The 44,404-nt window shown below is 68.7% G+C and carries 34 protein-coding genes and 1 pseudogene; 23 read left to right on the forward strand and 12 right to left on the reverse strand.

All coding sequences use genetic code 11. The features are described 5' to 3' along the window. The 15 genes and pseudogenes from ABZ717_RS21710 to ABZ717_RS21780 all read left to right on the forward strand — a co-directional run. Nucleotides 1-239 (forward strand): annotated as a pseudogene (locus tag ABZ717_RS21710) (hypothetical protein); the annotation flags it as partial. A 37-nt stretch (nt 240-276) separates the two neighbouring features. After that, entirely contained in the window at nt 277-2,460 is a 2,184-nt protein-coding gene (locus tag ABZ717_RS21715) for an iron-containing redox enzyme family protein (protein WP_358513369.1), read from the forward strand. 11 nt (nt 2,461-2,471) lie between these two features. Further along, nucleotides 2,472-3,608 carry an acyl-CoA dehydrogenase family protein gene (locus ABZ717_RS21720; RefSeq protein WP_358513371.1) on the forward strand — a complete coding sequence of 379 codons (1,137 nt, stop codon included), beginning with the start codon at nt 2,472-2,474 and terminating at the stop codon, nt 3,606-3,608. Between the two features lie 26 nt (nt 3,609-3,634). Further along, nucleotides 3,635-4,750: a cytochrome P450 gene (locus ABZ717_RS21725; protein WP_358513373.1), complete on the forward strand. Its 1,116-nt coding sequence runs from the start codon at nt 3,635-3,637 to the stop codon at nt 4,748-4,750. Between the two features lie 132 nt (nt 4,751-4,882). Further along, entirely contained in the window at nt 4,883-6,193 is a 1,311-nt protein-coding gene (locus tag ABZ717_RS21730) for an ATP-grasp domain-containing protein (RefSeq protein WP_358513375.1), read from the forward strand. A 9-nt stretch (nt 6,194-6,202) separates the two neighbouring features. Then, a complete protein-coding gene (locus tag ABZ717_RS21735) occupies nt 6,203-7,441 on the forward strand; it encodes an MFS transporter (RefSeq protein WP_358513377.1) in 1,239 nt (412 codons plus the stop codon). Between the two features lie 48 nt (nt 7,442-7,489). Next, on the forward strand, nt 7,490-8,815 hold the full coding sequence (locus ABZ717_RS21740) for a SidA/IucD/PvdA family monooxygenase (protein ID WP_358513379.1): 1,326 nt from the start codon (nt 7,490-7,492) through the stop codon (nt 8,813-8,815). Then, on the forward strand, nt 8,803-9,822 hold the full coding sequence (locus tag ABZ717_RS21745; RefSeq protein ID WP_358513381.1) for an FAD-dependent oxidoreductase: 1,020 nt from the start codon (nt 8,803-8,805) through the stop codon (nt 9,820-9,822). Before ABZ717_RS21740 ends, ABZ717_RS21745 begins: the two co-directional genes overlap by 13 nt. A gap of 22 nt (nt 9,823-9,844) precedes the next feature. After that, a complete protein-coding gene (locus ABZ717_RS21750; protein WP_358513383.1) occupies nt 9,845-12,085 on the forward strand; it encodes a class I tRNA ligase family protein in 2,241 nt (746 codons plus the stop codon). Continuing rightward, nucleotides 12,082-15,345 carry an amino acid adenylation domain-containing protein gene (locus ABZ717_RS21755; protein WP_358513385.1) on the forward strand — a complete coding sequence of 1,088 codons (3,264 nt, stop codon included), beginning with the start codon at nt 12,082-12,084 and terminating at the stop codon, nt 15,343-15,345. Before ABZ717_RS21750 ends, ABZ717_RS21755 begins: the two co-directional genes overlap by 4 nt. Further along, nucleotides 15,342-16,862, forward strand: coding sequence for an AMP-binding protein (locus tag ABZ717_RS21760; RefSeq protein ID WP_358513387.1), 1,521 nt, complete (start codon nt 15,342-15,344; stop codon nt 16,860-16,862). Before ABZ717_RS21755 ends, ABZ717_RS21760 begins: the two co-directional genes overlap by 4 nt. Further along, entirely contained in the window at nt 16,852-17,115 is a 264-nt protein-coding gene (locus ABZ717_RS21765; protein ID WP_358513389.1) for an acyl carrier protein, read from the forward strand. The genes ABZ717_RS21760 and ABZ717_RS21765 overlap by 11 nt, the downstream gene beginning before the upstream one ends. A gap of 5 nt (nt 17,116-17,120) precedes the next feature. Continuing rightward, the gene (locus ABZ717_RS21770; protein ID WP_358513391.1) at nt 17,121-17,738 is read left to right on the forward strand and encodes a GNAT family protein; all 618 of its coding nucleotides are present in this window, start codon (nt 17,121-17,123) and stop codon (nt 17,736-17,738) included. Beyond that, nucleotides 17,735-18,757, forward strand: coding sequence for a C45 family peptidase (locus ABZ717_RS21775; protein ID WP_358513393.1), 1,023 nt, complete (start codon nt 17,735-17,737; stop codon nt 18,755-18,757). The genes ABZ717_RS21770 and ABZ717_RS21775 overlap by 4 nt, the downstream gene beginning before the upstream one ends. A 151-nt stretch (nt 18,758-18,908) precedes the next feature. Continuing rightward, entirely contained in the window at nt 18,909-19,694 is a 786-nt protein-coding gene (locus tag ABZ717_RS21780) for an alpha/beta fold hydrolase (RefSeq protein ID WP_358513395.1), read from the forward strand. A gap of 137 nt (nt 19,695-19,831) precedes the next feature. Here the strand turns inward: ABZ717_RS21780 and ABZ717_RS21785 are convergent, their stop codons facing one another. Further along, nucleotides 19,832-20,575, reverse strand: a complete 744-nt coding sequence (locus ABZ717_RS21785) for an SDR family oxidoreductase (protein ID WP_358513397.1) — start codon at nt 20,573-20,575, stop codon at nt 19,832-19,834. A gap of 190 nt (nt 20,576-20,765) precedes the next feature. On the opposite strand from ABZ717_RS21785, the gene ABZ717_RS21790 reads away from it, so the two are divergent. The 3 genes from ABZ717_RS21790 (at nt 20,766) to ABZ717_RS21800 (ending at nt 26,110) form a co-directional block, all read left to right on the forward strand. Next, entirely contained in the window at nt 20,766-21,815 is a 1,050-nt protein-coding gene (locus ABZ717_RS21790; RefSeq protein WP_358513399.1) for a tellurite resistance/C4-dicarboxylate transporter family protein, read from the forward strand. Nucleotides 21,816-21,974: 159 nt separating this feature from the next. Next, nucleotides 21,975-22,385, forward strand: coding sequence for a hypothetical protein (locus tag ABZ717_RS21795; protein WP_358513401.1), 411 nt, complete (start codon nt 21,975-21,977; stop codon nt 22,383-22,385). Next, the gene (locus ABZ717_RS21800; RefSeq protein WP_358513403.1) at nt 22,385-26,110 is read left to right on the forward strand and encodes an AAA domain-containing protein; all 3,726 of its coding nucleotides are present in this window, start codon (nt 22,385-22,387) and stop codon (nt 26,108-26,110) included. The genes ABZ717_RS21795 and ABZ717_RS21800 overlap by 1 nt, the downstream gene beginning before the upstream one ends. A gap of 29 nt (nt 26,111-26,139) precedes the next feature. Here ABZ717_RS21800 and ABZ717_RS21805 read toward each other — a convergent pair whose 3' ends face one another. Further along, the gene (locus ABZ717_RS21805; protein WP_358513405.1) at nt 26,140-27,030 is read right to left on the reverse strand and encodes a MerR family transcriptional regulator; all 891 of its coding nucleotides are present in this window, start codon (nt 27,028-27,030) and stop codon (nt 26,140-26,142) included. 241 nt (nt 27,031-27,271) lie between these two features. On the opposite strand from ABZ717_RS21805, the gene ABZ717_RS21810 reads away from it, so the two are divergent. Together ABZ717_RS21810 and ABZ717_RS21815 are read left to right on the forward strand one after the other, a co-directional pair. Then, nucleotides 27,272-27,841, forward strand: a complete 570-nt coding sequence (locus tag ABZ717_RS21810; protein ID WP_358513407.1) for a TetR family transcriptional regulator — start codon at nt 27,272-27,274, stop codon at nt 27,839-27,841. Further along, on the forward strand, nt 27,838-29,118 hold the full coding sequence (locus tag ABZ717_RS21815) for an FAD-dependent monooxygenase (protein WP_358513409.1): 1,281 nt from the start codon (nt 27,838-27,840) through the stop codon (nt 29,116-29,118). The genes ABZ717_RS21810 and ABZ717_RS21815 overlap by 4 nt, the downstream gene beginning before the upstream one ends. 10 nt (nt 29,119-29,128) lie before the next feature. Here the strand turns inward: ABZ717_RS21815 and ABZ717_RS21820 are convergent, their stop codons facing one another. From ABZ717_RS21820 to ABZ717_RS21855, 8 genes are all read right to left on the reverse strand, one after another. After that, nucleotides 29,129-29,464, reverse strand: a complete 336-nt coding sequence (locus tag ABZ717_RS21820) for a hypothetical protein (protein ID WP_358513411.1) — start codon at nt 29,462-29,464, stop codon at nt 29,129-29,131. A gap of 115 nt (nt 29,465-29,579) precedes the next feature. After that, nucleotides 29,580-30,164 (reverse strand): TetR family transcriptional regulator, encoded by a 585-nt coding sequence (locus ABZ717_RS21825; RefSeq protein ID WP_358513413.1) that lies wholly within the window; start codon nt 30,162-30,164, stop codon nt 29,580-29,582. Further along, a complete protein-coding gene (locus tag ABZ717_RS21830) occupies nt 30,161-31,627 on the reverse strand; it encodes an MFS transporter (protein WP_358513415.1) in 1,467 nt (488 codons plus the stop codon). The genes ABZ717_RS21825 and ABZ717_RS21830 overlap by 4 nt, the downstream gene beginning before the upstream one ends. Nucleotides 31,628-31,803: 176 nt before the next feature. Beyond that, nucleotides 31,804-32,694, reverse strand: a complete 891-nt coding sequence (locus tag ABZ717_RS21835) for an NAD(P)H-binding protein (protein ID WP_358513417.1) — start codon at nt 32,692-32,694, stop codon at nt 31,804-31,806. 106 nt (nt 32,695-32,800) lie between these two features. Further along, entirely contained in the window at nt 32,801-34,255 is a 1,455-nt protein-coding gene (locus tag ABZ717_RS21840) for a hypothetical protein (protein ID WP_358513419.1), read from the reverse strand. 279 nt (nt 34,256-34,534) lie between these two features. Then, nucleotides 34,535-35,791 (reverse strand): formamidase, encoded by a 1,257-nt coding sequence (gene fmdA / locus ABZ717_RS21845; protein WP_358513421.1) that lies wholly within the window; start codon nt 35,789-35,791, stop codon nt 34,535-34,537. A gap of 27 nt (nt 35,792-35,818) precedes the next feature. Then, a complete protein-coding gene (locus ABZ717_RS21850) occupies nt 35,819-36,106 on the reverse strand; it encodes a hypothetical protein (protein ID WP_358513423.1) in 288 nt (95 codons plus the stop codon). 201 nt (nt 36,107-36,307) lie between these two features. Next, a complete protein-coding gene (locus ABZ717_RS21855) occupies nt 36,308-37,420 on the reverse strand; it encodes a DUF4185 domain-containing protein (RefSeq protein ID WP_358513425.1) in 1,113 nt (370 codons plus the stop codon). A gap of 309 nt (nt 37,421-37,729) precedes the next feature. On the opposite strand from ABZ717_RS21855, the gene ABZ717_RS21860 reads away from it, so the two are divergent. Further along, nucleotides 37,730-38,743: an alpha/beta hydrolase-fold protein gene (locus tag ABZ717_RS21860; RefSeq protein WP_358513427.1), complete on the forward strand. Its 1,014-nt coding sequence runs from the start codon at nt 37,730-37,732 to the stop codon at nt 38,741-38,743. Nucleotides 38,744-38,807: 64 nt separating this feature from the next. On the opposite strand, the gene ABZ717_RS21865 is transcribed toward ABZ717_RS21860, so the two are convergent. Next, nucleotides 38,808-39,974, reverse strand: a complete 1,167-nt coding sequence (locus ABZ717_RS21865; protein WP_358513433.1) for an AI-2E family transporter — start codon at nt 39,972-39,974, stop codon at nt 38,808-38,810. Nucleotides 39,975-40,325: 351 nt separating this feature from the next. Further along, nucleotides 40,326-42,179, reverse strand: coding sequence for a sigma factor-like helix-turn-helix DNA-binding protein (locus tag ABZ717_RS21870; protein WP_358513429.1), 1,854 nt, complete (start codon nt 42,177-42,179; stop codon nt 40,326-40,328). A gap of 420 nt (nt 42,180-42,599) precedes the next feature. Here ABZ717_RS21870 and ABZ717_RS21875 point away from each other — a divergent pair, with 420 nt between their 5' ends. Both ABZ717_RS21875 and ABZ717_RS21880 read left to right on the forward strand, forming a co-directional pair. Continuing rightward, nucleotides 42,600-43,280: a DUF1028 domain-containing protein gene (locus tag ABZ717_RS21875; RefSeq protein ID WP_358513435.1), complete on the forward strand. Its 681-nt coding sequence runs from the start codon at nt 42,600-42,602 to the stop codon at nt 43,278-43,280. A gap of 214 nt (nt 43,281-43,494) precedes the next feature. After that, on the forward strand, nt 43,495-44,397 hold the full coding sequence (locus ABZ717_RS21880) for an SEC-C metal-binding domain-containing protein (RefSeq protein ID WP_358513431.1): 903 nt from the start codon (nt 43,495-43,497) through the stop codon (nt 44,395-44,397). The last annotated feature ends 7 nt before the right edge of the window (nt 44,398-44,404 follow it).

Here is a 44,404-nt window from a genome sequence, read left to right on the forward strand (position 1 = left end):
TCCTCCACAACAACCTCTACCTCCCGATCGTGTCCCTGAAGGAGTTGCAGGCGGGCTTCGCCCCGGAACAGCTGTACCTCGACAACGTCACCCGATTCGGACACTGCTTCGCCGCTGATCCGCTCATCAACCTGACCGACCTCGACGAGGCCGGCGAACTCCGCGACGGTGGGGCCTACCTCCTCGCGTCCAGCGTGCCTGGAATACGGACGGCTCTCCTCCTGCATCGCCACGTCTGAGACCGCACACCGAGGTAGACACTCACCGGAGCGAACCATGCGCAACACCGGACACCAGAACGAGCCGCGTCTCGACACGACCACCTCCCTGCCGATCCGCCCCCACCACTTCTCCCCGCAGACCTGCGACGCCGTCGACGCGGTGCTCGCCCAACAGCCCCGCGTCTGGCTTCGGCGATTGCTCGGCGACGCCGAGTCCCAGCAGACGAGGCTCCTCGCCCTGCGTGTCGCCGACACCGTGCTCGACGCCGCCTCGGACGAAGCCGAAGCCGACCCGGTCGAGCTGATCCTCCGCCGTCGCGAGGCGATCCGGGAGCGTATGGAGGCGTATAGGGGCGGACCGGCGTGGGATCGGCTCGTGCGCCAACGAGCCCCGCTCGCGCTGAGCGCCGGCTGCTGGCTCGACATGATCTCGCAACCCGCCACGGAACCCGCCGTCATCGTCAACCGTCTCGGTGCTCACCAATTCGCCCTCAAAGGCGAAGGCGTCGTCACCGACTCGCTCGAAGCGGTGCGCCGCCGTGCCCTGGAGGCCGCCGGGATCCACTTGCCGCCCCTACGCGCCACCGATTTCGCCGGCCACTGTGAGACCCGACCGCTCACCGCGGTCCACGCCGCCTTCTACGCGGCCCTGTCCCTGGTCTCGGCCAGCCGGCTCCCCGAGGTCATCGGGGTCCACTGCGCGTACTTCCTCCTCGGTATGGACGAGCGCCTACTCGGCGGGACGGCCATCGCCGAATCGGATCTGCTCGCCGTCCTGGAGCAGTACCGGGGCCTGTGCGAGGGTTCGCCCACCGGGGCGCAGGACTGGAACCGCCTCCGCCGTGCCGTCACCACCGTCCTCGCCCTCGAAGACGAGTACCTCCGCATGGCCGACGAGTTCGCTTCCTGGATCGAGGGGTTGTCCATCGACGACAAGGTCGCCGCGATCATCTCCCGTCACATGCCCTTCGCCGGTAAGCAGCACAAACAGGTCAAGGTCGGCGGCAGGCTTCTGACCGACTGGTTCGCCGATCCCGATCGAGCCGACCTCGCCGCGTTCCTCGACGCGCTCGGCTCCTCTCGCCAGGTGCGGACCCGCGCCGACGGCACCGTCCGGTTCATGGAAGCCATCAAGTTCGGCGGACCGATGTTCGGGATCTTCGACGCCGAGGAGGCCGCGACGTTCTCCGAATGGATCGACGCCGTCAACGCCGGCGAGCGCGGCGAGACCACCCTGTCGCCGAACGAGGCCGGCGACGCCGCCGCCCGGCGCTGGCGTGACCGCGTCGCCGCCGGGCCCACACCTGCTCGCGTCGTGTTCGAGCCCTCGGGTGCGATCGACGACCGGGAGCTGTTCCACCGTCTCGTCAACACCGAGTACTTCCCGAATGTGCTTCCCCACGCTCGCGAGCGGGTGGAGCAGGGCCTGTCCGAGGCCGAGACCTTGTTCGAGCATGGAGCGGACGGCCGCTTCACCGACGCTTCATGGTTCGAGTACAGCCCCGAGGCGCTCCTGGAACGCGCCGAGGCCATCTACTGGCGCAAACTCGTCGAGCCATACCGCAGGCTCGAAGAGGTCCCTGGCCGTGACGAGGTCGTCTTCGGACAAAAACTCACCGCTTTCGGCAGCATGGTCGACGGCGCCTGGGTCCATCGGATCGGCGGCCTCGGCCGCTATGACCGTCGCGCGGACGGCATGCTGATGGGCATCTACGCGGACGAGATGGGCCGTGGTGACGTCGCCAAGAATCACATCACCCTCATTCGCCGTGTCCTGGAGAGCATGGACATCCACCTCCCACATATCCGCAGTGAGGAGTTCAAGGATCAGGTCGAGCTTCCCGACATCTACGCCTTCCCGATCCACCAGTTGAGCCTGGCGCTGTTCCCCGACTCCCTCTACGACGAGATCGTCGGCTACAACCTCGGGATCGAGATGCTGGGGCTCGGCGAGATGCGTCTCCACGAGATCCAGAAGCTGCGCCGTTGGGGTTTCGACACCGTTTACGAGGAAGCGCACCTGACCATCGACAACTTCTCCTCAGGGCATGCCCGGCAGTCGGTCGACCTGATCAACATTCATCTCGACGACGTCGCTCGCAACAGCGGTGAGGAAGAGGTGCGGCGGAGGTGGCGGCGGGTGTGGCGCGGCTACGCCTCGTTCGCCTACTACCTCGAAGTCGACCTGGTGAACCGCCTCAAGAGCGCACCCGCGCCGTCCACCGAACTCGTCATCTGAGGAGAAGCGCCGTGACCGCCGTCTTCGACCACGACCTTCTGCGCACGCCGTTGTTCGAGGCCCGTCATCGCGACCTCGCCGACCACCTCGACCACTGGTGCGCCGCGCGCGACGACCAGGGCGAGACCTCCGTGCCCGCCGACCGGTGCCGCGCACTGCTCCGCGAAATCGGTGGTGCCGGCTGGCTGCGTCACCTTGACGCCGATGCTCCTACGTCCGACCTCCGATCCGTCTGCGTCAGAAGGCAGGTCCTGGCCTTCCACGAAGACCTCCTCGACTTCGTGTATTCGATTCAAGAGCTCAGCGCCGCCGCGATCATCCGCTATGGGACCGACGAACAGCGCCGACACCACCTGCCGGGCCTCGCGGCCGGAACGAGTGTCGGAGCGCTGGCCCTCTCCGAACCCGGCGCCGGATCCGACCTCGCCGCCGTCGCGCTCGAAGCGAGACCGGACGGCGACGGCTTCGTCCTCGACGGCGTCAAGACCTGGATCGCGCAGGGCGACATCGCCGACGTGCACGTCGTCCTCGCGCGCACGGGCGAGGGGCCCGGACCCCTCGGCCTCACCGCTCTGCTGGTTCCCGGCGACACCCCCGGGCTCAAGGCGTCTGCGATCGGAGCGATCGCGCCCCGCTCCTGGGCCGAACTCTCCTTCACCGGATGCCGTGTCGGTCCTGACGCCGTGCTCGGCGAACGCGGGCACGGCTATGTGGTCGCCCTCGACGTCCTTGAACGGGCCCGTATGACCGTCGCCGCCGCCGCGGTCGGCTTCGCCGGGCGGGCCTTGCGCCTGGCGGTCGAACATGCCCGCTCCCGAAAGGCCTACCGTGGCCGCCTCGCCGATCTCCAGCTCGTCAAGTCTTCGCTCGCGGAGATGCGCATCAAGCTTTTGGCGGCCTCGTCGCTCACCACCCGAGCCGCCTGGGCCGCCGACAACGGCGAGGACTACGCCGAGGCCTCCTCCGTCGCCAAGGTCCACGCCACCGAGGCCGCTGGTGAGATCGTCGACGCCGCCGTTCAGATCTTCGGCGCGTCAGGACTCGTCGCCGACAGTTCGATCGAACGTCTCTACCGCCAGGTCCGATCCCTACGCATCTACGAAGGTCCATCCGAAGTACTCCGGATGGGTATCGCCGAATCACTGTGACCGACCATGACCGACCAGGAGCCCAAGTGACCACACCGCTCAACGCGGTCCGAAGCGACGACCCGTACCCGTACTACGCCGCACTCACCGCCAAGCGTCCATTCGCGTTCGACGATGAGATCGATTCCTGGGTCGCCGCCGACGCCGAAGCGGTCCAGGCCGCTTTCAACGCCTCCGAGCTCGGAGTACGCGCGAGCGGCGATGAGGTACCCGCGGCGATCACCGACACACCCGCGGGTGAGGTCTTCGGCCAACTGGTCCGGATGCGGGACGACGAGGCCGCCGCCGAACTCAAGACCGCCATCACCACCGTGCTGACCGGGGTCACGCCCGAGGCGATCGCCGAGGCCACTCGCCGCCGTGCCCGCGAAGCGCTTGAGGACGGCATCGACTATCGCGCACTCGCCTTCGGTGTCCCGGTCGCCGCGGTCGGTTCCTTGTGCGGCATCCCCGAGAACGACCTTCGCCGGGCGGTCGAGTTGACCGCCGCGTTCGTTCGCTGCGTGCCCGCCTCCGCGGGCACGGAGGACTACGCCGCCGCGAACGAGGCCGCCGCCCGACTCCAGCCGCTCCTCGCCGCCGCGGCCGAACGCGACGGCCTGGCCGCCCGCCTGGTCGAGACCGTCGCCACCGGCCACGTCCCGAGGCGACCCGCGCTCGCGAACGCGGTCGGACTCCTGTCCCAGACCTACGACGCGACCGCCGGCCTCGTCGGCAACACCCTCCTCGGGCTCGGCCGGCACGAACGCGGCGAGGACTTGCGAGCCTTCGTCGACGAGATCGCGCGCCACGACGCCCCGATCCAGAACACTCGTCGCTTCGCCCACCGACCATGGACTCACGGCGGGCAATCCGTGGCGGCGGGACAGAAGGTGCTGCTGCTCCTCGCCGCCGCCAACCGTGACCCGGACGTCAACCCCGAGCCCGATGTCTTCGATCCCGCACGCCGGCACCCGGTCTCGTTCACCTTCGGTTCCGGTCGACACGGCTGTCCCGGACGCGCCGTCGCCATCGAGATCGCCGTCGCCATCGTCGCCGAGGCCGAAGCGGCCGGATGGACCCCGCGCGACCTACCAGGGCGGAACCACTACCTGCCCTCCCCGAACGCCCGAATTCCGGTGCTCGAAGGGGGGACCTCGTGACCGGCCCTCACCCACGGCCCTGTGCCCCGACCCGCCCGAGTGAGCGCCGCTCAGCGCTCGTCCCCGTCGGGTCCGGTGCGCCATCGAGGACCCGCTCTGGACCTGTCACGCCACCGATCAGGGAGAACAGCCATGAAACCCGATAACGACCTGCCCCAGGCGTTCATCCTCACCGGAGCGTTCTGGGTGATCTGCCGCAGCCCGCTCTACCTGACCGAACTCGCCGGCCGCGGCTTGAAGATCCTCGTCATCACGCCCGAAGGCTTCCGTGATCGAGCCGAGGCCGTCCGCCGCCAGGACAACGGACCCGCCGCACTCATCGAAGACGTGGCCTATGTGGCCGGCTCGCTCGACAAGGAGGCTTCCTTCAACCCCGGTGTCATGGCCGCCGTCACCGCCTGGTGCTCGCGCTACAGCATCAAAGGTGTCTACGCGGTCGGCGAGACCCTCGTCGAGCCGACCGGGATCGTCGCCGACGCACTCGGCCTGCCCTTCCCCGGTATGAGGGCCACCCGCGTGTGCCGCAACAAGTACCTCCAGCGCTGCTATCTCCATCGGCACAGCCCGGCCTCGCTCATCGTCCCACCTTCCGAACGCGAGGCGATCGACCCTGGAACACTTGAGTTCCCAGTGGTGCTCAAGCCGGCCACCCGCCACTCTTCCTCCGGTGTCGTCTCCGCCGACGGCCCCGTCGACGTCGCCCGTGAGCTCGTCGAATACCCCGACCACGAGACCGTCCTCATCGAGCAGAAGATCACCGGTCCCGAGTACTCGGTCGAGACCCTCAGTCAGCAGGGACGGCGCGTTTTCGCGTCGGTCACCGCCAAGACCACCACCGATACCCACAGCAACGCCTTCGTGGAGTTGTCCCACACCGTAGGCGGCGATGATCCCGCCGATAGCGCCCTCCTGCGGGTCAACGCCGAGATACTCGACCGGCTCGGCTTCGAGGACGGCATCACGCACTCCGAATGGCGGCTCGACCAGAGCGGAACCCCGCACCTGATGGAGATCGCCGCTCGTACACCGGGTGATGGTCTGCTCGCCCTCTACGAGCTCGCCACCGGTCTCCCGCTCGAAGAGCAGATCATTCGTGTCACCCTCGCAGAGCGCGCCGAATACCCCAGGCCCGTCCGAGTCGCCCGCCAGGTATACCTTCGACATCCACTCGGCGTCCTTGAGGACGTCAGGCTCGACTGGCCCGACGTCGCCGCGTCGTGGGTGGGCGAGACCGACATGTGGCCCCGTATCGAGCCGGGAAAACCCGATGACGCACCGAGCCTGCGTGCCGTCATGGTCTGCAAGGAGAAGGGCACACAGCTCAAGCCCTTGCGATCCTCCGATGACCGCGCCGTCACCTTCTACATCGACGCACCGGACACCGAACAGCTCGACGAAATCGAGGCCCGTGTTCGCTCCGCCATCGACATCGTCGTGTCCTAGGAGCGCTCAGTGACCACTACTCCGCCCACCTTGGCCGCGCCGCGCGTCTGGGAGACCTTCCGCGACAGTCCGATCGCCGCCAAGGTCATCCTTCTCGGTGTCACCGTCAATCGCCTCTCGGGCTTCCTGCAGATCTTCATAGTCCTCTACCTCACCCACGAAGGCTTCACCTCGGAGCAGGCCGTCGTCGCCGTGGGCTGTTACGGTGCCGGCGCCGTCGTCGGTGCCCTCGCCGGAGGCATCGCCACCGAACGTCTCGGCCCGCGGGCCGCCACCGTGATCAGCATGGCGGCCACCGCGGTCCTGACGGCCTCACTGCTCTACGTCCCGAACTATCTGCTGCTGCTCGCCTTCGTCACCACGGCCAGCGCCTGTACCCAGCTGTTTCGACCGGCCTCGTCGACATTGCTGTCGTCCCTGGTCGCACCTGAGCGTCAGACGATGATCTTCGCGATGTACCGTCTCGGCCTCAACCTCGGCGCGACCGGCGCCCCGTTGGTCGGCTACGGACTGTACTACCTCGGTGGCGAGAGTTTCGTCTACCTGTTCTGGGGTGAGGCCGTCATCGCCGCGGCCTACGCGGTGCTGGCCTACAACACACTTCCCGCCAAGAGCGTGCTGCGCCCGACCCCGGTCGAGGGCGACAAGACCACCGTGAAGGCACGCGAGGGTTATGCCGCCGTCCTCGCCGACTGGAGGTTCTCGCTCTATCTGGTCGCGGCCCTGCTGCACTCGATCGTGTTCGTTCAGTACGTGACGACCTTGCCGCTCCAAATAGAGGACCAGGGCATCGCGCTGTTCTGGTACACGCTCGCGGTCTCGGTCAACGGCGCGATCGTCATCGCGTTCGAATTGGCGATCACGAAGATCACCCAGCGACTCGCGGCGCGGACCGTGCTCGCCGTCGGCTTCGCGCTCGTCGGGGCCGGCGTGGCCTTCTACGCGCTGCCGATCGGGCCGGCCGCCCTGATCGTCGCCACCCTCATCTGGTCGCTGGGCGAGATCACCTCCGGACCGGCGTTCTTCGCTCACCCCGCCACCGTGGGCCCGCCCCGGCTCAAGGCCTACTACCTGGGCAGTTTCCACTTCATGTTCAGCCTCGGCATAGCTGTGGGGCCGCTGATCGGCGGCTGGCTGTACCTCCACATCGGATCACTGATGTGGCCGTCGATCGGTGTCTGCTCCCTCGTGGCGGCCGTCATCGCCTGGACATGCGTCCCCCGGCCGGAAACGTCCGTCCACACCTGAAACATCGCGACACGAGCACGAGCCCGCACTTCACAGGAAGGACTCGACGTGGGATACGCACCTCGCCGAAAGACGGTGTCCGATGATCCGATACGGCACCTTCGGATCGCCGGCATCGGTGTCGGACCGGCCAATCTCAGCCTCGCCGCACTACTGCACGACGACCCCGAGCAGCCGAACCTGTTCTTCGACCGCAAGGCCGACTTCAGCTGGCACGACGACCAGCTCCTGCCCGGAGCGACCCTCCAGGTGTCGATCTTCAAGGACCTGGTGAGCCTGTCCGACCCGACCAGTCGCTTTTCGTTCCTGTCCTACCTGCACGACCACGGGCGCACTTACCACTTCTTCAACGCCCAGTTCGCCGAAGTGCCCCGCGCGGAGTTTCGCAACTACCTGGCCTGGGCGGCGCGGGAAAACGAGAACATCGCTTTCTCGGAGTCCGTCGAGCGCGTCGATTTCGACGGGGTCTTCCATATCACCACCGACCGCAGGGAGGTCACCGCCGACAACATCGCGGTCGGCGTCGGTACCGTACCGTGGGTTCCCGACTTCGTCCGCCCGTACCAGGGCGCCACCCAGTTCCACGTCAGCGAACATCTGAGCAGGTCAAAGGGCTTGGGTGGCAAGCGCGTCGCCGTCGTCGGCGGTGGTCAGTCCGGCGCCGAGGCCTTCCTCGACCTGCTGTCACGACCCGAGTCCGAGCGGCCCGCCCACACCGCGTGGATCTCCCGGCGTCGCAACTACTTCCCGATCGACGACTCGGCGTTCACCAATGACTTCTTCATGCCGGACTATTCCGACTACTTTTTCCGGCTGCCCAAGAACAAGCGATCCGAACTCAATTCCGCCCACTTACTCGCTTCCGATGGAATTTCCGAGTCCACGCTTCGCGCGATCTACCAGGAGTTGTACAGGCTCCAGTTCATCGACCACGACGATCACCGCTTCGGACTGCTGCCCAACCGGACCGTCACCGCCATTCACCCCGGTGGAGGAGGTGCCTGGGAGCTGACCCTGAGCCACAACGACGAGCCCGATCAGACCCAGGGCCTGGCCGTCGACGCGGTCGTTTGGGCCACCGGCTTCCGGAGCGCCCCGAAGACCTTCCTGGAGCCGCTGCTCGACCGCATCGAGACCGAGAACGACGAATTCCGCGTGGACGAGGACTTCGTGGCCGGCTGGGACGGCCCGCCCGACCGCAACATCTTCGTGCAGAACGCGGTACGCGGCCAGCGTGGGCTGCCCGACGTCAACCTGAGTCTCAACGCCTGGCGCGCGAAGCGCATCGCCGATCGCTTGCGCGGCCTGCCGGTCGCCGACCGGGCGACGTCGTTCATCGAATGGTCTTCCAAGGACTCGCAATGGATGCTGTAGACATCGTGATCGTCGGTGGTGGCATCATCGGCGCCGTCATCGCCTATGAGACCGCGGCCGCCTTCCCAGACGCCGACATCGTCGTGGTCGAACGCGGGCTGGCCGCCCGAGGTGCCACCGCCCGCTCGGCCGGCGTCCACTTCCCCCGTGGCACGACCGAGCGCGTCCGGACCATGACCGACCACAGTCACCACTACTGGCAGCGCCTCGCGACCAGGCTCGACCTGCCGATTCACCGGATCGACGCGACCATCATCGCTTCGACCGACCGCGCCGACGCCATCCATGAGACCTACCTGTGGCCCGGTCCGCGGACCGGACGCGATACGCCATCGGGTACTCGCGATTGGACCCTGCGCGGGTGCCACCACGCCGACGTCGCGGGAGTCGCCGGCGCGTTGCTGGCCGAACTGCGCCCGCGCGTGACCGTTTGGGAGGGCGTCGAGGTCTCCGCCATCGAGGACGGCGAGATCCAGTGCCTGAGCCTGAGTCACGGTGAACGTCTGTGGGCCCACAGCGTCGTGCTCGCTCCCGGACCCTGGATCGCGCACCCGGCCTGGGCCGAACCGGTCGCGCCCTTGGAGCTACGCGTCAAGAAGATCGTCGCGGCGCACGTCGACGTCGTCCCCGGTCCGAGCGACGCGTTGACCGTCTTCGACGATGAGGACGCCTTCATGTTGCCGCTCCACCACCGCGGGCGATTCCTGTTCAGCTATACCTGCGACGACTGGGACGTCGACCCCGACACCGTCGAGCGTGGGCTCACCCCGGCCGATCTCGCGTCCGCCCGCACCGTCCTGGAGCGCTACGCGCCCGAGATGGCGCCGCTGTGTCGCTCCGGTCGGGTCTTCTGCGACGCCTACGGACCGGCTCGCGAACCCGTCGTCACCGAACTGCGTCCCGGCTTGGTCTTCGCCGGCGGCGCGGGCGGCTCCGGCTACCGGCTCGCCCCCGCCATCGCCGCGGAGACCGTGGACGTACTCGTGTCCACAGCCCTCGTGCCCTGAACCACCGAAGACGGAGACAGCCATGATCTTGAACCGATACAGCGAATCCGAACTCACCGAAGCCTTCGGTATCGACATGTCCTCGGTCGACGGACTCGGTGTCGGCGCCGGATGGGGCCGCGTCGCTCCGGGCGCGAGTTCCACCAGCCATCAGCACGACGAGACCGAGTTCTTCGTCATAGTCATCGGTGAGGGCGAACTCCACATCGATGGTGCCGTTCACCCGGCGCGTCCTGGCACCGTGGTCCTGTTCGAGCCCTTCGAGTCCCACGTCATCACCAACACCGGTGAGGTGGACCTGGTCTTCTTCACCCAGTACTGGCGCGACGCCGCCCGAGCGCAGGCCTCGGCCACCTCACGGTCTCGGCCTCATGCCGTCGGCCGCCCGCAGTTCGTGTTCTCCACTCCACCGACCCCCAACGGGGACCTCCACCTCGGTCATCTCTCCGGTCCCTACCTCGGCGCGGACGCCTATGTGCGCTTCCAACGCCTGTGCGGCAACCGCGCCTGGCACCTCACCGGCAGCGACGACTTCCAGAGCTACGTCGAGGCCGCCGCTCAGCGCGATGGCGTCACCCCGGCCGAGGCCGCCCGCCACTATTCCGCCGAGATCGCGACCACCCTGGCCGCCATGGACATCGAAATCGACCAGTATTACACCACCAGTGTCGACAAGGGCTACGCCGAAGGCCTGCAACGGTTCTTCACACGCCTGGTCGAATCCGACAAGGTCCGCCCGAAGGCCACACCGGCTCTCATCGATGGAGACAACGGAAGGTATCTGTACGAAGTCGACGTCTCCGGTACCTGCCCGGGGTGTTCCCACCCCACCGGCGGCAACATCTGCGAGGAATGCGGCGAACCCAACCTCGTCGCCGACCTGGGAGAGGCCCGCTCGCGCCTGAGCGAGACCGCGACCAAGCGAACCGACGTCGAACGCTGGACCCTGCCGCTCCACGAATTCGCCGACGTCGTAGCGGACCACCACCTGCTCGGTCGAGTTCCGGCCCGCCTGCGCGAGCTCGCCCACCGGGTCTTCTCCCGTGACGGTTTCGAGCTGCCCGTCTCCCACCCCTCCGACTGGGGCGTACGACCGGCCGAGGACGAGTCGGACTCCCAGGTGATCTGGGTGTGGCCCGAGATGAGCTACGGGTTCCTGCACGGCATCGAGCGCCTGGGCGACGAGATGGGGGAGCGGTGGTCGCACGAGACACCATCACGCGACTGGAAGCTCGTCCACTTCTTCGGCTACGACAACAGCTTCTACCACTCGATCCTCTACCCGGTCCTGTACCGGCTCGCCTTCCCCGACTGGAACCCCGACATCGACTACCACGTCAACGAGTTCTATCTCCTGGAAGGAGCCAAGTTCTCCACCAGTCGCCGCCACGCCATCTGGGGCAAGGACATCCTCGCCCCCGAGACCGTGGACGCGGTGCGCTACTACCTGTGCCGCACCCGTCCCGAGGACGAACGCACCGATTTCCGCCGCGTCGAGTACGACCGCGCCCTCACCGGGAACCTGATCGGCCGGTGGGAGGCGTGGCTGACCGACCTCGGTGAGCGCGTCCGTCGCGACTTCGACGGACTCATTCCGGACGCCGGTACCTGGACGACCGAGCACACCGCCTTTCTCGCACGGCTCTCGCAACACCTCGACCAGGCCACCGCCGCCCTCGGGGCCGAAGGCTTCTCGCTGCGCCGGGCCGCGGCCGTCCTCGACGCCATCGTCGATGACACCACCGAGTTCTCGCGTCGACAGTCCCGACTGCACGGCCTTGATCGCTGGGCGTCCGAGGGCCGTACCGCGATCGCCCTGGAACTGGCGGCGGCTCGACTGCTCGCGACCGTCGCCGCGCCGCTGATGCCGCGGTTCTCGGGGCGGCTGGCCTCCTCACTCGGCCTCGCCCCGATCGATACCTGGCCCGACACGGTCGAACTCATCCCGCCGGGCAACCGTTCCAGCCTGGCCGAGACGAACTTCTTCAACGCCGCGTCGCCGCCCGCCACGCTTTCCTGGTTGCGCGACAAGGTCGCCGTCCTGCTGAGCCTCGAAGGGGACTTCGAAGACCTGTCACTTCCCGAACTCGGCGCGAACTCCCTGGCCGCGACCACGCTCCAGTATCACGCCCTCAGCGAGCTCAAGGCCGACGTGCCACTGAAGACCCTCCTCGGCGACGCCCCACTGAGCACCACGGCGTCCACGCTGGACGACCTGGCCGACCCCGACCTGCTCGCCACACTCGATCGGGAGGAACGATGACCGACACGCCCGCCGCCGTACTCGCCGATCTCCACCAAGCCGGCTTGACGCTCTCGGCCGTCGAGGACAACCTCAAGCTCCAAGGCCCACAAGAGGCCATGACCCCCACACTCCTCGGCCGGCTCAAGGCCGCCAAGGGTGAGCTCCTCGAACACCTCGCCGCCCTCGAACACGGCTTCGGGCTGACCCCACTGCAACGCGCCTACCTGCTCGGACGGTCTGATCTGGTCGACATCGGCGACGTCGCGAATCAGGTCTACCACGAGATCGAGGGCTCTTGGGACCTCGACCGCCTGCGTCGCTCACTGGAAGAGGTCGCCCGGGCACACTCCGCGCTCCGCCTGGCGGTCGTCGACGAGGAACGACAGGCCGAGACCGGAACTCTTCCCGGCTTCACCGTCACCGACCTACGCGGGTTCGACCCCGACGAGCGCGAAAGGCGGCGCCTGGCCGTTCGCGAACGCCGTTCCCATCTGAAGCTCGCGGTGACCGGCCCACTGATCGACGTCGAGGTCTGCGTGCTCGCCGACGACCGGATGGCGCTGTGCGTCAATCACGACGGAATGGCCGTCGACGGCATCAGCATGTTCCTCCTGTTCGCCGAATGGCATCGTCGCTATGACTCCGGAGACGAACCCGGTACGCCCCCCATGGATTTCCGCGCCCACGTGGAGGCCCTCGACACCGTGGTCGACACGCCGGTCCATCAACGCTCTCGCGACTATTGGCGATCACGCCTGGACCGGCTTCCCCTCGCGCCCCGGTTGCCACTCACAGCCGATCCCTCCGCCATCGGCCCCACCAAAGTCGTTCAGCGGCGCGTCCGCCTCGACGCCGATGACTGGACGCGACTACGACAACAGGCCAAGGGCCTGGGCCTGACACCGTCGGTGGTGCTCCTCGCCGCCTGGGCCGAGACCCTGTCCCAATGGGGGGCCGGGAACGAATTCACGCTCAACACCACCGTCTCCCAGCGCCGCCCGATCCACCCCGGCGCGTTCACCGCCATAGGTCAGTTCTCCGACCCACTGCTCCTCGCCGTCCACATCGACAGGAGCCTGACCTTCGCCGAACGCGTCCAGGCCCTCCAAGAACGCCTGCGCACCGACCTCGATCACCGCCACTACTCCGGAATCGACGTCATGCGCGACCTGGCGCGACACCACTCGGACACGCGGTCCGCCGCCATGCCCTACACCTTCAACTCCACACTGGACGCGATCGGCGGCGTCGACGGCTCCTCACTGGAGGCCTTGGGCACCGAGGTCTTCACCCTCTCCCAGACCCCGCAGGTCTACCTCGACGTGTTCGTCCTCCAACAGCACGGCGAGCTCGTCATACGCCTCGACGCGGTCGAAGAGCTCTACCCGCCCGGCCTGCTCGACGCCCTCGCCCGGGGACTCGACGTGCTCGTCCACCGACTCTGTGACGAGAACGCCTGGGGCGCCGAGCGATTCGACCTCCTGCCGGACTCGCAGCGCAAGGCCCGCGACCACGCGAACGACACCGAGCGCGAATTCGCACCGGCCATGCTCACCGACGCCTTCCTCCGGCACGCCGCCGAACGACCGACGGCACCGGCGATCATCACCGCGGACGAGCGGATCACCTACGGCGAACTACTCGCCCGCGCCGCCGGCGCCGCCGTCTGGCTCCGCGAACGCGGCACCGCCCCAGGCGACCTCGTCGGACTGGTGATGCGTCGTGGACCGGAGCAGGTCGTCGGCATACTCGGCACACTGCTCGCCGGAGCCACCTACGTCCCCGTCGACGCCGACGTCCCGCCCGCCCGCCGCGACCGACTACTGCGCGATGGCCGCGTCACCCGCGTCCTCACCAACGTGGACGCCAAGACCGGTATGACCTCGCTGGACCTGCGCGGCGCACCGCTCGCGACCGAACCGCCCGAGGTCCTGCGCGCCGACCCCGACGACCTCGCCTACGTCCTCCACACCTCCGGCACCACCGGAAAACCCAAAGGTGTCATGGTCACCCACCGGAACGTGGCCAATGTCGTCGCGGACTGTGCCGAACGGTTCGAGATCGGCCCAAAGGACCGGTTCTTCGCCATCAGCGCCTTCAATTTCGATCTGTCGGTATGGGACGTCTTCGGCGCTCTCAGCGCCGGAGCCGCACTGGTCATGCCCGACGCCGATCGGGCCGCGGACCCCGCGCACTGGAAGGAACTCATCGCGGAGACGGGCGTGAGCGTGTGGAACTCGGTTCCGGCCCTGGTCCGCATGTTGGCCGACCACGACCACGCACTCCCGCCCTCGTTGCGACTGATCATGATGAGCGGTGATCGCATCCCGCCCGACCTGCCCGCCATGCTCTATGGCGCGCGGCCGGATCTTCGCGTCGTCTCCCTCGGCGGCCCGACCGAGACGACGATCTGGAACATCTGGCATCCGATCCCACACGATCATCCTGCGGACACGCCGATCCCGTACGGTCGTCCCAACGCGAACAACCGCGCGCATATCCGCGACGCGGACGGCCATGACTGCCCTGATTGGGTACCCGGCGAGATCCTCGCCGCCGGCGTGGGTGTCACCCCCGGCTACTGGGGATCACCCGAGTTGACCGCTGAACGCTACTTCGATGACCCGGCCACCGGCGACCGGCTCTACCGCACCGGCGACCTCGGGCGCTACCGACCCGACGGGACCATCGAAATCCTCGGCCGCACCGACTTCCAGATCAAGGTCAACGGCCATCGCATCGAGGCCGGGGAGGTCGAGGCTCGACTGACCGCCGTCGCCGCGGTCGCCCAGGCCGCCGTCGTGGCCCATGAGGCCACTTCCGGCGTAGTGCTCGTCGCGCACCTCGTCCCCGCTTCCGAGGCCCGCCCTACGCCGGCCGAACTTCGCGAGGTCCTCCACACCGAGCTTCCCGCCTACATGCTCCCCGCGATTTTCTCGTGGCACGAGGCGCTGCCGCTGAACCGCAACCGCAAGGTGGATCGGGTCGCCCTCGCCGCCGCTCCCATCGACGATCGGTCCACCAAACCGCAAAGTCCCGCGGATCCGGCCATCGAGGCCACCATCACCGAGTTGTGGTCGAGCGCGCTGCGCACCGAACGAGTCGACCCCGAGACGGACTTCGCCTCGCTCGGCGGCGACTCCCTGATCGCGGCACGCATCCTCACCGCGGTGCGAGCCGAATACGGGATCGGTCTGCCGCTCGACGCGATCTTCGCCCTCAACACGGTCCGGGCCATGGCGAGTCACATCGCGGACGCCGGGGAGAGGGAACAGTGACGCCCGAATCGATCATCAATCGCATCATCGCCGAGCGGCCGACCCACGATGGCGCGCTCACCGTCGCCGGGCTCGGGCACCACCGCCGCATGCCGTTGTCCGAACTCCACGACCGCGCCCGCGCCGTCGCCACCGCCTTGCGGCGAAGTGGCGTCCAAGAGGGCGATCGGATCGGTGTCCTGGCCGTCAATCGTCTCGAATGGGTCCTGCTCGATCTCGCCGCGCTGATGATCAAGGCACAGACCGCCGGATTCGAGCCTGGGAAGTTCACTCCGGACATCGAACTGGTCGAACGCTACGACCTCGACCTGCTCTACACCGACGCTTCGGTCGGTGATGGTGCGCCGCCCACCATTCGCCCCATCGCCGAGGTCGCCGAATACGCCGAGCACGACCCACAGGAACTCAAGGCGCTCCAGTGGGAACCGGACGAATGCACCACCGTCAAGTTCACCTCGGGTTCCACCGGTGTCCCCAAGGGGCTGGAAGCCACCGTGGCCAGCGTCGATTCCTCGCTGTGCGACGTCCAGGGTTTCTTCGGGCACCTCCGCGGCGACGACATCCTCGTGTTCCTGCCCCTATCGCTGCTCCAGCAGCGTTACTGGCTCTATTCGGCCATGCACTGGGGTCACGACGTCACCATCACGACCTACCAGTCGGTGTTCGCCGTCATGCCCATGGTGGAACCGACCGTCGTCATGGGTGTGCCCGCGTTCTTCGATACCGCCAAGCGGTACATCGAAGGACGCCTCTCCGACGACCACGACGCCGCCAAAGCCGCCGTCGAGTTGTTCGGCCCGCGTATCCGCTACATGTGGACCGGGTCGGCCCCCGCCGATCAGGCCGTGCTGCGATTCTTCAACGAAGCCGGCCTGCCGATCTTCGAGGGTTATGGCCTCAACGAAACCTGCATCGCCACCAAGAACCATCCCGGTGCGCACCGCGAAGGCAGCGTCGGTAAGGCTCTCCCCGGCAAGGAGATCCTCATCGGTGACGACAACGTGGTCCGCGTGCGCAGCGACCACCCGGTCAACACCACCTACGCCTACGCTCCACCAGGCGAGAGCGAGCGAATATTCAAACCCGGCGGGATCGTCCGCACGGGTGACTTCGGGCACCTCGACGACGACGGTTTCCTGTTCATCCATGGCCGCGCCGACGACGTCATCGTCCTCGACAACGGAAGGAAGGTCATAGTCCGTGTCATCGAGAGCCGCTTCCGCGACACCGGAGCCGTCGCCGAGTGCGTCCTGTACTGCCCCGATCAGATCGGGCTGGTCGCCGTCGTCTCCCCGTACCCCGGCCCGGTCGATACCGAGGCGATCACGGCGGCGCTCGAAGCGGTCAACGCCGCCTCCGAACCCGACGAGCGCGTCACCAGGGTGATCATCGCCGAGGAGCCGTTCACCATCGACAACGACCTGCTCACCTCCCAATTCAAACCGATCCGAAAACGCATCCAGGAACGATACCGAGCCCGCATCGACGACCCGAAGGAAGGCCTCCATGCCCGTTGATCTGGACACCCTGGCCCGCGAGCAACTCGCGCGAACCCTACGAGAGCGGCCAGATCCTGCCTCCCTCGACCTCGGCGAAGACCTCGTCGAGACCTATGGACTCACCTCGCTGAACAAAGTCCTGTTCCTCACCTCGCTTTGCAAGGCCGCCGACGTCGGTCTTGAGAACTTCACCGAAGACGACGTCGCCGGTATGCGCACCCTTGGCGACGTCGTGGACACCTTCCGACTCCACGCCGACAAAAGGGGATGACACCGATGGCCGACAACCTATGGAATCGGACGGCCCCGGCCGTCCTTGACAACGAGCACGTCCGGCTGCGGCCGGTGACCGAGGCCGACCGTGAACCGCTGCGCAAGATCGCCTTCGGCGACGGCATCTGGGACCACTTCGTCAGCCGCGTCGACACGGACGCCGACTTCGACGCCTTCTTCGACGCCATGATCGCCGACGACGCCGCCGGGAGGCGCGTGGTCTTCATCATCGTCGACAAGGCCACTGAGCGTGCCGCCGGTAGCTCCAGCTACGGCAACATGGCCGAGGCCGACCGGCGTCTTGAGATCGGCTGGTCCTGGCTCGGCGTCGATTTCCAGGGCCGAGGAGTCAACCGCTGGGCCAAGTACCTGTTGCTCCAGCACGCCTTCGAGGACATGGGTGCGGTCCGCGTCGAGTTCAAGACCGACGTGCTCAACGCTCGGGCCTGTGCCGGCCTGCGCAAGATCGGCGCTTGTGAGGAGGGCGTGTTGCGCAGCTTCAACTACATGCCGGGAGGCCGCAGGCGTGACGCCGTCTACTACTCGATACTCGCGAGCGAGTGGCCGTCCGTGAAAGAACAGCTCCGCGACCACGGCAAAGCCGTCAACCCGTCACGATGAACGACGTACCCTTCATCGAACTCGCCGGACGGCCCCGCGAGCGGGGTCTGGCCCACGGGGGCGCGATCGCCGGACGGCTCCGCGCGTTCCTCGACGACTCTCTCGCCCGACTCGACCATCTCATCGACCAGCCGCTGGACCGTGGCTCGGTGCGCCGTGCGATCGCGACTCACCGCGATGCCGTCGCCGAGGCCCTCCCGGACCTCGCCGAAGAGGTCGACGGCCTGGCGGCCGGTGCCGACATCGACCATGACGAGGCTTGGCTGCTCCAATTGCGCCGCGAGCTCCTCGGCTACAGCCGCGTCACCGCCGGTGACTGCACTACCTACACCTCTGTGCGGGGTCGGCCGATCCTGGCCCAGACCGTGGACCTGAACGGGAACCTCGACGACCAGATCGCGGTCCTCGCGGTCTCCGGGGCACGTCACCGCTCGCTGGTGCTCAGCTTCGGCGGCCTACTCGGCTACCTCGGAGTCAACGACGCCGGGGTGGCCATCGGCCTCAACCTCGTCATCGGTGGGGCATGGACACCTGGAGTACCGCCGTACCTGGCGATCCGGCACATACTCGACAACGCCGACAGCGTCGACCAGGCGGTGGAGATCCTCGGCGGGCTCAAGCTCGCCAGTTCACGCTCGTTCACGATCTGCGGCGTCGATCGCGCAGTTTGCGTCGAGGCCCTGGGGGAGGAACGGCGGATCCTCGAACGGGCGGACCTGGTCCACACCAACCACTTCCTGCACCCGGATTTCGCCGTCCACGACGAGATCAACGTCTTCGCGAAGAACTCCTCGAAGCGTCGACTCGAAGCCGTCCACGCGGTGGGCATACCCCGGGCGGACGATGTCGAAGGTCACCACCGGCTCCTGTCGGGCCGGCCGATCAACGTGGCCGACAACGGTGACATTCGCCGCGAGCGAACGGTCGCAGCGGTCATGCTCCATCCCGACACCGGCGAACTGCGCCTGTGGCCCGGCGATCCCGCAGTCGAGAAGGAACACCTGTGGGCCTTGCGGTGATGTCGATACAGGGGCCCCGGCCGATGAACATCGGGCGGGACCCCTTCTCGCGGGCGCTTCTCGTCCAAGGACGAGCGAGAACGCTTCATGGACCCGCGGACCTCAAGGGGCACCTCACCGCGTACGCGCCAATGACAAGGAGACGAGTTCGATGTCGACACCGAGACACCAAGGATGGTTCATCGAGGCCGACGACGGGCCCGACCCCCGTCCGAACCTCTATACCTTCGTGCACGCGGGTGGGCGGGCCGATCGATTCTTGAACTGGCGGCCCGGCCTCCAAGACCTGGTCCGTGTCGTCGCGGTCTGCGGACCCGGCACCGGTCACCGTTTCGCCGAACCTCGACACGACGACGTCACCGAACTCGCCGAGGCCGTCAGCGAAGCGATCACCGCGCACTCCACCGGACCGTATTTCTTCTTCGGACACAGTCTGGGGGCACTGGTGGCGTTCGAGACCGCGCGACGCCTGCCCGGCGGCCCGGCCGCCCTGGTCGTGTCGGGCTGTGCGGGGCCCGCCCTCCTGCCATCCGAACGCGTCAAACGAATGACCACGCTCGGAGCCGATGAATTCGCAGAGGAAGCCCGCTTCTTCGGGGGTATTCCGTCCGAGGCCGAAAGTGGTTCCGCGGCGGCACTGCTACTCGAACCGCTCCGCCGTGACCTTGGCATGGTCGCCGCCTATGCGTTCCAGCCTGGACGTTCGCTCGACCTTCCGGTGGTGAGCATCGTCGGCGGTGATGACCCGCACGTGGACGGCGAAGGTGTCGCCCGTTGGCAGGACGTCACCTCGCAACCGTTGGAGCACCATGATGTGTCAGGCGGTCACTTCTACTTCGAGGACGACGATCGCACCGCCATCGAGATTCTCCGTCGAACCGTCGACCGCCATGACCCGAGACCGCGAAACCGCGACACTCACACCCAGATCATCTAGTGTTCCCGAGCGGTGATTCATTGTTCGAATCCCGGCACGCGTGTGTTCCCCGGTGAACCGTGAGAACTCCGGGGTACCGGCCGGCGGGTACCGACGTCGGACATCGCGGTGGGGCGGCGATGCCCGACGTCGGTGGCTCAGTACAGCTTGTTGGCTCCGCCGTCGGCCATCAGGGTCTGGCCGGTCATGTACTTGGAGTCGTCCGACAGCAGGAACGCCACGATCGGGGCGACGTCGGTCTCGGGGTCGCCGAAGCGGCCGAGCGGGACCTTCGCGAGCGAGGCCTGGTACAGCTCCGGGGCGGACTCGCTCCAGGCCTTGACGCCCGCCGTCATCGCCATCGGGCTCACGACGTTCACGCGGATGTTCTGGCTCGCCCACTCGTTGGCGACCACGCGGGAAAGGCCGCGGATGGCCTCCTTCGCGGCGGCGTAGGCGGCCTGGGTGGGCTGGCCGACGAGCGCGGCGCCCGAGCCGAAGTTCACGATCGAACCACCGGACTTCGCCAGGTGCGGGTGGGCCGCGAGCATGAAGTTGCGCGTGGCGATGAAGCCGGTCGAGAACGACAGGTCCCACTGTTCCCGAGTGAGGTCGGTGAAGGGCGCCTGGCGCGAGGCGTGCGCGTTGTTGACCAGACCCGTCAGCCCACCGAAGCGCTCGACGGCGGTGCGGACCGCGAGTTCGGCGGTCTCCGGCAAGCCGACGTCACCTTGGACGAAGGCGACGTCGGCGCCGAGCTCGGTTTCGAGTTCCGCTCCGGCCTCCCCGTTGACGTCGACCGCGACGACCTTGGCGCCGCGACGGGCGAGGACGCGTGAGATCGCGCCACCGATGCCGGCGGCTCCTCCCGTGACGACGACGATCTGGTGTTCCAGCTGCATGAACGTTTCCTTCCTACGCGCGGTGCGCTCGTCGGGATCGGCCCATTCTCCGCCGAACGGGGTTCGGGCGCGGTGTATCCGCGAGGTGTTCGGCGTGGCCGTCGACTCCCGATACCGCGTGTGAATCGGTTGATTAAGGACATCTAGTGCGTTTCGGGTGCCAATGGTGGACCGTACTAGGATCCGAACCATGCCGCGTTCTCGACCGACCCCCGAACACCTGTCCCCGGGGTACTTCGCGTTCGTCATGGGCACCGGGATCCTGTCGGTCGCTGCCGCGCAGCGGTCGTGGCAGGTCACGTCCCTGGTACTGCTCGGGTTGGCGGGGGGCGGCTACGTGCTCCTCATCGCCTTGAACGTGTGGCGGATCATCGCCTACCGCGAGGCCTTCGCCCGTGATCTGCGAGACTCGCGCAAGGCGTTCCTGATCTTCACCTTCGTCGCGGGAACCGGTGTTCTCGCGACGGGCCTGGCGGCGCACGGCGCGCTCACCGTGGCGACCGTCCTGTTGGCGATCGGCGCCGTGAGCTGGATGTTGCTCGGCTACACGGTGCCGTGGGCGGCGGTGCTCAGCCGCGACGAACGGCCGGTGACCGACGCCGCGAACGGGACCTGGTTCATCTGGGTGGTGGCCGCCCAGTCCGTGGCCGTGGTCGCCGCGACGCTGGAGCCGCACTACGAGGGCCTGGGGCGGCACGGGCTCTCGGTGCTGGCGGTCTTCGCCTGGTCGATCGGTGTGGTGCTGTACGCCGCCGTCGCGATGTTCGTCGTCCTGCGGATCCTCCAGGCGCCGCTGGACCCCCGCGACTTCGACCCGCCCTACTGGGTGTCGATGGGCGCCATCGCCATCAGCGTCGTCGCCGGCTCTCGCATCATCGAGATGGAGAGCACGCCGATGGTCGACGCGGTCCGCGGCCTGGTGGAGGGTGGGGCCGTGGTGCTGTGGGCCTTCGCGACCTGGCTGATCCCCGCGCTGATCGCGGTCGGCGTGTGGCGGCACCTCGTCAAGCGGGTACCGCTGAAGTACACGCCGACCCTGTGGAGCATCGTCTTCCCGCTCGGGATGTACTCCGTGGCCTGTATGTACCTGGGGCGGGCCGACCGTCTACCGCTGGTCGAGTGGATCGGCGAGGCGTGGATCTGGGTGGCCCTGACGGCGTGGGCGCTGACGAGCGCGGCCATGGTTCGGTCGTGGTTCCCCACCGTGCCTCGATCGCCTGCGCCTTCTTCTCTTCTCTGAGTAGAGAATCCCGGCCCCGGACGTGTGAAGCATGACCGGATGCGGCCAATGGGGAGAAGAGCCCGATGCGAACGCGCTCCGGTTGATAGAACCTGCGTTGCGGAGTGTCAGTGGGTCGTGACGGTGCGGCCGTCCTCCGGAGAACTGGAGAGTGTTCGGGTGCGGTCGAGCGAGCTGGTGGCCAGGGTCGATTTCGAGGACGACGTCACCGAGGAGGAAGCGGACCGGCACACCCGTGCCCTGGCGCTCCTGTTGGAGGACCTGGACGTCGACGAGGTGCGTGCGGCGGACGGTGAGGCCGTGGAGGGGACCAGGTCAGCGGACCCCGGGCTCCTTGCCGGAGCGGTGCTGGTCAGCGGCGTGCTACTCAAGCCAGTGCTCACGTCCCTGGTTTCCCTTGTGGGTTCCTGGCTGGAACAGAGCGAACAGCGGTCGGTCACGGTCGAGCTGGAGGGCGCCAAGATCACAGTGCAGGGACGGGTCTCACCCGAGGATGTGCAGACCTACGTCCGAGCCCTGCGGAACGACACCGATCGGCCCACGGATGAAACCGTGAAGGACGGCGCCTGATGCGCACGGCGATCCTTATCGGGGTCAACACCTACGAAGAACTCGAAGATCTGCGTTCACCGCTGGCCGACCTACGGGCGCTGGAGCAGGTGCTCCAGGCCAACGGCCACTTCGACCGAGTCCTGGTGTTGGCCGATCCCACCCGCAACGAGGCCAGGGAGGCACTTGAGGGGGTGCTGGGCGAGTGTCGCCCCGAGGATCTCCTGTTCGTCTCGTTCTCCGGTCACGGGGTGAAGGACAATCGTGGCCGGTTGCACCTGGCCTTCCGGGACACACAGCGTAAACGCCTCCTGAACACCGCGATCTCCGCCGAGGTCCTCAAACTCATGCTCCAGGACTCGCGAATGCGCAGCAAGGTGCTCCTACTGGACTGTTGTCACGGCGGTGCCTTCGCCGATGGGTTCGCCACGCGCTCCGGCGAAGACGAGCACATCGACTTCGAACGGGAGCTCAGCGACGGGGCGGGCACCTATGTCATCGCCGCGTCTGGGGCATTGGAGAAGGCCAGGGAGGGCGACAACACCCATGGCGCGCGGCCTTCGCCCTTCACCTCCGCGGTCGTTCGCGGGCTGGCGGGTGCGGCTCCGGACACCAACGGTGACGGCTGGATCGACGCCGTGGAGCTCTACCAATACGTCCACCGTGAGGTGGAGGACGTCGATACCCAGCGCGTCACGGCCTTCGCACTCGGGGTGCGGGGACAACTCGTCCTCGCGCGCCACGCGGGTTCGGCCACGGCCGCGAACCTGCCGGGAGCGACGGACAGGAATGGACGCGCCTCCTCCGAGGGCACAGGTGAGCACGAGGGTGATCCGACCGGGCCGAGCGCCGCGCCGAAACCCCGGGCCACCCACGAGGGGTGGCGTTGGGGCTCCTACCTGGACTACCAGCGCGACTGTTTGTTGCGGCAGAGCGTGCTGCAACAGCTTCCCGACGCCGACGGGCGTGATGTGGTGGTCTGCGACATGGGCTCGGAGGTGTTGCTCAGCGGGTCTGCGGACCGCTGGCGGCTGTCCGAGAGCGCCGAGAACCTCGTTCTGGAAGCGGCCAAGGAGCGTAGGCCGCTGCGCTACGGCTACCCGGCGGTGCTCTTCGACACCGCGCGCCCCGAACATGGTAGCGGGAGGCGTGCCAAACTCGCCCCGCTGTTCGTCCTGGACGTGGAGATGGTCGGGGAACAGAAGGAGCGCTTCCTGGTCCCGGTCGGTGAACCGGAGCTCAACCGGGAGCTGCTGCTCTCGGCCGCCGAGCTCGACGAGGCCGACATCGAGGAGCTCGTCGACTGGTTCCAAGTGGACTGGGCAGGGCGAGGTGTCTCGGGGCTGGCGGACAAGGCGCGTGCGGTCTGTGCCCGATTGAATCTGGATCGTGTTGATGACCTGGTTCCGGGCGAACTGAACAGCGAACTGGACGTGCGGCGTGGCGCGCGAAGGGGTGCGCAGAACGCCGCCGTGTTGTACCGGGGAGATCCGGCGGGGGCGGCCGTCAAACAGCTCATCGGTGACCTGGACCATCGCAAGGCCAACGCGATCAGGATCGAGACCATCGCGGACACGGCACTCGGGGTGCTCGCGGAACCCCGTCGGATCATTCAGGAACGGGGTTCGGTGACGCCGGTGGTCACCGGCCTCAGCAACGCGGCGCAGGAGGAGATCCTGGCATCGGCGATGAGCCGGACCCTGACCGTTGCCACCGGGGCACCGGGCACCGGCAAGACCGAGCTCATCACCTCCGTCGTCACCACCGCGGTGGTAGCCGGCCAGTCCGTGCTCGTGGCCTCCACCAACAACACCGCCGTGGACGAGGTCGTCGGCAAGGTCAATCGTCTCGGTTCCCAGGCCGACCTGGTGGTGCGCACCGGCAACCAGGAAAAACGGGGGAACGAACGCGACATCCTCAACGGGCTGCTCGCGGCGGAGTGGGACAGCGTCGATGTCCATACCGCGCATGAGCGCCTGTCCATGCGGCAGCGGAGGCTTCTCACGGCGCAGGACGACCTGGCCGCCGTGGAGGAGACCGAACGGCGTCTGACGATGTTGGCCGACACTCGCCGTAGGCAGATCGAGGAACTGCCTGGCGGACTGAGCCCGGACACGTTCCCAAGGCATCGGGACGTGGAGCGTTGGGCCGGCACCGTCGCTTCCGCCATGGAGAGCCGGTGGTCCGGATGGTGGCATCGATGGCGCACACGCCGGGGACTTCGGGTGGCGGGCTCCGACCGGGAGTTGGTCGCCATCCTGAGCTTCCTGACCACCGAACGCGAGTGGATCGGGCTGCTGGAGGAGCTAGGTGCCCGACCCCGCCCCGAGGACGTGGCCGACACGGTTCGCGCCCTGCGTGACGAGCGGCGACCGGAGAGCACGGAACTGCTGCTGGGCAGAGTCGCCGAGGCACTGACCTCAGGCAGGCCCGTCATCGAGGAACGTCTGCGCAACCTGGATTCGGGTGCGTCCGGGTGGAAGGGCATGAAGAACCTGGTGCGCACCGTCCGGGCCTGGGCCACCACGTCCCGCTCGGTGCGCGGGGTGTTCCCGCCCATGCCGGGCCTGTTCGATCTGGTGGTGGTCGATGAGGCGAGCCAGTGCACCGTCGCGGACCTGATCCCCTTGTTGTATCGGGCCAGGAGGGCGCTGGTGATCGGGGATCCGCACCAGCTACAACCGGTCAATCGGCTCAGCGACCAGGACGACCGCAGGATCCAGGTCGTCCATGGACTGCGCGCCGACGAACTCGACGATCGCTCGCTCACCTACACCGGCTCTTCCGCCTACCACGCCGCGGCCTCGGCACTGGCGGCCGGCGGCGGCGAGGTGCTCTGGCTCGACGAGCACTATCGGTGTCACCCCGACATCGTCGCCCCCGTCAACCGGCGCTTCTACGGTGAACGACTCGCGGTACGCACCGACACGGTGGGTCTCACCGCTCCTGAGGATCCCGCAGCTCGATGGATCGACGTGCGTGGACGGTGTGAACGTCCGGGCGGTCGGTCCTGCCGCAACTCCGAGGAGGCCGAGGCGGTGGTGGACCTGCTCCGAGAGCTGTGGGCGAGCCTTCCGGAGAAGGCCACCATCGGCGTGGTCTCGCCCTTCACCGCCCAGGTGCGCGAGATCGAGCGCAAACTGGGCCAGAGGGCACTCCAGAGGATCAGGGTGGGGACCGCGCACACCTTCCAGGGGGGTGAGTGCGACGTGGTGGTCGTCTCCCCGGCCGCGGCCACCGGTGTGCATCGCTCCAGTGGCCAATGGGCGCTGCGGCAGCAGAACCTGTGGAACGTGGCCGTGACCCGGGCCCGCTCACGTTTGTACGTCGTGGGTGACCGGGCGTACTGGGCCGACCAGGGAGGGCTGCTCTCCGACTTCGCCGACGGTTCGATCGAGCCCGTGGACAAGGCGTCCGGCGATGCTCGCAGCCGACTGTTCGAAGCACTCGTTGTCCGAGGAGCGGAGCCCAGGGTGCGTCAGAGCATTGGAGGATACGTGTGCGACCTGCTGGTGAGCGGGGCCGCCGGTGAGACGGCGGTGATCGTCGACCGTGCGGGCGTCGGCACCAGTATGTCCCTGGGGCCGGGCCGTACACTGCAACGAACCCTGGACCACGCGACCCTGTTCGAGAAGGTCTCGGGTCTGCGCACCGTGCGGGTCCCCGCCTGGCGTTGCCTGGCCGAACCCGAGGTGGTGGCAGGGGAGATCGTGAAGGAGAAGGGTGGAGCGTCCTTAGCGCGGTGAACCTTTGTGGTCACCGCACCAGCGATGTTTCAGGTGGCGGGTGAGTCTTGGGTGGATAGTTCCAGGGCCAGTTCCATACAGCGTTGGCGGGCCGGGGAGAGGTCGTAGGGCATCTTGCCGATGGCCTCGAACGCGCTCATGGAGCCTGCCGCCCGCCTGCCGGAGCCGAGGTCGGCGGGAGCGGGGTGCAAAGCGTCCCAGGCGTCGAAGAGGGCGTCGTCCTCCTCCTCCAGGCCGGACTCCTCGATGACGGCCAGCAGGGCGCTTTCGAAGGCGTGCCGTTCGGCGGCCACCCGAGCCACCCGTGGATCATCGACGGCGACGCCGTCGTCGAGCGCCTCCTCGGCTTCATCGATGCGGTCGGAGTCCTCCCGCAGGGTGGGGTGTGTGGCCAGGGCGATGAAGCGGGTGGCCTGGACGGCCGCGCCGAGCGGGCCGAAGATCCGTTCGGTGACCAGCAGGGTGTCCAGGTCCGCCTGACGCAGGGAGCCCTCGGGCAGGCTCTTGAGACGGTCGGTGACGAAGTCGGAGAGCAGGCCCATCCGGCTGCCTTCGGTGCGCATCCGTTGCACGGCGGTCCGCTTCCGCCGCAGTTCCGCCTCCTGCTCGGCGAGGGTTTCCTCCAACCGCTCCAGGATGTTCGCGATACCGTCTCCGCTGCCTGCGCCGGCGGAAGTCGTGCCGGTGGTGAAGGCGTCACGGATGTCGTCCAGGGCGATCCCGGCGTCGGCCATCTTGCGAATCCACAGCAGGCGGATCATGTCCTCGTACCCGTAGCGGCGGCGGCCATCGCTTCCCCGCTCAGGCTCGGGGAGAAGGCCGATCTCGTGGTAATGACGGATCGCCCGTGGTGTGCTGCCGGCGAAGGCCGCCGCGTCACCGATCTTGACCTGGCGGGGCGGCATGAAGGACGAATGCATGAGCAGGGGCCTTTCCTCAAGGAACCGGGACGTAGGCCCACCAGACCACATGCCGCTACGGAAGGTGCAACCTCGTGCACACCGCCCCGCGCCGATGCCGGGAGATGCGCCCCGCCTCCGTGATGGCCGAGGGCCCGCGGGGCTCGGGGTGGGGGTCTGTACAAGGCGCCGGTGGATGTGGCATCCTCGAAATTGGGCAGTCGTCCAAGTCGATCGCCCAAATTTGGAAACGGGGGAGTGCATGACCACACGGCGCGCGCACCAGGTGCGGGAGAGCCTGCTCGACGCGGCGGCCGAGCTCATCGCCGAGCGGGGCTGGACCGGGGTGAGCACCCGGGTGCTGGCCGAGCGGGCCGGGGTGGGCCCCGGGCTGGTCCACTACCACTTCCCGTCATTGCGCGCCCTGCTCAACGAGGCGGCCCTGCGCACCATGCGAGCCGTGGCCCAGGAGGGGGCCGCCCACCTGCCGGGCGCCACCGCCCGGGAGGGGATCGACCTGCTGCTCGGCTCCCTGGACGCCTACTCGGGAGAGGACCCCACCTCGGTGCTCTTCACGGAGGCCTTCCTGGCGGCGGGGCGCGACGAGGAACTACGCGAGGCCCTCACCCGGCTCCTGGCGGACTTTCGCACCCTGCTCACCGACTGGATGCGGGCCACCGGGGTCCCCGCCCCCGACACCACCGCCCGAGTCCTGGCCGCGACCGTGGACGGGCTCATGCTGCACCGCCCTCTGGACCCCTCCCTGACCGCCGAGTCCGTCGTCCCCGTCCTGCGCAGGCTCCTGAGCGGAGCCGTTGAGGAGCAACGATGAGCACACCGCACACGTCACGAGCACCGCACGCCGTCGTCGCCGGTGCCGGGATCGCGGGTCTGGCCCTGGCCCACCGCCTGGCGCACCACGGATGGCGGGTCACCGTGGCCGAACGCGCCCCGGGACCCCGTCCACAGGGCTACATGATCGACTTCTTCGGTCCCGGCTACGACGCGGCCCGGATCATGGGGATGCTGCCCCGGATCCGGGAACTGGGCCACGACTTCGACGAGGCCGTCCTGGTGGACGAACAGGGGCGGAGCCGGGCTTCGATCGGCTTCCGTCGTTTCGCCCGGGCCATGGGCGGGTCCCTGGTCTCGATCATGCGCCCGGACCTGGAACTGGCCCTGCGAGAATCCCTGCCCGAAGGGGTGGAACTCGTCTACGGGGCCGCGCTGACCGGGGTGGAGGAGCGACCCGACGGGGTCCGGGTGCGGCTGTCCGATGGTCGGGTCCTGGAGGCCGACCTGCTCGCCGGGGCCGACGGCATCCACTCCACGGTGCGGGGCCTGGTCTTCGGCCCGGAGGAGGACCACCTGCTCCACCTGGGATTCCACACGGGCGCCTTCGTCTTCGAGGACGCCGAGCTGCACGCCCGCCTGCGAGGACGCTTCCTGCTCACCGACAGCCTGGGCGCCCAGATGGGCTTCTACGGCCTGGAGGGGGATCGGGTGGCGGTCTTCACCGTGCACCGCACCGAGGACACCACCCTGCCCGACGATCCGCGGCGGGCCCTACGCGAGGCCTGCTCGGGCCTGGGGTGGTCGGTGCCACGGGCACTGGAACGGTGTCCGGAGCCCGAACACGTCTACTACGACAACGTGGCCCAGTCGCGGATGGACACCTGGTCCAAGGGGCGGGTGGTGCTGCTGGGAGACGCGTGCCAGGCGGTGTCGTTGTTGGCCGGACAGGGCGCCTCGATGGGTGTGGGTGGGGCGTTCGTGCTGGCCGAGGAACTGGCTCGGGCGGCAACGGTGCGTGAAGGACTGGAACGCTACGAGGCGCGGTGGCGTCCGGTGGTGGCCGAACGTCAGCGCGCGGCCCGCACCGGGACCTCCTGGTTCCTGCCCGAAACCGCACTACGACTCCGGTTGCGCCGTCTCGTGCTGGGGTTGGCCGCCCTGCCGGGTGTGGACCGCTGGGTGGCCTCGGCGATGTCGGGCAAGCCCAGCCGGGTGGTCGAGGACCTCGCCGCCACGCCCCTGGTCGAACCGATCGGGGGCGTGGACGCGAGTCCAACGGAGGGCCGGAGCGGGTTCGAAACGCCCCGGCCGTGAGGCCGCGGCCTCAGGTGTCGCAGCTTCGGCAGCGGCGTGTGGCGACCCGCTTGGTGTTGCCCTTCGTGGCCTGGGCGGGGGTGCTCTCGCCCAGGCGGCGCCACAGGAGCGGGTCGGGGTCGTTGATCCAGCCCCACATCGGTGCTTCGATCTCGGATTCGGACTGATGCCCGCACCCTGGGCGGTGGGCGATGCCTCTCGGTGAGATGAGGATGGCGCCGCGAGGGAAACGGGCCTCCTTCGAGGCGGGCCCGGGCTCTTGCCCGGATCGGCTGCGAGCCTCGCTCACGAGTGAGCACGCGCAGCCGCCCCCGATGGGGAGTTCGCAGAAATCACAGCGTTCCATGGTCCGATCATGCCCTGTTCTTGTGACGAATGGGCCTCGCGCCGCCTCCCCGGGCCCGTTCGTTGAGCGGAAGGTGGCGGGAATCTCCTCTTCAGGGGCGTCCTGGCCCCCGACTTCAGTCGGCGGGACGTGGCTCCTCCGGGGCCGCGCGGGCCAGGGCACAGGCGTCGATCGGCTGCTGGACGAGAGGCCCGTACAGGTCCAGCACCGCATCGCGGGAGACCTCGTCGGTGGGGAACAGCCCCAGCAGCCGGACCCCCTCGGCCAGACCGATCAGTTGGCAGGCGATGGCGCTCGCGTGGCGGCGGTCGGAGGTGGTGTCCCCGATCAGGTCGCCGAGGCGGGTCAGGAACCGCTCCCGCATCTCCTCGCGGGTGCGGTCGGGGTCGGGTGACTCGCGCACGTGCGAGACGGCCACCAGCAGGGGGTCGCGCACGTCGTGCTCGCGCCGGGTGAGGATCTTCTGCACCAGAGAGCGCCCGAGCTCGGAGCGGGGCAGGTCGAGTTCGGCCAGCGGGATCTCGTTGGGTCCCAGCTCGTTGAACAGCTCGGCCTTGCTCCGGTAGTGCTTCATCACCAGGGAGGGTGAGACCCCGGCGGCGGTGGCGATGTCGCGGATGCTCACCTTCTGGTAGCCGTGTTCGGAAAAGAGCGCTCGCGCCTTGTCGAGGATGGTGCTCCGACTGTCGGTTCTGCTCACGGTTCCACCTTCTCCTGGACCTCCTTGACGACCTCGCGTACCGGGGCGGGCCCGGCGACCACATCATCGCCCTTCTCGTCACGCTTACGAGCCGGGATGACGGCCCCGAACAGCACACTGGCCACGCACACCGCCAGGCCGAGCCCGTTGGCGGTGAACATGGCCTGGGTGGAGGGGAACACCGCGCCGTTCACGGTCACGGTCAGCGAGGCGAAGACCAACGCCACCACGGCGCTGCCGCTGGAGGTGCCCATGGAGCGGACCAGGGCGTTGACGCCGTTGGCCGAGGCGGTCTCGTTGCGGGGGGAGGACGCCATGACCAACGCCGGCATGGCCGCGAAGGCGATGGCGCTGCCGACGCTGACGAGCATGTTGCCCATCATGATCTCCCACACGGCGTCGTTGTTGAACATCCGCCACAGGTAGGTCACGCCCATCACCACGCCGCCGGTCAGCAGTACGGTCTTTCCGCCCCAGCGGTTGAGCATGCGGGCGGAGATCGGTGAGAAGACGAGCATCATCAGGCCGCCCGGCACCATCGCCAGTCCGGCGACGGCCACGGGCAGGGCCATCCCGTACCCGGTCTCGGTGGGGACCTGGAGTTCCTGGGTGGTGACCAGGCTGTTCAGGAACATCGCGAAGCCGACGAAGTACGAGGAGATGTTGGTGAACAGGACGGGTCGTCGGAAGGCGGTGCGCAGGTTCACCATGGGTTCGCGCATGCGCAGTTGGAGGGGGACCCAGATCGCCAGGCAGACGAGCGAGAGCACGGTCAGGCCGATGACCTCGCCGCTGGTCCAGCCCCACGTCGCGCCCTTGGACAGGGGGAGTAGAAGGCCGACGAGGACGATGGTGAGCAGTAGCGCGCCGACGATGTCGAAGCGTCCGGGGAAGCGTTCGGTGGACTCGTCCAGGGTCAGTGGGATGGCGATCAGGAAGATCGCGCCGACCAGGGCGGTGGTCCAGAACAGGGAGGTCCATCCGAACGCGCCGTAGAGCAGACCGGACAGCGGTAGCCCCAGGGCTCCGCCGATGCCGAGGGTGGCGCTCATCAGGGCGATGCCCCCGGCGAGCTTCTCCCGGGGCAGCTGGTCGCGCATGATGCTCATGCCCACGGGGATGAGGGAGGCGCCGAAGCCCTGCATGGCGCGGCCGACGAGCATCGCGGGGAAGCTCCCGCCGAGCGCCGCGATGAGCGAACCGATGGTCATGACCCCCAGGGACACCAGCAGCATCCTGCGCTTGCCGTACATGTCGGCCATGCGGGAGACGATCGGGGTGGCCACGGCTCCGGTGAGCAGGGTCGCGGTGACCAGCCAGGACGCGTCGTCGGCGGATACGTCGAGGATCTCGGGCAGGTCGGGCAGCAGCGGGATGACGAGTGTCTGCTGCAGTGAGACGACCATGCCACAGAAGGTGAGGATCCCCATGGTGGCCCAGGAGGGCACACGCAGGACGGCCATACTTGGAGCTCCAAAGCGGTGAAGGGGTGCGGCGGGCGAGTGGGGTTCGGGCGCACGAGAAAAGGGGTGAACGATTGTTCACCCCCTTGAGTGAACACCCGTTCACCCCCGTGGGTCAAACGACTCGCGCCCACTGGGACCAAGGTCACCGCCAAGGTCACCTTTCCCGCGCGGGCTCAGAGCAGGGGTCGAAGGTGTGTGTGCGCCCAGGCCGCGAGCGTGGTCGGGGTCGTGGTGAGCACGTCGCGTTCCTGCTCGGGCACGAAGTCCTCACGCAACCCGGCCGCCATGCCGACGACGCCCTCGGCCTGGCCGGCGCTCATACCGACGGAGCGCAGCCCCGCGCGCACGTCGTCATCGGAGACCGGCTCGGCGCGTACCTCGCGCCCCAGAACCCGGCCGAGGATCCTCGCCACCTGGGCGAAACTCAGGTCCTCGGGGCCGTGTACCGCCTGCACCCCGCGTCCCACCCCGCCGCCCGCGAGGAGCCTGGCCGCCGCGACGTCACCGATGTCACGGGGATCGACCCAGGGCATCGCGAAGTCGAGCGGCCACAGGGTGGGAAGGACGCCCTCGCGTAGGGAGTCCGATTCCATGAGCAGGTTCGTGAAGAAGTAGCCGCAGCGCAGGTGCAGCACGTCGGCCTCGGTGGCGTCCAGTGCCTGTTCGGTCCGGGCCAGCCCGTCGATCTCACCGGCCCCGTGCCGTTTCTCCGCGCCCACGCTGCTGAGGAACACGGTGTACCCGATGCCGTTCTCCCCGACCGCGCGGGCCGCGTTGGCTCCCATGCGAGCGTGGCCGGCGATGGGGTCGTCGTCGGGGGTGGGCGGGTCCACCCAGAAGAGGCGGTCGGCGCCCCGGGTCGCGCGCAGGACGGCCTCGGCGTCGCCCTGGTCCCCTCGCACCGTGTCCACCCGTTGCCGGGTGGCCGCGTCGAGTCGGTCGGGGTCGCGCAGCAGCAGGGTGGGACGTACCCCGGCCTGCAACAACAATCGGACGACCCGTGAACCGACCTTGCCGGTGGGCGTGGTGACGACGATCTTTCCGTGTGCGTGTTCGTTTGCCATGGCCGGACGCTACAAGCGATGGCGGTCGATTCCCGTCCGCCACTCGGCGCCGAGTGGCGGACGGGAATCGGGGGCGGGGGCACGGCCCCCACCCCCCCGCGTTGGTTCAGGCCCGGCTGCGGGCCTTGTATGCCGCGCGGCGGGCCGCCTTGGCGACCTTGCGGTCCGGGTGGAGCCGGCCCACCGCGTCCAGCACCGACAGCGTCTGGGGATGGTCGCCCCGCCACACCTCGCCGGAGCTTTGGAACAGCAGCCGGGTGAAGGGCAGACCCTCGCCGGCGCCCTCGCTCTTCAACGCGCCGGCCAGGGCGGACTCTCCCGTGTGCAACAGGCCCGCCGCGGAGTCGATCGTGAACCAGAGCCCGTGCGAGCCGATCACCTCCTCGACCTCCTCCGATGGAAGGTCGGGGGCGCCGATCAGGGTGCTCGCCGCGAGACCGGCCACGGCGGGACGATCGGAGGCGAGCAGTACGCGCACCGGGGGCAGGGCCGGACCGCCGAGTGCACGCAGCACCTCGGAGGCGATGATGCGACGCACCGCCCCGTCCCCCGTGGGCTCGGCGCACGCCTCGGCGATCTCCGTCACCGCCTCCTGCGCAGTGCGAAGGGCGGCCCACGCCTTGATCTCCGCCACCCGAACCTCGCGGGGGAGCCGGCGCAGCGCGTCCAGGAGTTCGACGGCCCCGGCCCGGGCCAGGCCGCCGAGCAGCGGCGCGTCGACCCCTTCGGCCAGGAGCATCCGCCGTACCCCGTACCGGCCGAGCGGGGTGAGCACGGCCGCGCAGACGATCTCCGAGTCCCGAGGGCCCGAAACCGACTCGTCCAGGGTCAGGGAGTAGATGGGGAGCAACCCCCTTTCCGGCGCGAACTCCGCTCGCGCTTCCCCACCGGTGTGGTCGACCAGCCGGATACCACCGTTGGAGCCGATCCCGAGCGCGGTCTGGTACAGGGTCATGTGCGCCATCCGACGCGAATGGTCGATGAGTTCCGGGGACGCGCCGCTCAACTGGGCACCGGGTCGGGCCAGCTCCTCGATGATGGTCGAGGCCAAGGTCGACAGGGAGACCTCCGTCTCGTCGGGCTCCGCGTACAGGTCGTCCAACAGGTCCCGGATCAGACCCGAACCGAACCGGCCGACGTCGAACAGGTCCTCCGGGTCCGGGTCGCCGGCGATGGCCCGCTCGAACAGGGCGACCCACAGGTCCAGGGTTCGCCGGGGGGACGTCCCGTCCCGGACCTCGGGGCAGGCCCGGGCCCGCCCCGAGTCGACCTCGATCAGGCCCAGCGCCACCGCGGTGCGCCACAGCGCCAGGAACTCGGGCAGCTCCCGGGCGGCGCGCAGCCGCTTCAATTTCTCCGCGCGCTCGGCGGCCTGTTCCTTCGTGGCACCGGGCCACAGGTCCAGGTCGCTCGCCAGCGCCCGGATGTCGTCCGGGCGGGGCACGCCCGTCCCCGTCAACTTGCGTTCGGCGGTGAACCAGTCGGCCAGCGCCAGCAGTTCGCGCAGTGGCCAGGTGTCCCGTGCGGCGAGCGCCAGTTCCTCCTCCGGCGGTAGGGTCACCGGCCGTACCCGTGCCCGTTCCGTCGGCTCAGTGGTCTCCTGACGCACCAATGTAACTCCCCGTTGTCGAATTCCTACTTTCGGTGTCCACTTCTATCGGTCGGAGCACCGCCATGTGGGGCTTTCCGAACACAGGGGCGCGTCGTCGGGCCGCGACACACCTGATCGAGCCTGGGGCGAGGCCGGTGAACGACCGCGTGTGTTCCGGGTGGCGCCCCGGCGATCTGACAGGCGCCACCCACCCGTCCGCGACGAGGATCCGCTACGTGTCGAGGGGGCTCATGTCCCCGCGGCCCTCGGTGCGCCGATCCCCGGGTCGATCCGCACGGGCCCCGACTTGGCGGGCCGCACGTCGAAGTCGAAGATCGCGGTCGGAAGGTAGACCGTGGCGCACGCGTTCGGGATGTCCACCACGCTGGAGAAACGCCCCTCGATGGGTGCCGCGCCCAAGAGCAGGTAGGCCTGCTCGGGGGCGTACCCGAACCTGGTCAGGTAGTCGATCGCGTTCAGGCAGGCGCGCTGGTAGGCGAGCTGGGAGTCCAGGTAGCGCTGTTCGCCGTCCTCGGTGACCGAGATCCCGGAGAAGGCCAGCCATTCGGAGTACTGGGGCGGCGTCTTGCCGGGCAGGAAGACGGCGTTCCCACTCACCCCGTACGTCTCCATGCCGCCCTTGATCAGGTCCAGGTGCAGGTCGATGTACCCGCTCATCTCGATGCCACCGCAGAAGGTGATCTCACCGTCGCCCTGGGAGAAGTGCAGGTCGCCGACGGAGAAGTTCGCCCCGGAGACGAAGACCGGGTAGAACACGCGTGTACCCCGGGTGAGGTTCTTGATGTCCTGGTTTCCGCCGTTCTCCCGGGGCGGGGCCGTCCTGGCCGCCTCCGCGGCCACCCGGTCGAACTCCGAGCCGCTCAGGCTCCCCAGGACCGCGTCCCGTGGTTCGGGTGGCAGCGCCAGGGGCGGCAGCCGGTCGGGGTCGGTCGCGATCAGATCGCCCTCCCTGCGGTTCCAGCGCGCGAGCATGTCCGCGGAAGGGGCGGTGGCCATCAACCCAGGGTGGGTGATGCCGGTGAACGACACCCCCGGGACGTGCCTGGAGGTGGCCACCTCGCCGTGGAAGTCCCACACCGCCTTGTAGGCGTCCGGGAAGCGGTCGACCAGGAACGATCCGCCGTTGCTCTTGGCGAAGATACCCGTGTAACCCCAACCCTGGCCGGCCAGCGGTCCGGAGTCCTCCTGCGGTAGCGGTCCCACGTCCAAGACGTCGACGATCAGCAGGTCGCCCGGTTCGGCGCCCTCGACCCCCACCGGACCGGACAGGGCGTGCACCTTGGACATCGGGGCGTCGCGGATGTCCTCGGCGGAGTCGTCGTTCTTGATCGCGCCGTCGAACCACTCGCGACAGTGCATGCGAAACGTCGATCCGGGGCGCACCCGAACGGCGGGCGGGATGTCGGGGTGGTACCTGTTGTGGCCGATGACCCGTTGGTCGGTGAACGGCTTGGACGAGTCGAGCGGAAACAGGAGTTCGGGCATGGTCGAGTCCCTTCCAGGCGGACGACCTCAGGGCTTGGGAAGTTGTCGGTGTGTCGGATCGTTCGTGAAGCGCGCTCCGGGCCGCCCTGCCCGGGGTGGTGGCGACCGCACCACGTCCGGGGCGTCCGCGCTGCGTTCGGCGCGTTCGTAGGCGCTCCTCACGGCTCCGCGGGAGCGGTTGAGCATCGGCGCGCCGAACACCCGACGTGCCGGCCGGTGACAGGTGGGACAGGGCAGGGTCGAGGGCGCGGTTCCCATCGCCGCCTCGATGTCGATGCCGCCGTGTTCCCCGCACTCGAACCGGTACTCGGCCAAGACGACCTCCTCGTCGGCGAATGTTCCGAAGATCCCGCTGATCGCGCGGCATGACCCACCCCGACGCGGTCGGGGTTGAGCGTGATGACGTTATTGCGGAGTGTAATCAAGGGTCGCCGACGTGGCCCGCAAGCGACCGCGTGTGTTCCGGGTGGCGCCTCGGGGACCCGAGAGGCGCCACCCCTTCGCGAGGAGGATCCGCTACGCGCCGAACCCGCGGATCCGGTGCTGCATGACCTTGTAGGGCCAGCCATGGTCGGTGTTCCACTGACTGACGCTCAGGTGCAGTTCGTCGGGGGTGGAACCGGGGATGATGTAGCCGCCGTAGAGCTGGGCCACGTGGGAGTCGTCCTCGTGGCCCCACGTCCCGCCATGGACGAGAGTGCGTCGGTGGGCCGTGTGCAGGTTCGACGTGGGGGTGTCCATGATGATGCCGTCGATGCGGTAGCCGCCCGCGTCGAACCAGGTCAAGACCCATTTTCCGGCCATCGGGCGCAGACACATCTCCCCGAACGCGCCGTCGAGGATCGGGGTGGGCGGGTTGCCCCAGCCCCACACGCCCTCGCGGTACCCCCAGGGCTCGTATGCGGCCGGGTCGGCGATGGCCGCCGTGGGGACCCGGTGCATGATGATCGGCCGGCTGCGGTCGAAGGAGGTGGAGTAGACGTAGACGTATCCGTCGTCGCCCTCTGCCCAGGTGAGCAGCTGGAACAAGCCGTCGTGCAGGTGGGCGTCGAAGTGCGCGTCGGTGTGCGTCCAGGTCGCGCCGGAGTCGTCGGAGCGCCAGATCTCCGTCCACACCACGTTGCCCAGGCCGTTGTTGACCATGGCGTGCAGGTACATGGTGTCGCCGATGGTGATGACGTCGGAGGGCAGGACGGTGGTGAAGACCGGGTTGTCGTGGTCGTAGTGCCACAGTTGCTCGGCGGCCTCACCCCCGACCGCGCCCGACCACTGGACACCGGCGTCGAGGTCGGTGGTCGTGGAGTACAGGGCGGTGGGGGAGCGCCACCAACCGCCGCCGACGGTGGCGCCCTCGAAGCTGTCGCCGAAGACGAAGAGCATCCGCCCGTCGGGGGTGCGGACCGGGATGCCCAGGTCGGTGGCCTCCATGCGAAAGCGCGTGGTCAGGCCGGGGCCGGTGAGGTCGCCGATCTTGGTGACCTCCAGGGCTTGGCGGGAGGAGGCTTCGTCGGCGCCGGCGGGGGAGCCCGTGCCGAGCAGGAGTCCGGACCCCAGGAGGGCGCCGGCGGAGGTGCGAAGGAACGTGGACCGGTCGATCTGCGGGGGACGAGGGGTGCGGGGGTCGATCATGGTCACTCCTACGTGCGAGTGGTCGAACGGTCAGGATCGACAGCCGCGGATGTGGTGTCAACCAGAGGAAACGGGGCCGGTGGGGCGCCCGCGGAGCCGTCACGGACCGGTTCGCGCGCGAAACCCGACGGTGGCGCGCTGTTCGCGGGGGTCGGCAGGAGAAGTAGGAAACCAACATGATTTGCGGGCTCGTTGGTCGAAAATTAACTGATCCGTTATCCGAAGCCCCGGTGTGCTCGCCGCGTCCTCCTGTTTCACTGAGGCGGCGGCCACGAAGAGGTGGCCGGCCCCCGCACCCCAGGAGTCGTCTTGAGCTCGAACCCCCCGAACCGGCGCGCCCTCCTCAAGAGCGTCGGCGGACTCTCCCTCGGACTGGCCGTCACCTCCGGCGGCCTCTTCGCCTCGACCTCGGCGGCCCACGCCGAACCGGTCACCCGGAACCTGCCCGCCCCAGACCACGCAGGGCTGCGCCTCGTGGACCACAACGAGGACGACCCCCGCATGTGGTACTACCGCTTCGAGACCGACGAGATCGGCTGGAACCCCGGCGTCAACGTCCTCGTACCGGACGGCTACCGGGACGACGGCCGCACCTACCCGGTCCTGTACCTACTGCACGGCGGCGGCCCCGGCTCGGACTTCATCAGCTGGGACCGCACCGGAATCCGCGAACTCTCCCAGGACAAGCAGATCATCATCGTGATGCCCGACGGCGGGCCCTGCGGGTGGTACTCCAACCCGGTCACCTCCAACGTGGGTCCGCGCAACTGGGAGACCTTCCACATGAACCAGGTCCTGCCCTGGGTCGACGCGAACTTCCGCACGCACGCCGAGTTCGACGGCCGCGCCGTGGCGGGTTTCTCGATGGGCGGCTTCGGAGCGCTCAAGTACGCGGCCAAGTACTACGGCCACTTCGCCTCGGTGAGCTCCTACTCGGGACCGGCCAGCACGCGCCGCGACCTCGGGGTGGTCACCCACTGGGCGAACTTCACCTCCGCCGCCTTCGAGCTCGGTGGCGGCATGGTCTACGGGGCGCCGTGGGACGAGGCCCGGGTCAGCGCCGACAACGCGGTGGAGAACATCGAGCGTTACCGGGGCAAGCGCGTCTTCCTGGTCGCGGGGAACAGCCCCGAGCGCTTCGACCTGTTCGACCGGATGAACGAGGAGCAGGTGCTGGCCGGGCAGCGGGAGTTCCGTGCCGCCCTGGACGAGGCGGGCATCCCGCACGACTCGCACGAGCCGGACGGCGGCCACTTCGTCCGCCCCGACCTGGTGCGGCGCGACCTCGACGGCATGATCGAACGGCTTCGCTCGGCGGGGTAGAGAGGATCGCGCCGGTCGGGACACGTCCGGTCGGGGGCACGGGCGCGGCCCCGACCGGGCGCGGTCAGTCCCGTGCGCCCGGATCCCGATCGGTTCCCTCGGAGGACGAGTCGGGGACCCCACCGTCCTCGGCCTCGGTCTCGTCCTCGGCCCGCCCGGGATCGTCATCCGCCACGGCCCTGGCCGGCAACAGCGGGTGCTCGGCGACCTCGTAGCGCCGGATGTAGGTGCCCAGGAACGCCTGAAGGCTCGCGCCGATCGGCAACGCGAGCAGCGCGCCCGGAGCGCCCAGCACGGCCACGCCCGCCAGGACCGAACCGAAGGCCACGGCGGGATGCATGTCCAGGGTCTTGGCGGTGATCCGCGGTTGCAGCAGGTAGTTCTCGAACTGCTGGTAGACGATGACGAACACCAACATCCACACCGCCGGCCACACACCCTCGACCAGCGCCACCAGCACCGGGACCGCGCCGCCGATGTAGGTGCCCACGGTCGGGATGAATTGGGACAGCACCCCGATCCACAGCGCCAGCGCGAAGGCGAAGGGCACGTCCAACAGGATCAGCACCACGTAGTGCGCGGCACCGCAGATCAACGCCAACAGCGCGCGGGAGTACAGGAAGCCGCCGGTCTTGGCCACGGCGATCTCCCAGGCCCGCAGTACCTCGCGCTGGGTGCGCGGGGGCAGGACCGAACAGATCACCCGGCGAAAACGCGGGCCGTCCGAGCACAGGTAGAAGGTGAACAGCGCGACCGTCAGCGCGTTGAACAGCAGCACCAGAAGGGTCGTTCCGGCTCCCCACACGTTGTTGGCGATGCCGGTGGCGTACTGCTCGATGAGTCCGCTGACGCTGGAGACCTCGTTGAGCAGCGTGGTGGGGGAGTAGGAGGTGTCGAACGTGCCGTTGACCCACCTCAGGGCGGCCCGGACCATCGACGGGACCTCGGAGACGAAGGCCAGGACCTGACCGATGAGCATGGAACCGAGCATGCTGAAGAACACGACGGCCACCACCAGCACCACCAGCATCACCGCCCCGGTCGCGGGTCCGCGCGGCCAGCGGTGCCGGTGCAGCCAGTTGACCGCCGGTTCCAGGGCCAGGGCCAGGAACAGGGAGATCAACAACAGCATGAAGAGGTTCTGCAGCTTGAGGAACAGCCACAGCCCGACACCGAAGGCCATGACGATCCACAGGGCCAGCAGCATGGCGCGGGGCAGCCACCGGGGCATGCCGCCGCCGCGGTCGTGGCGCGGGGCACGGGGTGGGGAGGGGCTGGTGGACACGCGGGATCTTCCTCACTGTGGACTCGGTACGGCGGGACCCTTGCCGGACGGTGAGGGGAAACCGGCCCTGGAGCACGGGGGCGCGCTCGGTGGTCCTTCGCCGACCTCGGCGCGGGGCGCCGACGTCGTTCTTCGGCAGAACGAGGTCCACCGTACCGACACCGAGGGCGTGCGAGGGGCCCACCGGTGCACGGGAGGGGTGCGTGGGAGGTTGCGCGGGAGGTGAGGGGCGGGGCCCCGGGGGAGGGCGAATGGACGTCCGGGGGAGGGGCGCGGGCGTCCTTCCCCCGGGGGACGTCAAAGGTGCGGGGTCAGGAGGGTGAGCAGGTCCTGGTCGCCGCGGTCGGTCAGGTGGGCCATGAGCTCGGGCGCTTCGGCGTCCTCGGGCAGACCGACGGCATGGATCAGGGAGGACAGACCGTCGGTGAGCGAACGCCCGGCCAGGTACAGGGCGGCGGCGAAGGGATCGTCGGGGACGGCGTCCGCCTTGTGGAGCCGGCACAGCACCCGCCCCTCGGTGAGGGTGATGAAGGCGTGGTCGCCGACCCGGGCGTCCTCGACCAGGAGCAGGGGGCGGATCGAGTTCATCAACGGCTGGTTCTTCCACGCCGCTATGGAGGGGCGATCACCGATACGTACCGGCAGTCGGCAACCCGGACCCATCCCCACGCTCACGGCGAAACCGCTGGGGATCGGAAAGCCCGACCCGCGCAGGTGTTCGCCGTTGAGCTCCACCCGAAGCCACCACGCCCCCTCGGTGTCGCGGAAGCAGCGGCGGGTCCGCTCGACCACCCGCCGGGGCCGATAGGGGGTCCGCGCCGCCACGAGACCCGGTAGGGCCACCCAGCCGGGGCGGGGGCGGGTGAACTCGCTGCCCGCGGCCATGGCGCGGATCGAACTCTCGGTGATGTCGAACCAGTCGGTGATGCGTTCGATGAGCGTGCCCACGGGCATCTCACCGCCCGCCTCGACCAGTTGACGGCGCATCGTCTCCTCCAGGCCGAGGTATTCCCTGCCGCCCCAGGCGCGGAGTCCGAACAGCCGTCGGTCTCGGCGCATGATGCGTTCGTCGCCGTGGACGCGTTCCCGGAAACCGGACTCGTTGAAGCCGGTGCCGACCCGTTCGAGGAGTTCGTCGAAGTGCAGGGGGCGTCCGACTGCGGTCAGCACGGCGAAGGCCTTGTCGGGGAGGTTTCGGCCCCAACGCACGAGATGGCCGTCCATCACCCGAGCGTGCGGCAGCGTGGACAGCCACCCCAGGGCGTGCTCTTGGGGGACGCCGCCTTCGAGGGGCACGCGTTCGGCCTCCTCCAAGGGGATCACGGTCCGCTCGGCCAGTTCCTCGGTGAGCCTTCCGACCAGGGCCGTGGACTCCTCGGAGGTGATCCAGCCGTCGACGACCCGGTGGCCGGGCAGCAGCCTCAAGAGGACCTCGCCCACGCGCAGGTCGAGGGAGGGGAGGACGTCGGGGTACTCGGGGGACAGGTCCCAGAAGGCGTCGAGCGGGGTGGCCACACCCAGGTTCCTCGACAGTTCGGTCAGGTGCGCGGCGGTGCGTGCGCCTCGTGCGCCCTTGAGTCGGGAGCGCACCTCCTGGGCGACCTGCTTGTGGATCTGCCGGATGCGTTCGCGGGTGACCCCGAAGCGTGAACCGAGGGTGTCCAGGGTCTCGGATTCCAGGGTGAGGACCCGGCGGCCGGCCACGGCACGGCGTCGGGGATCGGCGGTGGCGAACCACCCCTCGATCTCGGTGAAGAGGGGGCCGGTACCGGGGCCGGTGGGAGGGGCCTCCCACGGCAGGTGGTCCAGCGCCGTCAGGTACAGGTCGTGCAGGTACTTGTGGGCGCCCTCGGGGTCGGGCCACTCGTGCGGGTGGGTGGCCAGGACGTCGGGGTGCTCACCGGTGAGGTAGAGCGCGGGCATGATCTCGCCCAGGGCGAGATCCTCCCAGTGATCCAGGGTGAGGTGGGCCAGGCCGGTGGCCAGGTGGTCGGGGCCGACGGTGTGCAGGGCCCGGGGCAGGGTCACCTGCCGCCACCAGTGTTCCTCGAAGAGGTCGGGATGTCCCAGGGCCTGCCGGACGGATTCCTCGCAGGTGTCGTCGAGGGGTGGGACGAGGTGGGCGAGACGGATGTCGAGGGACCTGGACAAGGGCGACCTTTCCGTGGTCGGGGGATCGGGAGATGACGGTTCGTGAGGTGGGAACATCACACGTTCCTCCCACGCGCGCGTCACCCGGGACGGGGTTATGCGGGATACGCATAGCGGTTGCCGGAGTGCCGCCTTCGTTCCACGTAGGTGATTCGGTCCATGGACGACATGTTAAACGAGCGGTTCGGCGGCGTTTCCCCGCCCGTTTTCGGTCCGCCCGAAGCCAACGGTTACGGCATCGGACAGGATTCGCGGGTCGGCCTCGGATCCATGCGGGAACCACGGAAGCGCTCCGGCCGCGCCTTCGCCCGTCCGCGGCCCGGGTCCTCTCCCCGACGACCGGGACCGCCACCCCGATCGGTACGATCCTCGGTGAGCCGAGGACCTGGTCGGCCGGGGTGTGGGAGGAACGGAACGTTGTTGTACGCGGGCACCTTCACGATCGTCGCCCACGATCGAAGCAGCGGCGCGTGCGGGGTGGCGATCAGCAGCCGGATGCCGGCGATCGGAGCGTTGACGGTGTTCGCGCACGCGGACTTCGGCGCCGTCGCCACACAGGCGCTCATCAACCCGCTGTTGGGGGTGGACGCCCTGGAACTGTTGGGTTCACGCCCCGCGGCGGAGGCGTTGGAGGGGGCACTGGCCAAGGATCCCGACCCCGACTCGCGTCAGGTGGTCGTGGTGGACCGGCAAGGCCGCTCGGCCGCGCACACCGGTACCATGACCCACCCCTGGTGCGGTCACCGGACCGGGGACGGCTTCGCGGTGGCGGGCAACATCCTGACCGGCGCGGACACCCTCGACGCGATGGTCCACGCCTGGTCGACGAAGTCGGACCTCACCTTCGACGAACGGCTGCTCAGCGCCCTGGAGGCGGGGCAGGCCGCCGGAGGCGACCGCAGGGGCAGGCAGAGCGCCGCCTTGTACGTGCACATGGGCAACCCCTACCCCTACCTGGACCTGCGGGTGGACGAACACCCGGACCCGGTCGCCGAACTGCGCAGGGTGCACGGGGTGGCCCGGCGGGAGCTGCTGCCGTTCGTGGCGGCCCTGCCCACCAGGGCCGACCCGGGCGGCTCCTTCGAGCGGCTCCACGAATGACCGGGCGGCGTGAGGTCGGCCACGTGCCGGAGGCTTCTAGGGCGTGTTCCGTGGATGCTGCCCGTCGCGAGCGGCGCATCCAGTGGTGCCGGCACAAGGCCGAAGAAGGAGTCAGCCCGGGTTTGGCTGTCGACTGATGAGAACGCTGTGACGGTGCCGCTGGGGCGCCGTGCAGCAGGGTACGTATTCGCGGAACACGCCCTAGCCTGGTGGGATGACCGAACCTGCCTACTCGGCCCCGCTCTCACCTCGGCTGGTGGCGGCCATCCTCGACATGGACCTGCCCCAGCACCTGCTCGACGACCTGGCCCAGACCCCCGACCAGACGGGGGACATCCTCCTGGGCGCCGCGGCCGAGATGCGCGAGCGCCGCCCCGACCTGGCCCGTCGGGTGCTCGACCTGCTGCGCGAACACGCCCCCGAACCCGACTACCGCCAGTACGCCACCCACATGTTGGCGGGCCTGCTCCGCTCCCAGGGCGCGGTGGCGGAGGCCGACGGACTCATCGACGAATTGATGAGCCCGGGGGTCCTGGGCCGGCCCATGGCGGCGGTGCTCGCCGACGAGTTCGCCGCCGACGGGGACCTGGATCGTGCCCTGTACTGCTACAACATCGCCTGTCGCAGCATCCTCGCCGAGCCGGTGGAACTGCTGAAGCGCATGGATCCCGTGGGTCTGTTGCCGCTGATGGGACGCGCGCGGGTGCGTGAACGACTGGGGCTGCCCGCGGACGAACACGATCGCGCGGTGCGCGCGGCGGACGAGGCCCGCCCCTCCTTGGAGGAGGAGATGGGTCTGCTGGAGGAACCCGTCGAGGAGGCCCCCGACGCCCGGGTGGTGCTCGATGGACGGGCCCGGGAACACTACTCGGGGATCGAACGCGCTCTGCGCGAAGGCGGGAACGGGCAACGGATCGTTCTGGCCGAGCAGGTGGAGATCGACGCCTACGCGGGCGAGCACGGACTCGACCCGGCGGTGGAGGAGACACGGAACGCGTGGGCGCGCACCCTGCCCGAGGACCGTGTGGTCGCCTGGCCACCTGAGCGCAATCGGCCCTGCTGGTGCGGTTCGGGCCGCAAGTACAAGAAGTGCTGCGGATCCCCTTCCGCGCGCTGACCGGTCG

The sequence above is a fragment of the Nocardiopsis sp. NPDC006832 genome (assembly GCF_040635885.1).
Lineage (GTDB): Bacteria > Actinomycetota > Actinomycetes > Streptosporangiales > Streptosporangiaceae > Nocardiopsis.

Coding starts and splice junctions, on each gene's coding strand:
- ABZ717_RS21715 (WP_358513369.1), top strand. CDS start 277: ATGCGCAACACCGGACACCAGAACGAGCCGCGTCTCGACACGACCACC.
- ABZ717_RS21730 (WP_358513375.1), top strand. CDS start 4,883: ATGAAACCCGATAACGACCTGCCCCAGGCGTTCATCCTCACCGGAGCG.
- ABZ717_RS21745 (WP_358513381.1), top strand. CDS start 8,803: ATGGATGCTGTAGACATCGTGATCGTCGGTGGTGGCATCATCGGCGCC.
- ABZ717_RS21750 (WP_358513383.1), top strand. CDS start 9,845: ATGATCTTGAACCGATACAGCGAATCCGAACTCACCGAAGCCTTCGGT.
- ABZ717_RS21755 (WP_358513385.1), top strand. CDS start 12,082: ATGACCGACACGCCCGCCGCCGTACTCGCCGATCTCCACCAAGCCGGC.
- ABZ717_RS21765 (WP_358513389.1), top strand. CDS start 16,852: ATGCCCGTTGATCTGGACACCCTGGCCCGCGAGCAACTCGCGCGAACC.
- ABZ717_RS21770 (WP_358513391.1), top strand. CDS start 17,121: ATGGCCGACAACCTATGGAATCGGACGGCCCCGGCCGTCCTTGACAAC.
- ABZ717_RS21775 (WP_358513393.1), top strand. CDS start 17,735: ATGAACGACGTACCCTTCATCGAACTCGCCGGACGGCCCCGCGAGCGG.
- ABZ717_RS21780 (WP_358513395.1), top strand. CDS start 18,909: ATGTCGACACCGAGACACCAAGGATGGTTCATCGAGGCCGACGACGGG.
- ABZ717_RS21785 (WP_358513397.1), bottom strand. CDS start 20,575: ATGCAGCTGGAACACCAGATCGTCGTCGTCACGGGAGGAGCCGCCGGC.
- ABZ717_RS21790 (WP_358513399.1), top strand. CDS start 20,766: ATGCCGCGTTCTCGACCGACCCCCGAACACCTGTCCCCGGGGTACTTC.
- ABZ717_RS21800 (WP_358513403.1), top strand. CDS start 22,385: ATGCGCACGGCGATCCTTATCGGGGTCAACACCTACGAAGAACTCGAA.
- ABZ717_RS21805 (WP_358513405.1), bottom strand. CDS start 27,030: ATGCATTCGTCCTTCATGCCGCCCCGCCAGGTCAAGATCGGTGACGCG.
- ABZ717_RS21810 (WP_358513407.1), top strand. CDS start 27,272: ATGACCACACGGCGCGCGCACCAGGTGCGGGAGAGCCTGCTCGACGCG.
- ABZ717_RS21815 (WP_358513409.1), top strand. CDS start 27,838: ATGAGCACACCGCACACGTCACGAGCACCGCACGCCGTCGTCGCCGGT.
- ABZ717_RS21820 (WP_358513411.1), bottom strand. CDS start 29,464: ATGGAACGCTGTGATTTCTGCGAACTCCCCATCGGGGGCGGCTGCGCG.
- ABZ717_RS21830 (WP_358513415.1), bottom strand. CDS start 31,627: ATGGCCGTCCTGCGTGTGCCCTCCTGGGCCACCATGGGGATCCTCACC.
- ABZ717_RS21835 (WP_358513417.1), bottom strand. CDS start 32,694: ATGGCAAACGAACACGCACACGGAAAGATCGTCGTCACCACGCCCACC.
- fmdA (WP_358513421.1), bottom strand. CDS start 35,791: ATGCCCGAACTCCTGTTTCCGCTCGACTCGTCCAAGCCGTTCACCGAC.
- ABZ717_RS21855 (WP_358513425.1), bottom strand. CDS start 37,420: ATGATCGACCCCCGCACCCCTCGTCCCCCGCAGATCGACCGGTCCACG.
- ABZ717_RS21865 (WP_358513433.1), bottom strand. CDS start 39,974: ATGCCCCGGTGGCTGCCCCGCGCCATGCTGCTGGCCCTGTGGATCGTC.
- ABZ717_RS21880 (WP_358513431.1), top strand. CDS start 43,495: ATGACCGAACCTGCCTACTCGGCCCCGCTCTCACCTCGGCTGGTGGCG.